The sequence below is a fragment of the Novosphingobium sp. BL-S-34 genome (assembly GCF_056857015.1).
Genome location: NZ_CM166472.1, coordinates 2,366,271 through 2,421,267, shown reverse-complemented (window position 1 = coordinate 2,421,267; position 54,997 = coordinate 2,366,271). Strand labels below are relative to the sequence as shown.

General features: G+C 67.3%; 57 protein-coding genes (2 of these 57 only partly in view). 27 read left to right on the top strand and 30 right to left on the bottom strand.

Features of this window, described 5'->3' with window-relative positions; genetic code table 11:
* Nucleotides 1–839: the 5' portion of an arginyltransferase gene (locus tag AC1VV3_RS11545; RefSeq protein WP_132268164.1), read on the bottom strand. It extends 1 nt beyond the left edge of the window; 839 of the gene's 840 nt are visible here — the first part of the coding sequence; it begins with the start codon at nt 837–839; the stop codon is cut by the window's left edge — 2 of its three bases fall inside, at nt 1–2.
* 455 nt (nt 840–1,294) lie between these two features.
* Entirely contained in the window at nt 1,295–2,548 is a 1,254-nt protein-coding gene (locus tag AC1VV3_RS11540; RefSeq protein ID WP_132268162.1) for a threonine ammonia-lyase, read from the bottom strand.
* Between the two features lie 210 nt (nt 2,549–2,758).
* Between AC1VV3_RS11540 and AC1VV3_RS11535 the strand changes: the two genes are divergently transcribed.
* Nucleotides 2,759–3,655: an NAD(P)-dependent oxidoreductase gene (locus AC1VV3_RS11535; RefSeq protein ID WP_132268160.1), complete on the top strand. Its 897-nt coding sequence runs from the start codon at nt 2,759–2,761 to the stop codon at nt 3,653–3,655.
* A gap of 26 nt (nt 3,656–3,681) precedes the next feature.
* Nucleotides 3,682–5,373, top strand: a complete 1,692-nt coding sequence (locus AC1VV3_RS11530; protein WP_442046516.1) for an amidohydrolase — start codon at nt 3,682–3,684, stop codon at nt 5,371–5,373.
* A gap of 187 nt (nt 5,374–5,560) precedes the next feature.
* On the opposite strand, the gene tatC is transcribed toward AC1VV3_RS11530, so the two are convergent.
* The 8 genes from tatC to argS form a co-directional block, all read right to left on the bottom strand.
* Nucleotides 5,561–6,382 (bottom strand): twin-arginine translocase subunit TatC, encoded by an 822-nt coding sequence (gene tatC / locus AC1VV3_RS11525; protein ID WP_132268158.1) that lies wholly within the window; start codon nt 6,380–6,382, stop codon nt 5,561–5,563.
* Nucleotides 6,383–6,394: 12 nt separating this feature from the next.
* The gene (tatB, locus tag AC1VV3_RS11520) at nt 6,395–6,856 is read right to left on the bottom strand and encodes a Sec-independent protein translocase protein TatB (RefSeq protein WP_314468212.1); all 462 of its coding nucleotides are present in this window, start codon (nt 6,854–6,856) and stop codon (nt 6,395–6,397) included.
* 23 nt (nt 6,857–6,879) lie between these two features.
* Complete coding sequence (locus AC1VV3_RS11515; RefSeq protein ID WP_132268154.1) at nt 6,880–7,131, bottom strand: twin-arginine translocase TatA/TatE family subunit; 252 nt, start codon at nt 7,129–7,131, stop codon at nt 6,880–6,882.
* Between the two features lie 107 nt (nt 7,132–7,238).
* Nucleotides 7,239–7,889 carry an SMC-Scp complex subunit ScpB gene (scpB, locus tag AC1VV3_RS11510; RefSeq protein ID WP_482961811.1) on the bottom strand — a complete coding sequence of 217 codons (651 nt, stop codon included), beginning with the start codon at nt 7,887–7,889 and terminating at the stop codon, nt 7,239–7,241.
* Entirely contained in the window at nt 7,889–8,701 is an 813-nt protein-coding gene (locus tag AC1VV3_RS11505) for a segregation and condensation protein A (protein ID WP_132268151.1), read from the bottom strand. The genes scpB and AC1VV3_RS11505 overlap by 1 nt, the downstream gene beginning before the upstream one ends.
* Before the next feature lie 2 nt (nt 8,702–8,703).
* Nucleotides 8,704–9,714 carry a beta-N-acetylhexosaminidase gene (gene nagZ, locus AC1VV3_RS11500; RefSeq protein ID WP_482961810.1) on the bottom strand — a complete coding sequence of 337 codons (1,011 nt, stop codon included), beginning with the start codon at nt 9,712–9,714 and terminating at the stop codon, nt 8,704–8,706.
* Nucleotides 9,715–9,920: 206 nt separating this feature from the next.
* The gene (locus AC1VV3_RS11495; RefSeq protein ID WP_482961809.1) at nt 9,921–10,820 is read right to left on the bottom strand and encodes an SPOR domain-containing protein; all 900 of its coding nucleotides are present in this window, start codon (nt 10,818–10,820) and stop codon (nt 9,921–9,923) included.
* Nucleotides 10,821–10,823: 3 nt separating this feature from the next.
* Complete coding sequence (argS, locus tag AC1VV3_RS11490) at nt 10,824–12,584, bottom strand: arginine--tRNA ligase (protein ID WP_465127879.1); 1,761 nt, start codon at nt 12,582–12,584, stop codon at nt 10,824–10,826.
* A gap of 140 nt (nt 12,585–12,724) precedes the next feature.
* Here argS and miaB point away from each other — a divergent pair, with 140 nt between their 5' ends.
* Both miaB and AC1VV3_RS11480 read left to right on the top strand, forming a co-directional pair.
* The gene (gene miaB, locus AC1VV3_RS11485) at nt 12,725–14,074 is read left to right on the top strand and encodes a tRNA (N6-isopentenyl adenosine(37)-C2)-methylthiotransferase MiaB (RefSeq protein WP_482961808.1); all 1,350 of its coding nucleotides are present in this window, start codon (nt 12,725–12,727) and stop codon (nt 14,072–14,074) included.
* A complete protein-coding gene (locus AC1VV3_RS11480; protein WP_482961807.1) occupies nt 14,071–14,790 on the top strand; it encodes an alpha/beta fold hydrolase in 720 nt (239 codons plus the stop codon). The genes miaB and AC1VV3_RS11480 overlap by 4 nt, the downstream gene beginning before the upstream one ends.
* 31 nt (nt 14,791–14,821) lie before the next feature.
* Here AC1VV3_RS11480 and AC1VV3_RS11475 read toward each other — a convergent pair whose 3' ends face one another.
* Both AC1VV3_RS11475 and AC1VV3_RS11470 read right to left on the bottom strand, forming a co-directional pair.
* Nucleotides 14,822–15,412 (bottom strand): hypothetical protein, encoded by a 591-nt coding sequence (locus AC1VV3_RS11475; protein ID WP_482961806.1) that lies wholly within the window; start codon nt 15,410–15,412, stop codon nt 14,822–14,824.
* A gap of 148 nt (nt 15,413–15,560) precedes the next feature.
* The gene (locus tag AC1VV3_RS11470; protein ID WP_134093849.1) at nt 15,561–16,052 is read right to left on the bottom strand and encodes an RcnB family protein; all 492 of its coding nucleotides are present in this window, start codon (nt 16,050–16,052) and stop codon (nt 15,561–15,563) included.
* Between the two features lie 268 nt (nt 16,053–16,320).
* Here AC1VV3_RS11470 and AC1VV3_RS11465 point away from each other — a divergent pair, with 268 nt between their 5' ends.
* The 6 genes from AC1VV3_RS11465 (at nt 16,321) to AC1VV3_RS11440 (ending at nt 20,856) form a co-directional block, all read left to right on the top strand.
* Entirely contained in the window at nt 16,321–17,394 is a 1,074-nt protein-coding gene (locus AC1VV3_RS11465; protein WP_243654359.1) for a PhoH family protein, read from the top strand.
* 40 nt (nt 17,395–17,434) lie between these two features.
* Nucleotides 17,435–17,572: a hypothetical protein gene (locus AC1VV3_RS11460; RefSeq protein ID WP_482961805.1), complete on the top strand. Its 138-nt coding sequence runs from the start codon at nt 17,435–17,437 to the stop codon at nt 17,570–17,572.
* A gap of 9 nt (nt 17,573–17,581) precedes the next feature.
* A complete protein-coding gene (gene ybeY, locus AC1VV3_RS11455) occupies nt 17,582–18,073 on the top strand; it encodes an rRNA maturation RNase YbeY (protein WP_482961804.1) in 492 nt (163 codons plus the stop codon).
* 22 nt (nt 18,074–18,095) lie between these two features.
* Nucleotides 18,096–19,019 (top strand): hemolysin family protein, encoded by a 924-nt coding sequence (locus AC1VV3_RS11450; protein ID WP_132268135.1) that lies wholly within the window; start codon nt 18,096–18,098, stop codon nt 19,017–19,019.
* Nucleotides 19,020–19,075: 56 nt separating this feature from the next.
* The gene (locus AC1VV3_RS11445) at nt 19,076–19,960 is read left to right on the top strand and encodes a LysR substrate-binding domain-containing protein (RefSeq protein ID WP_132268133.1); all 885 of its coding nucleotides are present in this window, start codon (nt 19,076–19,078) and stop codon (nt 19,958–19,960) included.
* 131 nt (nt 19,961–20,091) lie between these two features.
* Complete coding sequence (locus AC1VV3_RS11440) at nt 20,092–20,856, top strand: DUF2059 domain-containing protein (RefSeq protein WP_482961803.1); 765 nt, start codon at nt 20,092–20,094, stop codon at nt 20,854–20,856.
* 134 nt (nt 20,857–20,990) lie between these two features.
* On the opposite strand, the gene AC1VV3_RS11435 is transcribed toward AC1VV3_RS11440, so the two are convergent.
* Nucleotides 20,991–21,461, bottom strand: a complete 471-nt coding sequence (locus AC1VV3_RS11435; RefSeq protein ID WP_132268130.1) for a peptidylprolyl isomerase — start codon at nt 21,459–21,461, stop codon at nt 20,991–20,993.
* A gap of 269 nt (nt 21,462–21,730) precedes the next feature.
* On the opposite strand from AC1VV3_RS11435, the gene mgtE reads away from it, so the two are divergent.
* From mgtE to AC1VV3_RS11420, 3 genes are read left to right on the top strand one after another with little or no spacing between them, the layout of a single operon-like run.
* Nucleotides 21,731–23,167: a magnesium transporter gene (gene mgtE / locus AC1VV3_RS11430; protein ID WP_132268128.1), complete on the top strand. Its 1,437-nt coding sequence runs from the start codon at nt 21,731–21,733 to the stop codon at nt 23,165–23,167.
* Between the two features lie 24 nt (nt 23,168–23,191).
* Entirely contained in the window at nt 23,192–23,593 is a 402-nt protein-coding gene (locus AC1VV3_RS11425) for a DUF1489 family protein (RefSeq protein WP_482961802.1), read from the top strand.
* A complete protein-coding gene (locus AC1VV3_RS11420) occupies nt 23,590–23,838 on the top strand; it encodes a helix-hairpin-helix domain-containing protein (RefSeq protein ID WP_482961801.1) in 249 nt (82 codons plus the stop codon). The genes AC1VV3_RS11425 and AC1VV3_RS11420 overlap by 4 nt, the downstream gene beginning before the upstream one ends.
* Nucleotides 23,839–23,873: 35 nt before the next feature.
* Here the strand turns inward: AC1VV3_RS11420 and nudC are convergent, their stop codons facing one another.
* The 3 genes from nudC to AC1VV3_RS11405 are packed head-to-tail and all read right to left on the bottom strand — an operon-like array spanning nt 23,874 to nt 27,153.
* Nucleotides 23,874–24,788 carry an NAD(+) diphosphatase gene (gene nudC / locus AC1VV3_RS11415; protein ID WP_442046406.1) on the bottom strand — a complete coding sequence of 305 codons (915 nt, stop codon included), beginning with the start codon at nt 24,786–24,788 and terminating at the stop codon, nt 23,874–23,876.
* Nucleotides 24,785–26,110, bottom strand: coding sequence for a serine hydrolase domain-containing protein (locus AC1VV3_RS11410; RefSeq protein ID WP_482961800.1), 1,326 nt, complete (start codon nt 26,108–26,110; stop codon nt 24,785–24,787). Before AC1VV3_RS11410 ends, nudC begins: the two co-directional genes overlap by 4 nt.
* On the bottom strand, nt 26,107–27,153 hold the full coding sequence (locus tag AC1VV3_RS11405) for an A/G-specific adenine glycosylase (RefSeq protein WP_482961799.1): 1,047 nt from the start codon (nt 27,151–27,153) through the stop codon (nt 26,107–26,109). Before AC1VV3_RS11405 ends, AC1VV3_RS11410 begins: the two co-directional genes overlap by 4 nt.
* A gap of 29 nt (nt 27,154–27,182) precedes the next feature.
* Between AC1VV3_RS11405 and AC1VV3_RS11400 the strand changes: the two genes are divergently transcribed.
* The 5 genes from AC1VV3_RS11400 to AC1VV3_RS11380 all read left to right on the top strand — a co-directional run bounded on the left by AC1VV3_RS11400 (nt 27,183) and on the right by AC1VV3_RS11380 (nt 33,468).
* Entirely contained in the window at nt 27,183–27,815 is a 633-nt protein-coding gene (locus AC1VV3_RS11400; RefSeq protein ID WP_465127871.1) for a DUF721 domain-containing protein, read from the top strand.
* Nucleotides 27,815–28,564: a thioredoxin domain-containing protein gene (locus AC1VV3_RS11395; protein ID WP_132268118.1), complete on the top strand. Its 750-nt coding sequence runs from the start codon at nt 27,815–27,817 to the stop codon at nt 28,562–28,564. The genes AC1VV3_RS11400 and AC1VV3_RS11395 overlap by 1 nt, the downstream gene beginning before the upstream one ends.
* Before the next feature lie 115 nt (nt 28,565–28,679).
* A complete protein-coding gene (locus AC1VV3_RS11390; RefSeq protein ID WP_132268117.1) occupies nt 28,680–29,450 on the top strand; it encodes a thioredoxin domain-containing protein in 771 nt (256 codons plus the stop codon).
* A gap of 33 nt (nt 29,451–29,483) precedes the next feature.
* A complete protein-coding gene (gene smc, locus AC1VV3_RS11385) occupies nt 29,484–32,921 on the top strand; it encodes a chromosome segregation protein SMC (protein WP_482961798.1) in 3,438 nt (1,145 codons plus the stop codon).
* Between the two features lie 13 nt (nt 32,922–32,934).
* Nucleotides 32,935–33,468 (top strand): hypothetical protein, encoded by a 534-nt coding sequence (locus AC1VV3_RS11380; protein ID WP_482961797.1) that lies wholly within the window; start codon nt 32,935–32,937, stop codon nt 33,466–33,468.
* Here AC1VV3_RS11380 and soxR read toward each other — a convergent pair.
* Entirely contained in the window at nt 33,461–33,916 is a 456-nt protein-coding gene (gene soxR / locus AC1VV3_RS11375; RefSeq protein ID WP_482961796.1) for a redox-sensitive transcriptional activator SoxR, read from the bottom strand. The two genes, AC1VV3_RS11380 and soxR, sit on opposite strands and share 8 nt — an antisense overlap.
* Before the next feature lie 101 nt (nt 33,917–34,017).
* On the opposite strand from soxR, the gene AC1VV3_RS11370 reads away from it, so the two are divergent.
* Complete coding sequence (locus AC1VV3_RS11370; RefSeq protein ID WP_442046411.1) at nt 34,018–34,389, top strand: VOC family protein; 372 nt, start codon at nt 34,018–34,020, stop codon at nt 34,387–34,389.
* Here AC1VV3_RS11370 and AC1VV3_RS11365 read toward each other — a convergent pair.
* Both AC1VV3_RS11365 and ubiA read right to left on the bottom strand, forming a co-directional pair.
* Nucleotides 34,376–34,996, bottom strand: coding sequence for an SOS response-associated peptidase (locus AC1VV3_RS11365; protein ID WP_482961795.1), 621 nt, complete (start codon nt 34,994–34,996; stop codon nt 34,376–34,378). The genes AC1VV3_RS11370 and AC1VV3_RS11365 overlap by 14 nt on opposite strands.
* Before the next feature lie 15 nt (nt 34,997–35,011).
* Nucleotides 35,012–35,926, bottom strand: a complete 915-nt coding sequence (gene ubiA / locus AC1VV3_RS11360) for a 4-hydroxybenzoate octaprenyltransferase (RefSeq protein WP_465127867.1) — start codon at nt 35,924–35,926, stop codon at nt 35,012–35,014.
* 141 nt (nt 35,927–36,067) lie between these two features.
* Between ubiA and AC1VV3_RS11355 the strand changes: the two genes are divergently transcribed.
* Entirely contained in the window at nt 36,068–36,820 is a 753-nt protein-coding gene (locus AC1VV3_RS11355; RefSeq protein WP_482961794.1) for a 16S rRNA (uracil(1498)-N(3))-methyltransferase, read from the top strand.
* Between the two features lie 102 nt (nt 36,821–36,922).
* Nucleotides 36,923–38,296, top strand: coding sequence for a glutamate--cysteine ligase (locus AC1VV3_RS11350; protein WP_482961793.1), 1,374 nt, complete (start codon nt 36,923–36,925; stop codon nt 38,294–38,296).
* Nucleotides 38,297–38,412: 116 nt separating this feature from the next.
* Here AC1VV3_RS11350 and AC1VV3_RS11345 read toward each other — a convergent pair whose 3' ends face one another.
* The 5 genes from AC1VV3_RS11345 to AC1VV3_RS11325 form a co-directional block, all read right to left on the bottom strand.
* Complete coding sequence (locus tag AC1VV3_RS11345) at nt 38,413–39,765, bottom strand: methyltransferase family protein (protein WP_482961792.1); 1,353 nt, start codon at nt 39,763–39,765, stop codon at nt 38,413–38,415.
* A gap of 90 nt (nt 39,766–39,855) precedes the next feature.
* Nucleotides 39,856–41,211, bottom strand: a complete 1,356-nt coding sequence (locus AC1VV3_RS11340) for an outer membrane protein assembly factor BamB family protein (RefSeq protein ID WP_482962094.1) — start codon at nt 41,209–41,211, stop codon at nt 39,856–39,858.
* A gap of 11 nt (nt 41,212–41,222) precedes the next feature.
* Nucleotides 41,223–42,026, bottom strand: coding sequence for a tetratricopeptide repeat protein (locus AC1VV3_RS11335; protein WP_482961791.1), 804 nt, complete (start codon nt 42,024–42,026; stop codon nt 41,223–41,225).
* Nucleotides 42,027–42,152: 126 nt separating this feature from the next.
* Nucleotides 42,153–43,280, bottom strand: coding sequence for a glycosyltransferase family 4 protein (locus AC1VV3_RS11330; RefSeq protein ID WP_442046414.1), 1,128 nt, complete (start codon nt 43,278–43,280; stop codon nt 42,153–42,155).
* Nucleotides 43,281–43,300: 20 nt separating this feature from the next.
* Nucleotides 43,301–44,200 carry an alpha/beta fold hydrolase gene (locus AC1VV3_RS11325; RefSeq protein WP_482961790.1) on the bottom strand — a complete coding sequence of 300 codons (900 nt, stop codon included), beginning with the start codon at nt 44,198–44,200 and terminating at the stop codon, nt 43,301–43,303.
* 67 nt (nt 44,201–44,267) lie between these two features.
* Between AC1VV3_RS11325 and AC1VV3_RS11320 the strand changes: the two genes are divergently transcribed.
* On the top strand, nt 44,268–45,695 hold the full coding sequence (locus AC1VV3_RS11320) for a protein adenylyltransferase SelO family protein (RefSeq protein ID WP_482961789.1): 1,428 nt from the start codon (nt 44,268–44,270) through the stop codon (nt 45,693–45,695).
* Nucleotides 45,696–45,879: 184 nt separating this feature from the next.
* Nucleotides 45,880–47,283: a succinylglutamate-semialdehyde dehydrogenase gene (locus AC1VV3_RS11315; RefSeq protein WP_482961788.1), complete on the top strand. Its 1,404-nt coding sequence runs from the start codon at nt 45,880–45,882 to the stop codon at nt 47,281–47,283.
* Nucleotides 47,284–47,324: 41 nt separating this feature from the next.
* Here the strand turns inward: AC1VV3_RS11315 and AC1VV3_RS11310 are convergent, their stop codons facing one another.
* Entirely contained in the window at nt 47,325–48,056 is a 732-nt protein-coding gene (locus tag AC1VV3_RS11310; protein ID WP_482961787.1) for a hypothetical protein, read from the bottom strand.
* 360 nt (nt 48,057–48,416) lie between these two features.
* Entirely contained in the window at nt 48,417–48,827 is a 411-nt protein-coding gene (locus tag AC1VV3_RS11305) for a glycine zipper 2TM domain-containing protein (RefSeq protein WP_132268093.1), read from the bottom strand.
* Nucleotides 48,828–49,034: 207 nt separating this feature from the next.
* Between AC1VV3_RS11305 and rarD the strand changes: the two genes are divergently transcribed.
* The gene (rarD, locus tag AC1VV3_RS11300; protein WP_132268092.1) at nt 49,035–49,931 is read left to right on the top strand and encodes an EamA family transporter RarD; all 897 of its coding nucleotides are present in this window, start codon (nt 49,035–49,037) and stop codon (nt 49,929–49,931) included.
* Nucleotides 49,932–49,947: 16 nt separating this feature from the next.
* Here rarD and AC1VV3_RS11295 read toward each other — a convergent pair whose 3' ends face one another.
* Entirely contained in the window at nt 49,948–50,661 is a 714-nt protein-coding gene (locus tag AC1VV3_RS11295) for an HPP family protein (protein ID WP_482961786.1), read from the bottom strand.
* A 202-nt stretch (nt 50,662–50,863) separates the two neighbouring features.
* On the opposite strand from AC1VV3_RS11295, the gene AC1VV3_RS11290 reads away from it, so the two are divergent.
* Complete coding sequence (locus AC1VV3_RS11290) at nt 50,864–51,205, top strand: hypothetical protein (protein WP_442046418.1); 342 nt, start codon at nt 50,864–50,866, stop codon at nt 51,203–51,205.
* A 104-nt stretch (nt 51,206–51,309) separates the two neighbouring features.
* Here the strand turns inward: AC1VV3_RS11290 and AC1VV3_RS11285 are convergent, their stop codons facing one another.
* Both AC1VV3_RS11285 and AC1VV3_RS11280 read right to left on the bottom strand, forming a co-directional pair.
* Entirely contained in the window at nt 51,310–51,888 is a 579-nt protein-coding gene (locus tag AC1VV3_RS11285) for a nitroreductase family protein (RefSeq protein ID WP_482961785.1), read from the bottom strand.
* Between the two features lie 37 nt (nt 51,889–51,925).
* Nucleotides 51,926–52,624, bottom strand: coding sequence for a pirin family protein (locus AC1VV3_RS11280; RefSeq protein ID WP_442046419.1), 699 nt, complete (start codon nt 52,622–52,624; stop codon nt 51,926–51,928).
* Nucleotides 52,625–52,756: 132 nt separating this feature from the next.
* Here AC1VV3_RS11280 and AC1VV3_RS11275 point away from each other — a divergent pair, with 132 nt between their 5' ends.
* Both AC1VV3_RS11275 and ygfZ read left to right on the top strand, forming a co-directional pair.
* Nucleotides 52,757–53,662, top strand: coding sequence for a LysR family transcriptional regulator (locus AC1VV3_RS11275; protein WP_442046420.1), 906 nt, complete (start codon nt 52,757–52,759; stop codon nt 53,660–53,662).
* 90 nt (nt 53,663–53,752) lie between these two features.
* Nucleotides 53,753–54,499, top strand: a complete 747-nt coding sequence (gene ygfZ, locus AC1VV3_RS11270) for a CAF17-like 4Fe-4S cluster assembly/insertion protein YgfZ (protein ID WP_482961784.1) — start codon at nt 53,753–53,755, stop codon at nt 54,497–54,499.
* A gap of 36 nt (nt 54,500–54,535) precedes the next feature.
* On the opposite strand, the gene AC1VV3_RS11265 is transcribed toward ygfZ, so the two are convergent.
* On the bottom strand, nt 54,536–54,997 hold the 3' portion of the coding sequence (locus tag AC1VV3_RS11265) for a GNAT family N-acetyltransferase (protein ID WP_482961783.1). Its footprint extends 96 nt past the window's final position; the window shows 462 of its 558 coding nt (coding positions 97–558); the start codon falls outside the window, past its right edge; it ends in the stop codon at nt 54,536–54,538.

Genomic DNA, 54,997 nt, shown 5'->3' with positions numbered 1-54,997 from the left:
TACCGTGTGATGGAGGGCACGCCGTCCTTGCGCGCGCCTTCGTTCACGGCGTCGCGGCTGCGGGGATTGGCGACGGCGGCGGCGATCAGGCGATCGTGCTCCACCGGCGCGATACGCTCCCAGCCCGCGCGGCCCAGTTTCTCCATGGGACGGAAGCGGACCTTGTATTGCATCCGCGGCGCGCCCTCGACCCAGTAGCCCAGGTAGACATAGGCCAGCCCCATCTCCGTCGCGCGCTGGATGTGGTCGAGGATGATGTAAGTGCCCAGCCCCTGACGTCCTTCGTGATGCGGATCGTAGAAGCTGTAGATCATCGAAAGACCGTCGCACTGGCGGTCCGTCAGGCAGGCGCCCACCAGTCGGCCGGGTGTGACGCCGTCATCCGAGGGCTCGCGATATTCGATCACGTAGCTGGTGACCGGGGTATGCTCCACCATGTCCGCGAAATCGACTTCATCCATCGCCGTCATGCCGCCTTCCGGATGGCGAACGGCGAGATAGCGCTGAAGCAGATCGAACTGCTCGCTGGTGGACCAGGGGCGGCACACGGTGGCGACAAGGTCTGCATTGCGCTTGACCAAACGCTTCTGCGTGCCGGAGGGCGCGAATTCCTCTGCCACGACACGCACCGAGACGCATGCATTGCAATCCAGGCAGGAGGGGCGATAGGCCACCGTCTGGCTGCGCCGGAACCCGATGCGGCCCAGCGCATCGTTGAGGGAATCGGCGTGCGGCCCCTTGAGTTCGGTAAAGACCTTCCGCTCGCTGCGACCCGGCAGATAGGGGCATGGCGCCGGGCTGGTCACGAAGAACCGGGGAAAACGAACGGGTGCCGTCACGGACGAAACTTATCCTCTAGCCTGCTGGAAGCCCACCGCGACGCCGGCGAAGTTTCCGTGTTAGCCTTGAATATGCATAGGGCTTGCGCCGGTTGAAAGCGTTTTAACCACGAAAGGAGCCCGACCCGTATCGGAATCGGGACCAACTGGGTGGCGATTTCGTCCGGTTGTCCCGGATTGGTTCTTTCTTCCGGATGAAGGTTAGCAGATTTGACGCGCGCCGTTAACGCCTGACCTGCGGCGATTCAGGCGTGTGCCCCCTACTCCTTTCAGCCCTGCACGCAAGGCCGCGCCTTATTCCCTTATAGAGGAACGGGAAGCCCTGCGGTGCAGACCCGAATCGCCCCCCGAATCCGGCCCGAGCGGAAAGGCCGGTCGAAACCGCCCGCCCGCTGCCGGTCCGCATCCCTGCCGATCTGCATTCCTGCCGAGTCGCCCCGGCGGCAGAGTACGGTCTATTCGGTTTCGACCTGCTTCACTTCGTAGCCTTCGCGCCGCAGCGCGGCCACGAGGGCATCGAGTTGGTCCTTGTCGCGCGCCTCGCACTCGATCTCGGTGACCAGGCCTTTGGCCGGCAAGTGCGTGAAGATGCGCTGGTGGAAGACTTCGATGATGTTCACGTTGTGCTCGTGGAACACCTTGGCGACCTTGAACAGCGCGCCGGCGCGGTCCTGCAGGCCGATGCGCAGGCGGGCAAGGCGGCCGGAACGGGCGAGATCGCGCAAGAGCACGTTAGCCAGCAGACGCGTGTCGATATTGCCGCCCGAAAGCACGATGCCGACTTTGCGGCCCGCGAACAGCTCGCGATTCGCCATAACCGCGGCCAGGCCGGTGGCGCCCGCGCCCTCGACAAGGGTCTTTTCGATCTGCAGCAGCAGCGCGAGCGCGCTCTCGATGCCCGATTCGCTGACGAGCAGGAACTCGTCCAGCAAGTCGCGCAGGACCGAGGACGTGAACTGCCCCGGCGAGAATACGGCGATACCCTCTGCCAGCGTATCCCCGCCGATGGGCAGGCTGGTACCCTTCAGCAGGTTGTACATCGAGGGATAGAGCTGCGCTTCCACGCCGACGAGGCGGATGTCCGGGTTGATCGCCCGCGCTGCCGTGCCCATGCCGGTGGCCAGCCCGCCGCCGCCGATCGGCAGGACAAGCGTGTCCAGGTCCGGCACGTCCTCCAGCATCTCCAGCGCCACGGTGCCCTGCCCCGCCGCGACGTGCGGATGGTCGAAGGGGTGGATGAAGGTCAGGCCCAGTTCCGTTTCCAGCTTGCGGGCATGAGCATAGGCCTCGTCGAAGCTTTCGCCTTCCAGCACGACCTTGCCGCCCACGCTCTCCGTCTGCATGACTTTCACGGTCGGCGTCGTGCGCGGCATGACGATGGTGACGGGCACGCCGAGCCGGGTGCCGTGATACGACAGGCCCTGCGCATGGTTGCCGGCCGAAGCGGCGATCACGCCGCGCGACTTGCGCGCCTCATCGAGGAGGAGAAGGGCATTGAGAGCGCCGCGTTCCTTGTAGGCGGCAGTGAACTGGAGGTTTTCGAACTTGAGCCAGATCTCGGCGCCCGTGATCGCGCTGAGCGTCGTGGAATAGAGCGTCGGCGTGCGGACGATCTTGCCCATAATGCGCTCCGCGGCCGCACGAATGTCTTCGGCAGTCAGCGTGGCCACTTCGGGCTCCGCAGCGATCTTGAGCAATGGCTGTTCCATGGTGGCCGCGGGTAAAGGAAAGCGTGCCGAATGGAAAGCCGCGCGATAGGAAAAATTCTCGCTTTCGATGGACGCTGTAATATTGTTGTCCAAAATCCCTTTGCCGCCGAAGCCTTCCCTCGCCGCGCTGCCCGAAGACTGCGCCGGAACGAACAGATTTCCCTGCCGCTTGCGGTTTGCTTTCGTGCAAAAAGCGCTAGAACGCTTGCCATGAGCGAAAAACGCAAGGTTTCCTTCATCGGCCTGGGTGTCATGGGCGGCGCAATCGCGCGGCATATCGCCCTGGCCGGTCACGAACTCACCATCTTCAACCGCTCTCCCGAGCGGGCACACAAGTGGTCGCAGGACAACCCCGGCCTTGCCCACCGCATCGCCGCCAACCCGGCCCACGCCGCGCAGGATGCCGATGTGGTCATTACCTGCGTCGGCAATGACGACGATCTTTCCGAAGTCGTGCTCGGTCCCAACGGCGTGTTCCGCATGCTGAAGAAGGGCGGCGTCTTCATCGACCACACCACTGTTTCCGCACGTATCGCCCGCCAGATTTCGGTCGAGGCGCGGGACCTTCGCATCCACTGCGTCGATGCGCCGATGACGGGATCGCAGATCGGTGCCGAGAAAGGCACGCTCACCCTGATGTGCGGCGGCCGCGATGAGGCGATAGAGGCGGCTCATCCGGTGATGGAGGCCTATTCCACCCGCATCGTCCATGTCGGCAAGGCCGGCTCCGGCCAGATCGCCAAGATGGCCAACCAGATCTGCATCGCCGGCAATGTTGCCGCGCTGGCGGAAGCGGTGCGCTTCGCCCAGGCCTCGCACCTCGACATGGACAAGGTCTACGAGGCCATCTCGGGCGGCGCTGCCCAGTCCTGGCAGATGGACAACCGCTGGCAGACGATGAACGAGGACAAGTTCGACTTCGGCTTCGCGATCGACTGGATGCGCAAGGATCTGGGCCTCAGCCTGGATGAAGGGCGCGGCCTTGGCGTCTCGCTGCCCGTGGCCGCGCTGATCGACCAGTTCTTCGCGGACATCCAGGCGCAAGGCGGCGGCCGCCTCGACACCAGCGCCATCATCAAGCGCCTCCCCAAGAAGGGTATCAAGTGAATTCCAAAACCGGCGCAGCCCTGGCGCTGCTGCTTGCTTCCACCGCCATCGCGGCAAGTCCCGCGCTGGCGCCCGCCGCTCTGGCCGATGTGCTGGTCGACAATGTCGAGGGCGTGACGGGTGACGGCAAGGGCGGCGTCGAACGCTTCGAAGGCTTCCTGATCGACCGGGACGGCCGGATCGCCGAAGTCTATCGCCATGGCGACAAGCGCCCGAAGAAGGTCGACTACCAGGTGGACGGCAAGGGCCGCCACGTCGTGCCCGGCATGATCGACGCCCATGGGCATGTCATGGCCACCGGCTTTGCGAAGATGACGCTGGACCTGACGATGGCCAAGTCGCTTGACGAGGCCCTCGCGCGCATCACCGCCTGGGCCGCCGCCCATCCCGACGCGCCCTGGATCCTGGGCAGCGGCTGGAACCAGGCGCAGTGGGGGCTCGACCGCATGCCCACCGCCGCCGAACTGGACCGGGCGACGGGCGGCAAGCCCGCCTGGCTGGTCCGCGTCGACGGCCATGCCGGCTGGGCGAATTCGGCCGCCATCTCCGCCGCCGGGGTCACTGCCGCCACCGCCGTGCCGCAAGGCGGCGAGATTCTGCGCCTGAGCGGCGGCAAGCAGCCCGCTGGCGTCTTCGTGGACGGCGCCATGGCGCTGATCGAATCGAAGATGCCCAGGCCCCGTCCGGAAGATCGCGACACCGCGCTCGGCGAAGCGCAGCTCGCGCTGCTGGCGCAAGGCGTCACCGCCATTGCCGACATGGGCACCTCGATCGACGACTGGCAGGCCATGCGCCGCGCCGCCGACGCCAGCCGCCTGCGTATCCGCATCGTCACGTATGCCGACGGCGTGGACAACATGGCGCTGATCGGTGGCCCTCGCCCTACGCCGTGGCTCTATGACGATCATCTCAAGATGAACGGCGTGAAGCTCTATCTCGACGGCGCGCTGGGATCGCGCGGCGCCTGGCTCAAGGCGCCTTACGCCGATGCGCCGGAGAGCAAGGGCCTGCCGCGCATGAACGAGACGCAGCTGGGCAACCTGATGAGCCGCGCGGCGATGGATAATTTCCAGGTCGCCGTCCACGCTATCGGCGATCAGGCCAATGCCACCGTGCTTGCCTCGATCGAGGACCTTTCGGCCACTTACAAGGGCGATCGGCGCTGGCGCGTCGAGCATGCCCAGATCGTGGATCCGGCAGACATCCCCCGCTTCGGCAAGTTCGGCACGATCGCCTCGATGCAGCCGCAGCACGAAGCATCGGACCGCACTATGGCCGAAGCGCGGCTGGGCCCGGCGCGTCTGGCCGGCGCCTATGCCTGGAAGTCGATCGCGGCCACCGGCGCGACGCTCGCCTTCGGGTCGGACACTCCCGTCGAACCGTCCCAGCCTTTCGTCGGCCTTGCGGTCGCCATCTCCCGCCAGGGTGCGGACGGCCAGCCGTTCAACGGATGGCAGCCGCAGGAGGCCGTGAGCCGCGAACTCGCGCTCAATGCCTACACCACGGGCGCCGCCTATGCGATGTTCGCGGAAGACCGTCTCGGGCGGATCGCCAAGGGCTACCGTGCGGACTTCCTCTTCGTGGATGCCGATCCCATGCTGGCAACGCCGGAGCAACTGCGCGCCACCAAGGTCATGGAGACCTGGATCGGCGGCCAGATGGCGTGGTCCGCGGCAAAGGACCGGGTGATTCCGGCCAAGGACACACCCGGCCGCTGAGAACTCGGCCGCTGGAGGTTTGAGAGCTGGAGGTTCGGAGGGCGAGATCGGCGCGAGCCGGCTCGTCCCTTGGCACGCCCAAGCCCACCTTACCGTCCGACAACGCGCGCGGCGCGGAACGACGCCCGATCAGCCGCGAAGCCGGAGCGGCATCCCAGATGTCAGGGCGCCCGAAGCACCCGCCCGCTCAGACCGCGGGCGTGCTGCCTTCGACCGGGGCAGGAACATCGTCCTCTGCAGCCTTGTCACGCGCGTCGCGCTTCTCGGTGAACCACATGAACACCAGCGTTCCTTCGTAGAGCGCCAGAAGCGGCACGGCGAGAAGGAGCTGCGAAACGACGTCGGGCGGGGTGGCGACGGCAGCGATGATGAAGATGCCGACGATGGCATAGCGACGCGCGCCGACGCACTGCGCGCGGGTGATGATGCCGGCGCGGTTGAGCAGCATCAGCAGCACCGGCAGCAGGAAGCTGATGCCGAAAGCCAGGATGAACTGCATGACCAGCGCGAGATAGTCACCGGTGCCAGGCAGCGCTTCCAGCTTGAGCCCGCCCTTCTGCCCCTCGAAACCGAGGAAGAAGTGAAACGCCGTAGGCATGACGACGTAGTAGGCCAGGGCCGCGCCCATGGTGAAGAGGATCGGCGTTGCCACCAGGAACGGCAGGAACGCCTTCTTTTCCTTGGCGTAGAGGCCCGGCGCCACGAAAGCCCAGATCTGGTTGGCGATCACCGGGAAGCTGACGAAGAACGCCGCGAACAGCGCGATCTTCACTTCCACGAAGAAGGCTTCATAGAGCTTGGTATAGATCAACCGGCCCTGGCCGGGCGGGAAAGCCTCAGTCAGCGGGCGGACCAGAAACGAAAAGATGTCGCCCGAAAAGTAGAAGCAGATGCCAAATGCCACCGCAAAGGCCAGGAAGGCCCGAAGCAGGCGGGCGCGCAGCTCGACTAGGTGTTCGAGCAGCGGGGCCTGCGAATCGTCGATATCGGATATGCGGAATGGCTGCATGGCGCGCTTCTATCAGGGGGGCGGCGGGGGGAGGTGGAATTCGGCCTGCCCGCCGGGAGCGGCTGCCTCGGGCTTGCCCGCGTTCTCCGGCTTGCCGGGACTTTGGGCCGTGGCATTGCCGGTCGCCTGCCCCGTTTCAGCGCCCGCCTCTCCGCCCGCGACCGGCGCGTCTTCGGCCAGCTGCGGGATAGAGGGAGACGTGCCGGTGGGGGCCTGCATCTGGTTCATGTCCGGCAGAACGGGATTGGCCTTCATGATGGCCTCGTTCTGCTCCCGCCATTTGCGCTCCATCTCCTCCAACTCGGCTTCGCGCACCATGGCGTCGATGCCCGAGCGGAAGTGACCGGAGATCTTGCGCATCTTGCCGATCCATCGCCCAGCCGTGCGCATCGCCATCGGCATGTCCTTGGGACCGATGACGACGACCGCCACGATGACGATCATCAACAGTTCGGAAGCACCTACGTCGAACATAGCGCGCGCGGGTCCGTCAGCGCTTAGGACTGCTCGGTCTTGTTCTCGGCCTTGGCCGGAGTGACCGAGGGGGCTACCGGGGCATCGCCCTGCTGGGCGGTGATCTGCGGGGCGGGCGCGGGAGTGGACTTGTTCTCCTCCTCGTTCATGCCCTGCTTGAAGCTCTTGATGCCCTTGCCGAAGTCACCCATGATTTCCGACACGCGGCCGCGTCCGAACAGCACGAGCACGATCACCAGGACGATCATCCAGTGCCAGATCGAGAAGCTACCCATAACCTCAACTCCAAAAACCGTGCGATCGATTCCGACCGCATAGAGCCCATCTAGGCACTTTCCCGCCAAGTTGCCAGCCTGTCATTATTCTGACCGGCGCCGGTAGCCTAACCGTCATCTTCTCCAAAAAGGTCGCGGTCGTCGAGGTCTTCCGCCGTGTCCTCGGCCGTTTCCTCGTCTTCGCCGGGAACCTTGCCGGGGCGCAGGCCGGTCTGGATCATGTCGTCATCCACAGGATCGAGCAGGCCGGCCGCGCGAAGTTCTTCCAGTCCCGGCAATTCCTTCAGGGAGCCGAGCCCGAAATGCGCCAGGAAATCGGGCGTGGTGGCGTATATCACCGGGCGCCCGGGTACCTCGCGGCGGCCCGCGACACGCACCCAGCCTGCCTCCATCAGCACGTCGAGCGTACCCTTGGCGGTCTGCACCCCGCGGATCGCCTCGATCTCGGCGCGGCTGACCGGCTCGTGATACGCAACGATCGCCAGGACTTCGGTGGCCGCGCGCGAGAGCCGGCGCAAGTCCTCCTTCTCGCGGCGCAGCAGATGCGCAAGGTCGGGCGCCGTCTCGAAGTGCCAGCGCTTGCCGCGCTCCACCAGCAGCACCCCGCGCGCGCAATAATGCCGCTCCAGCTCGGCAAGCGCCGGGCGCACGTCGGCCTGTCCGAGGTGGTTCGAGATCTGCTCGACCGTCATCGGCTGCTCGGCAGCGAAAAGCGTCGCCTCCACGGCGCGGACGAGGTCGTCGGTCGGTTCGGTCATCATTTGCATGCCTTGAGGCGAAGCGGCCCGAAAGTCTGCTCCTGCGCGATCTCGGCCCGGCCGGTGCGCGCCAGTTCCAGCGCGGCGACGAAGCTGGATGCCAGGGCGGAGCGGCGCAATTGCGGATTGGCCCAGGTGTCGCTGGCGGGCGGCAGGAAATCGCGCAAGTCCATCCAGTCCAGCGAGACGCCGAGCATCGAGGAGACGCGGGCGATGGCGCTGTCGAGCGTCATGACCATGCGTTCGCGGACCATGTGGACCACCGGCTGGCTGCGGACTTTCACGTCCCCATAAGCGCGCACGAGATCGTACCACGAGCACTGCCAGGCCGACTTGCGCTCGACCCGCAGGCCCTCTGGCGCGCCGCGCAGGAACACGTCGCGGCCCAGCCGGTTTCGGCCCATCAGCCGCGCCGCTGCCTCACGCATGGCACCAAGGCGCTGCAGGCGCAGTTGCAGGCGCAAGGCCAGTTCTTCGGGGCTGGGGTCGGCCTGCTCGTCCTTCGGCAGTAGCAACGCGGACTTCAGGTAGGCGAGCCAGGCCGCCATCACCAGGTAGTCCGCCGCGAGTTCGAGACGCAGCGCCTCGGCCTGCTCGATATAATCGAGGTAGGCCGCGACCAGCTCCAGGATGGAAATCCGCCGAAGGTCCACCTTCTGCCGCCGCGCGAGGTCCAGCAGGAGGTCGAGCGGGCCTTCCCAGCCGTCGATTTCCAGATAGAGCGCTTCCTTGCGGGCCTCGGCCCGGTCCTCGCCGTCCCAGCCGGCATCGGCGCCGGGCAGGCCGAAAGGAAGCTCGGCAGGCGCGTTCATCGTCAGGCCGCCAGCGCCAGCAGGGCGTCGCGCCGGGCGATCAGCTCGGCATGGGTGCCGGTTGCGGCGATGCCCTCCACCGACGCCAGTGCCTGCGCCAGCTTTTCCGCGGTCTCGGGCGGCATGGACGGCAACCGCGCGGCGATGCCGGTCATGTCGTCCATCTTCGCCCAGCAGTTGAGCGCCAGGTCGCAGCCCGCCGCGATCGCCTGCGCCGCAAGTTCAGGCACGCTGCCCGAGAGCGCCTGCATGTCGAGGTCGTCGCTCATCAGCAGCCCCGTGAAACCGATGCGCTCGCGGATGATCTCGCGGATCACGAAGGGCGAGAGCGTGGCTGGATTCTCCGCGTCCCAGGCGGTGTAGCGGACATGGGCGGTCATGCCGAAAGGGGCATCGCGAAGCGTTCGGAACGGCTCGATGTCACGCTCCAGTTCCTCTTCGCCAACCTCCACCGTGGGCAGTTCCTTGTGACTGTCCGCCATGGCACGGCCGTGGCCGGGGATATGCTTGACGCAGCCGACGATGCCGGCGCGCGCCAGCCCCTGCAGCGTCGCGCGGCCCAGCGCGGCCACACGCATCGGGTCCGCGCCGAAGGAACGGTCGCCGACGATGTCGTGCGCGCCGGGGTGGCGCACGTCGAGCGGGGGATGGCAGTCGGCGGTCAGGCCCACTTCGGCAAGGTCGAGGCCCAGAGCCTCGGCATTGTCGCGCGCCGCCTCGATGGCGCTGGCGGGCGCGAGATCATAAAGCCTGTCGAACGCCTCGCCCGGCGGATAGGCGCTCCAGACGGGCGGCTTCATCCGCGCGACACGGCCGCCTTCTTGATCGATGGTGATGTAGAGCCGGTCGCGGCCGTGGATGGCGCGCAGATCCTCGGTGAGTGCCCGCACCTGTTCGCGGTCCTGCACATTGCGGCCGAACAGGATGTAGCCGGCAGGGTCGGCATCGCGAAAGAACGCGCGCTCGTCGGCGCTGAGAGTCAGCCCGGAAAGGCCGAAGATGGCGGGTGTCATAATCGCGCTTGGTCGCAGAATTCCGCGGCTTTCGCAAGGAAGCCCCGGTTTGCAGATGTGGAAAGCAAGGGCGCGGGCGGCGCGGTCACGTCATGCGGAAAGAACGAAACTTCGGCGCGGTCCGAAGGGCCTGCCGAAGTTTCGATTCGTCCCTGATGCCAGTCCGAGAAATACCCGGGCCGGCATCTCCTGACCGCGCCGGTCCGTTACTGCTTTACCTGGCAGCTCAATCCGGCGGAACGCATCCCGCTGCAGAGCGCGCGCGCCGCAGCAAGGTCTCCGGGGACGGCCTGGAGGCGATAGACCTTGCCGATATCGGCCTGCCCCTCGACGATGCGGTGGTTCACCCCGGAAAGTCCCGGATACTGGACCTTGAGCGCGTTCCAGCCTGCCTCGGCGGTCGGCTTCGAGGTATAGGCGCCCACTTGCACGCCGACGCCGCTGACGACCGGTTCCGGTTTGCCCGGGGCACTGGCGGCAGAAGCGGCACTGGCGGGCGCGCTGGGCCCGGCAGCGGGCTTGCCGGAAGGCGCAGGCGGGGCGGCCGGAACGGCGGACTGGCCGCCGAAGCCCGGACCCGGCGCTTCGCCCCGTCCGATCTGCGGCAGGCGGCTCTGCCCTTCGGCAACCGCATAGCTGGTGTCTCCGGTGCCCGCCACGACGTCTCCGCCCGGATTTTCCGGCCGCGTCTTGTAAGGCTCCTTCGGGGCCTCGATCACGCCGCCGCTGGCGACAAGCGGCTGTTCCGACTTCTGGCGCGTGGCCCACCAGATTCCGCCGACGATGACCAGTATGGCGATGACGGCCAGGACGACGAGCAGCAAGGTCTGCCCCGGGGCACCGCCCTGCTGGTCCTCGAACTCCTCGTCCTCGCCTTCCAGCCAGGGCAGGCGCACGTCGTCGTCGCCGAGTTCCAGCTTGCCGGATTCGGCCTCAGGCTGGCCCGAATTCGAATGAGCGGCATCCTCGAAAGCCGGGGCTCCGGCGGAACGGCCCGCGTTCAGGTCGTCATGGAAGGTCCCCCGACGGCTTTCGCCGCCCTGGTCGACACCCCGATCGCCTTCGTCCCGATTGCCTTCGTCCCGATTCTGGCCCCAGTTCGCCATGACTTACATTTCCTCCACCGCCTCGACGCCCAGGAGCGCGAGGCCATTGCGGACAAGCTGCCCGATCTGCGCAGCAAGGAACAGCCGTGCGCCGGTCAGGTTACCGTCGGCAGCGTTAACAAAGCGCTTTTCGACGCGGTCATTGCCGAGATTCCAGTAGCCGTGGAAGGCCGCGGCAACGTCGCCAAGGAAGAAGGCGATGCGGTGCGGCTCGCGCGCGGCTGCAGCGGCCTCGACGATGCGGGGGAACTGCGCGGCCAGCTTGACCAGTTCCAGTTCTTCCGCGCCCAGCAGTTCGAGGTTTTCGCCCGAGGGCTTGAACCCGCCTTCGGCCTCGCCCTTGCGCAGCGTCGAGTGGACGCGGGCATTGGCGTATTGCACGTAGAACACCGGGTTGTCCTTGGAGGCTTCCACCACTTTGGCGAAGTCGAAGTCCATCTGCGCTTCCGGCTTGCGGGTGAGCATGGTGAAGCGCACCACGTCCTTGCCCACTTCGGTGACGACTTCGGCCAGCGTGACGAAGTTGCCCGAACGCTTGGACATCTTCACCGGCTCGCCATCGCGCAGCAGCTGGACCATCTGCACCAGCTTGATCTCGAACGGCGTCGGCTCTCCATCGGCGCCGGTCATGGCGGCGACGGCCGCCTTGATACGCTTGACGGTGCCCGCGTGGTCGGCGCCCCAGATGTCGACCAACGCGTCGGCGGTCTGGGCCTTCTGGAAATGGTAGGCAAGGTCAGCGCCGAAGTAGGTCCAGGTGCCGTCCGACTTCTTGATCGGGCGATCCTGATCGTCGCCGAACTGGGTCGAGCGGAACAGCGGCAGCTCCACGGCTTCCCAGTCCTCCAGCGTCTTGCCCTTGGGCGCTTCGAGCACGCCGTCGTAGACGAGGCCCTTGGCGCGCAGCCACGCTTCCGCCTCGTCCGGCTTGCCCGAAGCCTGAAGCTCGGCTTCCGAGGAGAACAGGTCGTGATGGATGCCCAGCAGCGCGAGGTCCTGCTTGATCATCACCAGCATCGCGGCAACGGCCTTTTCCCGGAACAGCGTCAGCCATTCCGATTCGGGCGCCTCGGCAAACTTGTCGCCGAATTCGGCGGCGAGCTGCTGGCCCACGGGAATGAGGTATTCGCCCGGATAGAGGCCCTCGGGAATGGCGCCCACGTCATGGCCCAGCGCCTCGCGGTAGCGGACATGGGCCGAGCGGGCGAGCACCTGCACCTGGGCGCCGGCATCGTTGACGTAATATTCCTTGATGACCTTGTGGCCGGCATATTCGAGCAGCGTCGCCAGTGCATCGCCCACCACTGCGCCGCGGCAGTGGCCCATGTGCATCGGGCCGGTGGGGTTGGCGGAGACATATTCAATATTGACGGTGGTGCCGCCGCCCATGGCCGAACGGCCGTAGTCCGCGCCGAGCGCGGCGATCGCGCGCAGCTCGGCGATCCAGGTGGCGTCCGACAGGCGCAAGTTGATGAAGCCGGGGCCGGCGATTTCCGCCGAAGTGACCGCGTCGAGCTTCGACAGCTCCGCCACCAGCGCATCGGCCAGGTCGCGCGGCTTCATGCCGGCGGGCTTGGACAGGACCATCGCGGCATTGGTCGAAAGGTCGCCATGCGAGGTGTCGCGCGGCGGCTCGACCGTGATCGCGCTTCGCTTCAGACCGCCGGGCAGCGTACCGGCCGCTTCGAGCGCATCGAGCGCGGCGTTGAGGTGGCCCGCAAAGGCGGCGTAAAGGGTCTGGTGATCGCTGTTTGTAATGGTCATGGCGCGCGCGAATACCCCAAGTGCAGCGAAAGGGGAACAGGCTGCGAGGCCTTGGTGCCGGCCGGCGATGCCAGCCTCGCGCGGAGCACCCCGAACGCAGCCGCTTCAAAATCGCCCGAAACGCGTGTATCGGCCCGCGCATGCCATCAACCCAGAATCCCAGGACCTACCGGGTCAAGAGCTTCGGCTGTCAGATGAACGTCTACGACGGCGAGCGCATGGCCGAATTGCTCACGGACCAGGGCATCGCGGCCGCGCCGGAAGGTGAAGAGGCCGACCTGATCGTGTTCAACACCTGCCATATCCGTGAAAAGGCGGCGGAAAAGGTCTATTCCGACATCGGCCGCCTGCGCCGCGAGGATGGCTCATCGCCCCTCATCGCGGTGGCCGGCTGCGTGGCCCAGGCCGAGGGCGACGAGATCATGCGGCGCTCTCCCGCGGTGAAGATGGTGGTCGGCCCGCAAGCCTATCACCGCCTGCCCGACATGATCCGCGAGGCCACCGCCGGCCGCCGCGTGACCGATACCGACATGCCGGCCGAAACCAAGTTCGACGCCCTGCCCGCCCGGAATCAGGGTGGCCGCAGGCGGTCCGGCCCGACGGCATTCCTCACCGTTCAGGAAGGCTGCGACAAGTTCTGCACGTATTGCGTCGTGCCCTATACGCGCGGCGCCGAGGTCTCCCGCCCCCACGCCGCCTTGATGGACGAGGCGCGCCGCCTGATCGACGCCGGTGCGCGCGAGATCATGCTGCTCGGCCAGAACGTGAACGCCTGGTACGGCGAGGATGCACGCGGACGGCGCATCGGCCTCGACGGGCTGATTCGCGAGCTGGCGGACATTCCCGAACTTGCCCGCATCCGCTACACCACCAGCCACCCCAACGACATGACCGAGGCGCTGATCGCCGCCCATGGCGATGTCGAGAAGTTGATGCCGTTCCTCCACTTGCCGGTGCAGGCCGGCAGCGACCGGGTGCTGAGAGCGATGAATCGCAGCCACACGGCCGAAAGCTATCTCAAGGTCCTCGACCGCGTGCGCACCGTCCGGCCCGACATCGCACTTTCGGGCGACTTCATCGTCGGTTTCCCCGGCGAGACCGACGCCGATTTCGAGGATACGCTCAGGCTGGTCGATGCGGTCGGCTATGCGCAGTGCTTCAGCTTCAAGTATTCGCCCCGTGCCGGCACGCCCGCCGCGACGATGGAAGACCAGATTCCCGCCGAAGTGATGACCGAGCGTATCGTCCGCCTCCAGGCCGCGCTCGGCCGCGACCAGACCGCCTTCAACGTGGCCTCGGTCGGCAAGACCTGCCAAGTGCTGGTCGAACGCAAGGGCAAGCTGCCCGGGCAGTGGCTCGGCAAGTCGCCCTGGCTGCAATCGGTCTATTTCGACGGCGATGTCGCCGTGGGCGACATGGTCACGGTGGAACTGACCGAAGGCGGCTACAATGCCGTTTCCGCCAGGCTGCTGAGCCCGGTCGCCGCGTGAGCGAAAGGCAAGCGCTGGTCCTCGTTCCCGGACTTTCCTGCGACCGTCACGTCTGGCAGGCGCAGATCGCGGGGCTTTCGGACATTGCCGACATCTCCATCGGCGATACCCTGAAGGACGATTCGATTCCCCTCATGGCCAGCCGCGTGCTCGATGCCGCGCCGGAGCGGTTCGCGATCGCGGGATTCTCGATGGGCGGCTACGTCGCCATGGAAATCTGGCGCCGCGCCCCGGAGCGGGTGACGCGGCTCGCCCTGGTGGACACCAATGCGCGGGCCGATAACCCTGCCCAGGCGGAACTGCGCCGCGCGGCTATCCGCACCGCCCAGGCGCGCGGCTTCGAACATGTCCTGCGCGGATCGCTGCGCCAACTCGTCGCGCCGGACTGCCCCGAGGCGCTGTTCGAGGAAGTCGTGCAGATGGCCCTGCGCGTCGGTTTCGGGACGTACATGGACCAGCAGGCCGCGATCATCGACCGCGCCGATTCGCTGGCGACGCTCGGCACGATCACCGTCCCGGCCATGGTCATGGTCGGCGCGGCCGACGCCCTCACCCCGCCCCACCTTGCTGAGGAAATGGCGCAGGCCATGGCCTCAGCCGATCTTGGGTCTGATTCGGGCGCGGCCTACGAGGTCATCGCCGATGCCGGGCACATGGCGCCGATGGAGCAGCCCGACGCGGTCAATGCCGCCTTCCGCCGATGGCTGACACGCTGATCCCGGCGCGTTTCAGCGCCATGAGGCGGCTCTAGTCGAGCGGTTTGAGCGCGTCTTCCGCGATGAGCGGCTTGCTGATCGCCGCCGCGCCCGCGCTCACTTCCACGCTGGCATTGGTGGGATAGCCCCTGCCGCTGAAGCGCAGGCGAGAGACGCCTTCCGCCATGCCGCCGCCCGACACGGTGACGGCCAGATCGCGCCAGCCGTGCGACTTGCTGTCCAGCACGCCCACCGGAAGCTGCACCACGCTTGTCTCGCTCACTTGGACCAGATCGCCATCCTGCCGCTTCAGCACCGCGAGGTTGCACCCGCCGGTGCCGCAGAACATCGGGCCGCCCAGATAGACCAGCACTTCAGGCGTGCCGTCACCGTCAAGGTCGGTCTCCGCCGTGGCATATTGCAGCTTGCCGAGATCGCTGGTGAGCGCGTCGCGGTGATTCGCGCGAATCCAGTCCTCGGCACGCATGGGCGCGGTCTCGGTCGCCTCCTCGCTCGCTTCGGCGCCGGCCGAGGCGGTGGCTTCGGGCTGGGCCGCGTCCTTCTTGCAGCCTGCGAGCGAAAGTCCCAGCGCGAACAGGGGGGCGAGCGCCAGGATCCTGGCGGCGGAGGTCGTCCTTGTCATGACCGAAGGCTAGCCGCTCGACCGCCGCCCCGGCAAGATCGGTCTGCCGCACGGGAAGCACGAGAAAGGGCCCCCGGTTCGCACCGAGGGCCCTCGCGACCCGCCTGGGACTCGTCCGGCGCCCTTCCCGGCGCCGGCGGCGGTTTTATTAGAAGAAGAAGCTGTTGTGGACGGTGACGACGCGGCCCGAACGCATGTTCACCATGGCCACGTCATTGCCGTAGCGAACCCAGCGGTGGCCGGCGCGCGGCGCAGGCAGGCGATAGCGGCCATAGTCGTTTACCCAGTAGCGGCTGCCGTAATAGGCCGGCTGGAAGCGGTAGCCCACGGCGACCGGGCGATAGCGATAGCCGCGCGGACCGGCATAGGCAGGGCGGCGGAATTCGCCGCGGTGGGCCTGGCGATAGTCGCGCCAGTCTTCGCGCAGTTCGCGGCGGTCGTGGTTGAGCTGGCGCTGCGAACGGTCGGCGGCGCGGTAGTCGCCGCGGCGGACGTTGCGATCGACCTCGCGCTGGCTCTGGCGAACGTCGCGGGCGCTCTCGCGCACTTCCCGGGCACTCTGCGCGGAAGCCATGGTGGGCACGGCGACGGTCGGAACGATGACGCTGGCGGCAAGGGCGGCCATAATGATCTTGCGCATGTTTTCTTCTCCTTGACCCGAAACGATTATCCGTTCGATCTGGTCTGTGAGTTCATGTTTGAACCCCTCAAGCTGAACGAACTTGAAATGCAGGTTGCAGTGAAATTTCAGGAGTGTCGCAAGGTTGCGACAAAATTCGGGAAGCGCGCCGAAACGCCATGTTATCCCCGGTGAAGCGAGCAATTTTTCGATAGATGCGGCTTGCGGGACGCGATGCGCAGAGCCATCTTCGGGATGGAACGAAGGCATCCTCACCTGAAAGGAGCACATGGCCCGCAAAGCAGCACGCGCCGGTGAAACGGCGCAGTTCAGGCCCGAAGCGCACCGCCGGGCACGTGTCGAAGTCGAGTTCGACGAACAGACTTTGCTGGGGGCCCTGTTCGGCCAGTTCGATTCAAATCTCGTGCAAGTGGAGAACCGGCTCGGGGTCTACATTGCCGCGCGCGGCAACAAGATCCAGATCGAAGGGCCGGAAGACGCCGTTGCCCGCGCCCGCGACACGCTCAAAGGCATGTACCACCGGCTAGAGCAGGGCCAGGCGCTTGACGCCGGCGCGGTGGAATCGCTGATCGCGATGTCGGCCGAACCGACGCTGGAAGGCATCATCTCGGGCGATACCGGCGCGCCGCCGATCATGATTCGCACCCGCCGCAAGACGATCGTGCCGCGCTCGGCGATGCAGATCGAATATATGCGCGCGCTCGCCCGCTCCGACGTGATCTTCGCGCTCGGCCCGGCAGGCACGGGCAAGACCTACCTCGCGGTGGCCCAGGCGGTTTCGCAGCTGATGACCGGTTCGGTCCAGCGCCTGATCCTTTCGCGCCCCGCCGTGGAAGCGGGCGAGAAGCTGGGCTTCCTGCCCGGCGACATGAAGGACAAGGTCGATCCCTACCTGCGTCCGCTCTACGACGCGCTCTATGACTGCATGCCGCCCGAACAGGTGGAGCGCCGCCTCGCCTCGGGAGAGATCGAGATCGCGCCGATCGCCTTCATGCGCGGCCGCACGCTGGCCGACGCCTTCGTCATCCTCGACGAAGCGCAGAACACCACGCGCGAGCAGATGAAGATGTTCCTCACCCGCTTCGGCCAGAACAGCCGCATGGTCGTCTGCGGCGACCCCCGGCAGGTCGACATCCCGGGCGGCGACCGCATGAGCGGCCTGGCCGATGCGGTGAACCGGCTGGAAGGTGTGGACGGCATCGATGTCACGCGCTTCACCGTGCAGGACGTCGTGCGCCACCCGATCGTCGGTCGCATCGTCGAGGCTTACGAAGGCCCTTACGTCGATCCTTCGGCACCGAAGACGGAACAACCGGCGGCCGAGCAGCTCCGGGCGGAGTGACTTTCCCCCTGGGAATGCCAAGGTCTGGCGCAGGAAGAGCTTGAGCATCGAGGGCGGCGGTTCGCCGTCCTCGATTTTCCGCCGGTTCCTGTCCGAGCAGGCCACCTCGCACCTTCTCCTCACGCTATCGCTCGACCTCTTCACGCTATCGCTCGACCGCGCGCGCGACTGCGCGTAAAGCCCCCGCATGGATCTCGAAATCGATATCGAAGCCCCCTGGCCCGCCGAGGCGGACTGGGCCGATCTGGCCGAAGCGGCGCTCGAAGCGCTGGTGCAGGTCGCACCGGAACTCGACAATCCCCGCCTCCTGGCCAGCCTGCTGTTCACCACGGACGATGAAGTGCACGTCCTCAACCGCGAATGGCGGGCCAAGGACAAGCCCACCAACGTCCTGTCCTTCCCGATGCTGGAACGCGCCGACCTGCTCGCCCTCGCGCCGGACGGACCGCCGGAAATGCTGGGCGATCTTGCCCTCGCCTTCGAGACCTGCGCCCGCGAGGCCGCGGAAAAGGGCGTGCCGGTGGAGCACCACGCCAGCCACCTCATCGTCCACGGCCTGCTCCACCTGGCCGGCCTCGACCACGAGATTTCGGACGCCGATGCCGAGGCAATGGAGGCCCTTGAAACAAAGGCTCTTGCCCTCATCGGCATTGCCGACCCATATGGCGACAGATCTTAAGCTGTAGGGGTAATTTAAAACGATGGCCGACAATGGCCGCCACACCGAGTCCGGCTCGGGAGATGGGGACAGTACCGGCACGCTCTGGCGTGTTTTCCGGCGACTTTTCCAGAACGACGGCGATCAGTCGCTTCGCGCGCAGATCGAAGGCGTCATCAACGAACATGAAGGCGATGCCGAAGACGAGGCCCGCGCCCGCGGAGACCTTTCCTCGATCGAGCGGCAGATGCTGCGCAACCTTCTCCATTTCAGCGAGCACGATGCCGACGATATCGCCGTGCCGCGCAGCGAGATCGTGGCGATTCCGGCCTCTGCAAGCTGGGCCGAAGTGGTCGAGGCTTTCGCCGAGCACGGCCACAGCCGCATGCCCGTCTACGGAGACTCGCTCGACGCGATCAAGGGCATGATCCATATCAAGGACGTGTTCCCCATCCTCGCGCGCGGCGAACAGCCGCCGGAGGACTGGTCCACCCTGCTGCGCCAGCCGCTCTACGTGCCCCAGGCGCGCGGCGCGCTGGACGTGCTGGCCGACATGCGCGCCCAGCGCACCCATCTGGCCGTGGTGATCGACGAATATAGCGGCACCGATGGCATCATCACCATCGAGGACCTCGTCGAGGAAATCGTGGGCAACATCGAGGACGAGCACGACGACGCCCCCGAAGAGTTGCTAATTTCGCAAGAGAACGGTATCTGGGACGCAGACGCCCGTGTCGAGCTTGACGATGTGGCGGAACGGATCGACCCGCGCCTCGCCGAAGTCGAGGAAGCGGTGGATACCCTGGGCGGCCTCGCCTTCGTACTGGCCGGCCAGGTCCCGGCCGTCGGCACCGTGCTGGAGCATGACAGCGGCTGGCGCATCGAAGTTACCGATGGCGACGAGCGCCGCGTCACGCGGCTTCGCCTTCATCCGCCGGCCACGGAAGCGGTCGCAGAGCCCGATTGAACCTCGCTGCCGCCATTTCCAGGCGGCATCGATACTCCGAGTGAAAAGACGAGACATTGCCAGTACGCCGACTACCCCCCCTGCGCGCGCTTGAAGCCTTCGTTCGCGTCGTCCGCCTCGGTTCGGCCAAGGCGGCCGCCAACGAACTGGCGCTCAGCCCCTCGGCGCTGTCGCGCCGGGTCGCCGCGCTGGAAGACTTCACCGGCAAGCGCCTCTTCACCCGCCAGCACCAGTCGATGAAGCTGACCGACGAGGGCCAGGCCTTCTACAACGTGGTCGGCCCCAAGCTGGAAGAACTGGCCGAAGCGGTGGAATCGCAGATCGACCGCGGCCAGGTGCTGCGCCTGCACCTCGGCGTGCCTTCGCTGTTCGGCGGCCAGCGCCTGTTCCCGCGCCTGCCGGAACTGCGCAAGCTGCACCCGCGCCTGCACATTGACATCGACACCGGCGCGCACCTGGAAGACCGGGTGGGCGACACGCTGGACGCGGCGATCATTCTCTCGCCCGAACCGGACCCGGCCTATTATCGTATCCAGCTTGACCACAACAAGGTCTACGCCATCACCTCCAAGGAAATGGCGCAGGAGATCGGCACCGTCCCCGACGAAGCCATCCTGTCCAAGCAGACTTTCCTGATCCATCAGGACCTGCCGCAGAGCCTGGACGCGTGGAAGTCCGCCATCGGCCTTGAAAAGCTGGAACCGGCCTCGGTCGACCGTTTCGATTCCGGCCAGCTCGTGCTCGAAGCCGCGGCTCAGGGCCTCGGCATCGCGATCATGCACGACGACCACTTCCGCCGCAGCCACGACAACCGCCTGGCCCGGCTCTTCGACATCGACGTCGAAAGCCCCTATCGCTACTGGTTCGTCTGCAAGCCCAAGGCCCTGGAATCTCGCCCCGTGCGCATCTTCCACGAGTGGCTGCTGCAAGCCGGACTGTAAGGCCCTGCAAACGCCGTCCCCGGTAAAGACGGGGCCGGCGTTTTTGCGACATGACGGGCGATTTCATTCCCCTGCGCGGCAGTTCACGGGTATGATCCCCGGGACTTTTTCGACCGTCCGGGGGCTCCGTCATGCGTTTCACTGTGTTCACCGCCGTTGCTGCGGCTTCCATCGCTTCGGCCGCGCCGAGCTTCGCCGCCGAGCCCGCACAGGCGGCGCCGGCTGCGACAGCGGCGGCGGCGGCAGCGCCCATCACCGACCCCGCGCGCATCGCCGCGGCGCGCGTCACGGTGGATCACGTATTTCCCCTTGGGACTTACGCGCGCCTGATGAACGGCACCCTCGACAAGATGATGGATTCCATCATGGATTCCACGATGAAGCTGCCGCTCAAGCAGCTTGCCGGGCTCAGCGGCGTCAACACCGAGGAACTGGGCGAGGCCTCGATGGCAGAAATCATGCAGATCTACGACCCGGCCTTCAAGCAGCGCATGCAGATCTCCACGCGCACGATGATGAACGAGATGATCCCGCTGATGACTCAGGTCGAGCCCGACATTCGCGACGGGCTGACGCAGGCCTATGCCGGCAGGTATACAACCACCCAGCTGGGCGAACTGAATGCCTTCTTCGCGACGCCTACCGGCAAGGCCTACGCGGCCGATTCCTATCTCGTCATGATGTCGCCGGAAGTCATGGCGAAGATGCAGGGCTTCGTCCCCAAGCTGATGGAGCAGATGCCCGCCATCGTGGAAAAGGTGAAGACCGCCAGCGCGAGCCTTCCCGAGCCGCGCGCCTATGGGGATCTTTCGAAGGACGAGAAGGCTCGCCTCGCCAAGCTGCTCGGCGTTTCCGAGGCCCAGCTCGAAAAGGACGAGAAGGCCAAGGCACATTGAGCTGATCGACCGGGGCTGGAAGCGCCGGGAACTTGCGCCGCGATGGGTACAGCTTCGTCTGGCCCAGCACGCAACGAAAAAGGGCGGCCCCTCGCGGAGCCGCCCTTTTCTCTATCGGCAGACCGAAGGAAGGATCAGCCTTCCGAGATGGTCGCCTTGACGATCTTGCCCGGTTCGCGCGGCGGCTCGCCCTTGGGCAGCGCGTCGACGAGTTCCATGCCTTCGACCACCTGGCCCCAGACGGTGTACTGCTTGTCGAGGAAGCGTGCATCGTCGAAGCAGATGAAGAACTGGCTGTTGGCCGAGTGCGGATAGCTGGTGCGCGCCATCGAGCAGACGCCGCGGACATGCGGCTCGGCGTTGAATTCGGCCTGGAGGTCGGGCTTGTCCGAACCGCCCATGCCGGTGCCGTTGGGGCAACCGCCCTGCGCCATGAAGCCGGGGATCACGCGGTGGAACTTGATGCCGTCGTAGAAGCCTTCGCCGGTCAGTTCCTTGATACGCTCGACGTGACCGGGGGCCAGGTCGGAACGCAGCTTGATCTTCACGTCGCCGCCTTCACCATTGCCGGTGTCGAGCGTGAGCGTCAGGTATTCGTCAGCCATTGCAGTCTCCTTCTGCCGGCGCAGGTCCGCGCCGGTGGGGCATCGGCGCCCGATATAGGCACTGGCGCGGCAATGTCACGAGGGGAGCGCTCGTTCGTGCCTCCGTCCCGGTCATCCCCTGCCCGTCACGCTCCTCTCGCCGCCGCGGGGCCGTTTCGGGATCCATTCGGTGCATCGTCCCGTGGCTCTGCAGCCACCGGCCGAGGAAACTTCCCGAATGCCGCCGCCCCCCTGTTGCAATCGCGAAATAGCTGCGTAGACCGGCCCGGATGAGCGAAACGGACCTTCAGGACGAGCGCATGGAAAACGCGGAAGACACCGCGCGTCTCGATATGCCCGAATCCGAATCCCTCGACGACGACAACCGCCTGAAGGCCGAATTCGTCCGCAGCGTGAAGGATGCGCTGGACGAGGAAGACTTCGAGCGCGTCTACGACCTGGTGGAGCCGCTCCACCCCGCCGACATCGCCGACTTGTTCGAACTCATGAACGAGAACGAGCGCCTCGGCCTGGCCCGCGCCATCCGCGACCTGATGGGCGTGGAAGTCATCGCCGAGATGAACGACTGGGTGCGCGAGGCGCTGATGGAGGCGCTGCCCGCCGAAGTCGTCGCCGAGATCGCCGAGCAGCTCGACACCGACGATGCCGTCGCCATGCTGGAAGACCTCGACGAGGAAGACCAGCAGGCCGTCCTCGCCGAGATGGAGCCGGAAGACCGCGCGGCCATCGAATCGGCGCTGTCCTACCCCGAGGAATCCGCCGGCCGCCTGATGAGCCGCGATTTCGTGGCCGTCCACGAATCGATGACCGTCGGCGACCTGATCGATTTCCTGCGCGAACATCGCGAGCTGCCGACCGAGTTCTGGGAAGTGTTCATCGTCGATCCGATGCACCGCCCGATCGGCACCTGCGCGCTCTCGTGGATCCTGCGCACGCCGCGCAACATCCCGCTCTACGACGTCATGGCGCGCGACCAGACGCTGATCCCGGTCGACATGGACCAGGAGGAAGTCGCGCTGCGCTTCCAGAAGTACGCGCTGATTTCGGCGGCCGTGGTCGACGATGCCGGCCGGCTGATCGGCCAGGTCACTGTCGACGACATCGTCCACATCATTCAGGAAGAAGCGGGCGAAGATACCCTGCTGCTGTCCGGCGCGGGTGACGGCGACATCAACGAGCCGATTCGCGACGCCTATTCGGCCCGCGTGCGCTGGCTGATCGCCAACCTGCTCACCGCCACGCTCGCTTCCTCGGTCATCGCCCTGTTCGAAGGCACGATCGCGAAGATGGTGGCGCTGGCCACGCTGATGCCGATCGTCGCCGGGCTTGGCGGCAATGCCGGCACGCAGACCCTGGCCGTGACCGTCCGCGCGCTTGCCACCAACCAGCTTACCGCCTCCAACGCCTGGCGCGCGGTACGCCGCGAAATGTCCATCGCGCTGCTCAACGGCTGCACGATCGCGGTGATCATCGGCATCGTCGTCAGCCTGATCTTCGGGAATGTCACGCTGGGCCTGGTCATAGCCCTGGCGATGATGACCAATATCCTGATCGCGGGCATGGCGGGCGTATTCGTGCCGCTGACGCTGGAACGGCTCAAGGCGGACCCGGCCATCGCCTCGTCCATTTTCGTGACGATGACCACGGATTCGATGGGCTTCCTCGTCTTCCTCGGCCTTGCCACGGTATCCGGTCTGGTGCGCTAGGGGCGCGCCCCCTATCTAGTCATCATGCCGCTGCACATGACCAAGATCGCGTTTTCCGCCGAGAGCCCGGCGGCCCTGCGCGCCTGGCTGGAAAGCCACGACACCCTGGGCGAAGCCCGCCTCACCACGCGCTATCTGCCCAAGCGGCACCAGGAAATGGTCGGCGGCTCGCTATACTGGATCTACGAACATGCCCTGGTTGGCCGCTCGCCGATCCTGGGCTTCGAACAGCGCGAGGACGGGCGCTGGCATATTCGCCTGGAACCGATGCTGATCCCGGTGGTCACGCACCCCAAGCGCGCGCACCAGGGCTGGCGCTACCTTGCCGAAAAGGACGCCCCCCGCGATCTGGGCGAAGGCGAGACGGCGGGCGACGCGATGCCGCCCAAGCTGGCGCGCGAACTGGCCAAGCTGGGGTTGGTGTGACCGGTTTTGCCGGCGACGCGCGCGGAGCACTGCTTGCGGTGAAAGGCGTCGGCCCCGCGGTGATCGCACGGCTGGAGGAACTGGGCATCCGGAACTTCGCGGACCTCGCCGGGCGCGATCCCGATGCGGTCTGCGCGGAAATTTCGGCGGCAACGGGGTCGACCTGCTGGCGCAACTCCCCCCAGGCGCGCGGCGCCATCGTCGCCGCCGTGGCGCGGGCGGGCGCGGGTCTGCCCGATCGGTAGCCTTTTCCCGGACCGATCCGGGACCACGGCTTCCGTTACCCCCGATCGACCCACCAGCGCATCAGCACATGGGCGATTGCATGGGCCGGCGGCGCCCCGAAAGCCTTGCCGTTTTCGCCCCGGCCGATGGCTTCGAGCGCCTCCACCACCTCGTCGCGGGTGAACCACCGCACGTCTTCCAGTTCGGTCTCGTCGATGGTGATGGCATCGTCGTCCGCATGGGCGTGGCAGCCGATCATCAGCGAGGACGGAAACGGCCAGGGCTGGCTGGCGACATAAGTCACATCGCGCACGCGGATCCCCGCTTCCTCGTGGATTTCGCGCGCGACGGCTTCCTCCACCGATTCGCCCGGCTCCACGAAGCCCGCAAGCGTCGAATAGCGCCCTTCGGGAAAGCGCGGCTGGCGGCCGAGCAATGCGCGGCCTTCGTGCTCGACGAGCATGATGGTCACCGGGTCGACGCGCGGGAAGTGCTCTGCGCCGCAGTCGATATTGGTGCAGGAGCGCTGCCAGCCGCCCTTGGCAAGAACCGTGGGGTGGCCGCAGACGGCGCAGTGCCGGTGCCGGCAATGCCAGCTCACCAGCGAGCGCGCGCCGCCATAGGCCGCGAGTTCGGCGGAATCGAGCACGGCCATGGCGTGCCAGTTGACGGGCGTGGCATGGGGGCCTTGCAGCGGCGTGGCACCGGGCACTTCCGCGAAGCAGGGCACGGGGCCGTCGAGGCCGAGGAAGATCATCTCGCTGCCCGGCTCCGCATCCGCCAGCGTGCCCCAGGTCAAGGCGCCGTCGTCGGCCAGCACGGCATCCAGTCCGTCCAGCCGCAGCAGCCGCGCCTCGCTGCTCTGCAGGGCCAGGAGCGCGGCCGGGTCGTTGCGGATATGGTCCGCGCGGTCGAGATGCGAACCGGAAAAGGCGATGGGCAGCAGCTTCGGCAGGAGGGTGGTGGTCAAAGGGGCGTCTCCAACAGGGCCATGACATCGGCCTTCAGCGCATTCTGGAACTGGGGAATAAGCTCATAGGCGTTCGGCGGCATGAACTGCGCGAAGAGCTGCGAGCGCAGGCCGCGCACCATGTCGACCATGCCCACCGTTCCCGCCGCGCCCGACCAGCCGAACAGGCCGCTCTCCGCTCCCTTGCCGACGCGCCCGCCGGCGCCGAAGCCGCTCCCCGCCGGAAGCATGGCGGAAAGCACCACGCCGGGCGGCAGCAAGTCCGACGTGCCGGTGACGACCGCGCTTTCGGCCAGGACGCGCTTGCCATCGATCATGCCGCGCTGGGCCAGAAGGCGCAGGAAACGGTCATAGTCGCGCGGCGTGCTGACAAGGCCTGCGCCGCCGAAGGGGAAGGCCGGCTTTTCCAGGAAGACCGAGTTGCCCGGCTCGTCGATCGGCACCAGCACGCTGCCCAGCGCGGCATAATTGGTGGTGAGGCGGCCGGCCTGGGCGGCGGGCACCTGGAAGGCCGTGTTGGTCATCCCCGCCGGTTCGAACAGTGTTTCGCGCAGATAGGCGTCGAAGGGCCGGCCCGTGACCACTTCGATCACCCGGCCCATCAGGTCCAGACCGAGGGAATAGCTCCAGTGGGTGGCAGGATCGTAGACCAGTGGCACTTCGGCCAGCCGGTCGGCGAACAGCGCGAGGCTGGGCGCGGGGGGCGCATCGGTGAGGCCCGGCACCTTGATTCGGCTGATCTGCCCGGCAGCGAGGCCCCTGGACTGCATCAGCGCGCGGATCGGGCCGGTCTGGATGATCGAATAGCCCAGCCCCGACGTATGCGTGAGCAGATGCCGCATGGTGAGCGCGCGCGGCGCCGGATGCAGGGCCGTGAGCGATCCGTCATAGCGGTCCTGCACCCGCATCTGCGCGAAACGCGGCAGGATTTCATGGACCGGCTGGTCAAGGCCGAGCCGGCCTTCCGCCACCAGCTGCATGGCCATGATGCCGGTGATCGGCTTGGTCATGGAATAGATGCGGAACAGGCTGTCCGGCGAGATCGGCGTGCCGTCAGTGAACCCCTGCGACCCGCGGGCGACGAATTCCGGTTCGCGGCCCGGCAGCGCCAGCGAGGCGACGAGGCCCGGCAGCGTGCCCGGCGCATCGCCGCTCCCCGTCCAGCGCTCCACCAACGCACGCACGCGCGGCATCGTCTCCACCTGCGCCGCCGCCCAGGCGAGCCGAGGCATGAACGCGGCGCCGACACCCGCGATACCCGCCATGCGCAGCAGCATCCGGCGATCGACCGCCGCTTCCAGCCGTTCGCGCGCAGGGCTCATGCCATCTCCGCCCTGGCGAGGCCCGCCGCCTTGGCGAAGAGTGTGGGCAGCCCCGCCTCGGCGATACGGTCGACCGGCCACCATTCCCCCGGGCCGGGGGGATCGCCGTCAAGGTCGTGCTCCAGAATGCGAAGCCCCAGTTCGAGCGAGAAATGCGTGAAGACGTGGCCGACCCGGCCGCCGTTTTCCCAGCGCCCCGCCAGCGGCGGCGCGCCGTGGCCGTCCGCGCGGGCGGACCAGCCGTCGTCGGGAAGCGCTCTCATGCCGCCGAGCATGCCTTTGTCCGCGCGGCGCACCAGCCAGACCTTCCCGTCCCGCTCGATCCAGAAGGCGAGGCCCTGCCGCGCGGGCTTGGCCTTCTTCGGCGCCTTGACCGGAAAGCGCTCCGGCTCGCCCGTGGTCCTTGCCCGGCAATCGGCCGCAAGCGGGCAGAGCAGGCAGCGCGGCATGCGCGTGGTGCAGACGGTGGCGCCCATGTCCATCAGCGCCTGCGCGAAGTCGCCCGCCCGCAGGTCGGGGGTGATCCCGTCGGTCAGCGCCCGTATCGCGGGCCGCGCACTCGGCAGCGGGTCTTCCAGCGCGAAAAGCCGCGTCACCACGCGCTCGACATTGGCGTCCACCACCACGGCCCGCTGCCCGAAGGCGATCGCCGCCACCGCGGCGGCCGTATAGGCGCCCAGCCCCGGCAGGGCGCGCAGGCCTTCCTCGCTCTCGGGGAAGACCCCGCCCCGCGCCGCGACTTCGCGCGCGCAGGCCAGGAGGTTGCGGGCGCGCGCATAATAGCCAAGCCCTGCCCAGGCCGCCATGACGTCCGCGTCGGCTGCGGCGGCAAGGTCCGTCACGGTCGGCCAGCGCGCGGTGAATTTCGCGAAATAGTCCTTCACCGCGGCCACGGTCGTCTGCTGGAGCATGACTTCCGAAAGCCAGACGCGATAAGGGTTGGGTGCCGGCGTTCCCGGCGGCGCGCGCCACGGCAGTGCGCGGGCATGAGCGTCGTACCAGTCGAGAACCTTGCGGGAGATCGTATCGCGGCTGGCGTCCATCAGCGCCCTATGGCATTGGAGCGGCAACAATGGAACGGCATCCAAGCAAAGGAACGGAAAAGGCGGCGAAGTCCGCCAAAGGCGCGGCGAAAGGCGTGGTCAAAGCCGCGGGCAAAGCCCCGGCCGGCGGCGAGTCCAAGGCCGGCGCCCCGAAGCGGTTCGAGCGCGCGCGGGGCGGCCAGGCCCGCCAGATTTCCGACCTCATGCCCGAAGTGGGCCGCACCGCTTTCCGCCGCTTCGGTTTCGTACAGTCCAGCGTGGTGACGCGCTGGCCCGAGATCGTCGGCCTGCGCCACGCCCGCGTCTGCGCCCCCGAATCGATCCGCTTCCCGCCCGGCGAAAAGTGCGACGGCATTCTCCAGCTCGTGGTGCTGGCCGCCCATGCCCCGATGATCCAGCACGTCGTGCCCGAGATCATGGACCGGGTGAACCGCTTCTTCGGCTACAAGGCTGTAGCCAAAGTGAAAATCCGGCAAGGTGAGGTTAAGGCACCGGCTGCCACGCGGCCCAAGGCGGCTCCGCCCTCTCTCAAGCCCGTACCGCTCGAACTGGGCGAATCGCTGCGCGATATCGGCGATCCCGAACTTCGCGCGGTGCTAGAATCGCTGGCCCGAAGCCTCGGTGCCCAGGATGATCCCATGCAAGATCAGGAAAAGCAGTGATGAAGTCCACGTTGCGTCTTGCCGCCCCCCGTCTCGTCTTCCTTGCCGCAGCGGCCCTGTTAAGCGTCGCCGCCACGAAGCCCGCTCACAAGCCACTGGCGCCCAGCTCCAACCCCGCCTCGAACTGGGCGAACCAGATCGTGGTGACGGGCGACGGCAGCCACATGTACGGCAACCCCAAGGCCGAGATGCAGCTCACGGAATTCGTCAGCTACACGTGCCCGCACTGCGCGCACTTCAACCGCGAGGCGGATCCCACGCTGCGCCTCACCATGGTGCCCAAGGGCCAGATCGGCGTGACCGTGACCACCCTGCTGCGCAACCCGATCGACCTGACGATCTCGATGCTGACGACTTGCGGCGATCCCAAGCGCTTCTTCGTGCGCCACAACGCCTTCCTCGCCAGCCAGGACACCTGGATGGCCAAGCTGGAAAAGATCGGCGAGGAGCAGCAGAAGCGCTGGTACCAGGGCGCCCTGCCCGAACGCATGAAGGCCATCGCCAGCGACCTCGATTTCTACTCCAGGGTCGCCGCCTGGGGCATGACCCGTACCCAGGCCGATGCCTGCTTCGCCAACGAGGCGGTGTTCGATACCATCAAGCAACAGCAGGCCACCGTGGCCAAGAACGGCGTGAATTCCACGCCCAGCTTCATTCTCAACGGCAAGCTGCTCGACGCACACGACTGGCCGACTCTCTCCAAGGAGATCACCGACCAGATGGCCGCGAAGCGCAAGGGTTCGGTCTGAACTACCGGAAAAGGGCGGTTTCCTGTGGGAAAGCGCCTGTCCTTCCGCCCCCCTCCGCTGTTATCCGCCCCGACTGTGGGCTAGTTTCCCCGCCTTCTCACAAGGATTCGCCGACATGATCCGCAAGACCGCCCTGCGCACCATCGCCCTTGGAATGATCGCCGCGCCGCTCGCGCTCGGCCTTGCCGCCTGCGGCAAGAAGGACGCCGGCACGCCGGGCGAAGCGCCCAAGTCGGCGCAGGCCCTGCCCACGGTCGCCGCCCCCGCCGGCAAGGCCTGGGCCGAAAACGTCGTGAAGACCGCAGAGGGCGGCTATCGCATCGGCAATCCCGACGCCCCGATCAAGCTGGTGGAATATGGCGCACTGTCGTGCTCGCACTGCGCCGAATTCGCGCATGAAAGCTACGACAAGCTGCGCGAGGATTACGTCGCCAGCGGCCGCGTCAGCTACGAACTGCGCTACTTCATGCTCAACGCCTTCGACATCCCGGCATCGCTGCTCGCCACTTGCGGCGCGACCGAGGCGGTCCTGCCGCTCAGCGAGCAGTTCTGGGCCTGGCAGCCCAACATGTTCCAGAACCTTCAGTCGGCCGGCGACGCCCGCATGAAGGAAATCCAGAACCTGCCGAAGGACCAGCAGATGGCGGCCATCGCCGAAGTCGGCGGCATGACCGAATTCTTCGCGTCGCGCGGGATTTCGCGCGACCAGGGCAAGGTCTGCCTGGCCGATGCCGCCAAGGCCAAGGCCTTCGCCGACCAGACCCAGAAGGCGACGACCGAATTCAACGTCAACGGCACGCCTACTTTCATCATCAACGGCAGCAATGTCGGTTCGATGGGCTGGAAGGAACTGGAAGCCAAGCTGCAGGAGGCCGGCGCGCGCTGATGCGCCCGCCCGTCTGAATCGAACGATACGAAGATGCGCATAAAACGGCTCAAGCTCAGCGGTTTCAAGAGTTTCGTAGAGCCGGCGGAATTGCGCATCGAACCAGGGCTGACCGGCGTGGTCGGCCCTAACGGCTGCGGCAAGTCCAACCTGCTCGAAGCGATCCGCTGGGTCATGGGCGAAAGCTCGGCCAAGTCGATGCGCGGCGGCGGCATGGAAGACGTGATCTTCGCGGGCACGGCCACGCGCCCGCCCCGCGCCTTCGCCGAAGTGGTGCTCCAGGCCGATGCCGCGCCTGACGGAAACGGGGTGCGCGAGGAACTCGAAGTGGTCCGCCGCATCGAGCGCGGCGCCGGCAGCGCCTATCGCATCAATGGCCGCGACGTGCGCGCCAAGGACGTCTCGCTGGTCTTTGCCGATGCCGCCACGGGCGCGCATAGCCCCGCGCTCGTCAGCCAGGGCCGCATCGCCGCAGTCATCGCCGCCAAGCCGGCCGAACGCCGCGCCATGCTGGAAGAAGCGGCCGGCATTGCCGGGCTTCACGTCCGCCGCAAGGACGCCGAGCAGAAACTGCGCGCCACCGAAGCCAATCTCTCGCGCCTCGAAGACCTCATGGCCGGGCTCGACAAGCAGGTCGCCGGCCTGCGCCGCCAGGCCAAGGCGGCCGAGCGCTATACCGCCCTGTCGGACCAGATCAGGCTGGCCGAAGCGCGGCTGGTCTTCGCTCGCTGGCGCGACGCGGCAGAGGCCGCCGATGCCGCCCGCAAGGAAGCGCAAGGCGCCGAAGCAGGCGTGAGCGCCGCGCAGGAGGCGGCGAAACAGGCGCAGGACGCGCAGGCCAAGGCGGCCGAGGCCCTCGTGGAAGCCCGCGACGAACTGGCCGACCGCCGTGACGATGCCAGCGCGCAGGGTCACCGCATGGCGACGCTCACCAGCCAGCTCGAAGCCGCCGAACAGCGGCTCAAGGATCTCGACCGCCAGAAGACGCGCCTCGACGAGGACCGCGGCGACGCCGACCGCATGACCCGCGACGCGGCCGAGGCCCTCGCCCGTCTGGAGCGCGATCTGGCCGAAGGCGCAAAGCAGCTGGAACAGGACGAAGCCCAGCGTCCGCGCCTGGCCAATGCCCTCGAAGGCGCGGAACGCTCGGCTCGCGCCGCCGAACTCGACCTGGCGCAGGCCACTGCCGCGCAGGCAGGGGTCGAGGCCGAATGGCGCATTGCCGAAGCCGAACTCTCGCAGGCCCGCGCCCGTCTGGGCCGGCTGGCCGCCGAAGAGGCCCGCCTCGCAGCCCAGGTCGAAGCGCTGGCCGCTGCCGGGGATCTCGAAGCGGCGGTTACCGAAGCCAAGGCCAGGGCCGAAGCCGGTACGGCCGCTCTGGCCGCCGCCCGCGCCGGGCTGGAGGCGCAGCAGGCCCGCAAGACCGAACTCCAGGCCGAGCGCGACGCCGCGGCCTCGGCCCTCGCCGCCGCCCGCGCCGACCTTACCGGCATCGAGCGCGAGCATACTGCCCTCACCCGCGACCGCGAGGCCCGCGCCAAAGGCGCCAAGGCCGCGCATGGCCTGCCCGTCGCGATCGACGCGGTGCGGGCCGCTCCGGGATACGAACGCGCCGTCGCTGCCGTGCTCGGCCGCGATGCCAAGGCCCCCCTGGGCGAAGTCGCCAGGGCCGACGGCCGGTTCTGGACCGGCTCCGAGGCCCCTGCTCCGGTAGCCGACAGCCTGGCCGCCCATGTCACCCAATGCCCGCCGGAACTCGCGGCCCGCCTGGCGCTCGTCCATGTGGTCGAGGAAGACGATGCCCGGCCGCTCGGCAAAGGCGAATGGCTGGTCACGCGCACCGGCGCGCTGCGCCGCTGGGACGGCTTCGTCGCGCGCGGCGAAGGCGCCGCCGAAGCCGCTCGGCTTGAGGCCGAGAACCGCTTCGCCCAGCTCGATGCCCAGCTTCCACCGCTGCGCGCGGCCGTCTCCGCCGCCGAAGCAAGCCAGAACGCGGTGCAGCAGGAACTCTCCGCCCATGCCGCCGCCGTGGTCGCCGCCGAGCGAACCATTGCCGATGCCGCCAATGCCGAACGCGCCGCCCTGCGCGCGGTGGACCAGGCCGAGGATGCCCGCATCCGCGACGAAACGCGCCGCGCCGAAATAGGCCGCGCCCAAGCCGATCTGGCCGAGCAGCGCCAGGCCGCGGAACGGGACATCGCCGGCGCCGAAGGCAAACGGTCTGTCCTGCCCGATCCGGAAAAGGGCCGGGCCGGGCTCGTCGTCGCGCGCGAAAAGAACGAGGCCACGCGCGCCACGCTTCAGATTTCCACCGCCACGCTCGCCTCGCACGACCAGGCTCTGGCCGTCGCGCGCGAGCGTACCGCCTCGCAGCGCGGCGACATCCGCAATTGGCAATCGCGCGCCGGCGATGCCGCCAACCGCCTTGCCCAGATGGCCGGCCGGCTCGATGAAATCGAGACCGAGCGCGCCGTCGTCGCCGCCAAGCCCGCGTCGCTCATGGCCCAGATCGAACAGGGCGAGGCGGTGCGCAACCGCATTGCCGAGGAACTGGGCAAGGCCGAAGCCGCCGTCGCTTTCGTCACCGATGCCGCGCGCAAGGCCGACGCCGCGCTGGCCGCCGCGCAGGAAGCGCTGGCCAGTGCCCGCGAGAACCGCGCCGGTGCGGCCGCCCGCGCCGAGAACGAGGATGCCCGCCGCGTCGAGATGACCCGCGTCTCGGGCGAACGCTTCCAGTGCCCGCCGCCGGTCCTGCCCGAACGCTTCGCTTTCGCCCCGGGCGACGTGCGCGAGGCGCAGGACGAAGTGGTCGCCATGGAGCGGCTCGTCTCCGAGCGCGAACGGATCGGGCCGGTCAACCTCGTCGCCGCAACCGAACTCGCCGAGGCCGAAGCCCAGCTCGGCACCAGCATCAACGAAAAGACCGAACTGGCCGAAGCCGTCAACCGCCTGCGCGGCTCGATCGGCAACCTCAACCGCGAGGGCCGCGAACGCCTGCGTGCCGCCTTCGAGGCCGTCGACGGCCATTTCCGCCGCCTTTTCACGCGCCTGTTCCAGGGCGGGCAGGCCCATCTCGCGCTCGTCGATTCGGACGATCCGCTGGAGGCCGGGCTGGAGATCTTCGCCCAGCCGCCGGGCAAGCGCCTCCAGTCGCTCACCCTGCTTTCGGGCGGCGAGCAGGCCCTCACCGCTGTCGCCCTGATCTTCGCGCTGTTCCTGACCAATCCCGCGCCGATCTGCGTGCTGGACGAAGTCGACGCGCCGCTCGACGATGCCAATATCGAGCGTTTCTGCGATCTTCTCGAAGCAATGACGCAGGAAACCGACACGCGCTACCTGATCGTCACGCACAATGCCGTGACGATGAGCCGCATGCACCGCCTGTTCGGCGTGACCATGGTGGAAAAGGGCATCTCCCGCCTCGTCAGCGTCGATCTGGTCGGCGCCGAGGAACTGCTGGCGGCGGAATAGCCCGGCTGCGCCCATGCCCTTGATTGACAGTTACCTGCCGCTTTATCAGTTCTCGGAAACCCATTCCTGCCGGATCGCGGCCGATGCGGCGCCGATCCTGAACGCGGCAGGGCGCTACAAGCCCGAGGACGATCTTTTCTTTCGCGCCATGATCGGCTTGCGCGAAATGCCGGCTCGCCTGCTTGGGCGGCGAGGCAGCAAGCCATTCGGGATGCAGAACTTCACGCTGCTGGAGCGGACCGACCGGGCCTTGGTCTACGGTCTCGCCGGGCAGTTCTGGCGCCCCGATTATGGACTTCGCCCGATCACGGACGGTTCCGCCTTTCGGGACTTCGAGGCGGCCGGCGTTCCGCGCCTCGCCCTGAGCTTCGAAGTCGCATCCCTGCCGGGCGGCGCACACCGCCTCACCACCGAGACCCGCGTGTTCTGCCCCGACGCGGTCTCGCGCCGAAAGTTTCGCTTCTACTGGCTGCTGATCCGGCCGGTGAGCGGCCTCATTCGCAGCCGCATCCTCGCTTCCATCCGCAAGACCGCAGAGACTACTTGAGCACGAAGCGCGGCCCCGGTCCCAGCGTGGCGGCCTCGTCTTCGCGGTTGTAGAGGCGGCATTTCGCCAGGCTGAGACAGCCGCAGCCGATGCACTCGTCCAGCTTGCGCCGTGTCAGTTCCAGCAGGGCAATCCTGGCGTCGATCGCCTGCCGCATCGACAGACTGATCGTTTCCCAGTCCGCCAGGGTGGGCGTGCGGCCTTGCGGCAGGGCCGAAAGTTCGCGCTCGATCTCGGCAAGGGCCAGTCCCAGCTTCTGGGCGATCAGTACGAAGCTGACCCGCCGGATATCCGAGCGCAGGAAGCGGCGCTGGTTCCCCGCCGTCCGCAGCGAGGTCAGCAGGCCCCGCTCCTCGTAGAAACGAATGGCCGAAACCGCGACGCCCGTGCGCCGCGCCAGATAGCCGATGGTGATGAATCGGTCCTCGACCCTCCCGTCCTTCTGCAAATCACGCCGTCCTTCTGCAAAAAGCGCTTGATCTCAAGTTAACTTGAGGATGCATCAAAGCCAAGCCGGCAAGTTGCCCGGCGACGCACAGGAGATGCCAGATGGCCCAGGGCCGCCTCGAACACGCCAATATCACCGTCAGCGACATCGATCGCAGCTCCGCCCTGCTCCAGAACCTGCTGGGCTGGCACGAACGCTGGCGCGGGCCCGCGCTGAACGGCGGGGAGACGATCCATGTCGGCGGGGATTTCAGCTACATCGCCGTCTATACCGACCGGAAGGGGCACGATCGCTTTCCCAAGGGCAGCCCGCTCAACCATGTCGGACTGGTGGTGAGCGATCTGGACGCCGCGGAACGGGCCGTGGTGGCCGCCGGGCTGGAGCCGTTCAACCATGCCGACTACGAACCGGGCCGGCGGTTCTATTTCTTCGATTGGGACGGGATCGAATTCGAACTGGTCAGCTACGACTGACCGCGATCCGGCCCGCGTTCCAGGGCGCATCGGTGCGGTCGATCACCAGCCGATGCGTGTCGGGGCGGCACAATCCAAGCGCTGCATCCGCGTCGTCCCCGGCCCATAGCGCCCAGTCTTCACGGACGAGAATGAGCGGCACCCGTCCGTGGTTGGCCACGATGGGTTCGGGTCGGTCGACCATGACTACGGCGAAGGCCTTGCCCCATTCCACCGTCGGCCGCCAGATGCCCGCGACGGCGAAGGGATCTTCCTGCTCCAGCGAACACCAGGTGCGCGTCATCGCGCCTTTGTCGCCTTCCGGCTCGGCCCAGGCGCTGAAAGGCACGAGGCAGCGGCGCATCTGGAAGCTGGAGCGCCAGAACGCGGTGCCGAGCTTGTCGCCCCGCGCCTGGTTGATCGGTTTCGGCTTGATGGCCTGCCCGCGCTTGCCGGTCTGGGCGAGCGGGAAGCCCCAGGTCATGGCCTGGACCCGTTCTTCCGCAACGACCAGCCCCGGATAGCCCGGATAGACTTCCTCGCCCAGGTTCGCGGCCGGTTCCGCCGAGGCCCGGAACAGTCCTGCAATCTCGTCCGTGGCCTTGCGTATGCGGTAGAGGTTGCACATGGCCCGCCCGGTCGATCAGATGATCCCGGCGTTGCCGACGACCCAGCAGGCCAGCGCCATCACCAGGCCGAGATCGCGATTCGAACGGAACCGCGTCAGGGCGTTCTCACCATCCTCGGTATCGAGCGTCACGATCTGGAAGCCGAGATGGAGCGCCACCGGCACGAGCGCGACCAGCGCCACCCAGTCATGCCGCAGGGTCCAGAACCCCAGCGCCCAGAACGCCGTCGCCAGCGCGTAGAAACCGGCCACGCCGCCGCGGACGTGGCTGCCGAGGCGGAGTGCCGAGGAGCGGATCCCGACGACGGCGTCGTCCTCGCGGTCCTGCAGGGCGTAGATCGTGTCGTAGCCGATGCACCAGAAGATCGAGCCGGCATAGAGCGCGGCCATCACCGCCAGCTGGTCGCCCCGGATCTCGACCCAGCCGACCAGCACGCCCCAGGTGAAGACCAGGCCCAGCCAGGCCTGCGGCCACCAGGTGATCCGCTTCATGAAAGGATAGGCGGCAACCAGCGCCACGCTGCCCAGCGCCACGAGCTGCGCCTGCCAGCGCAGCTGGAACAGCACCACGAGGCCCACCGCGCAGAGCGAAAGCAGCCAGATCGCCGCTGCCTTGCGGCTGACCTGGCCGCTGGCCACGGGGCGGGAGGCCGTGCGGGCCACCTTGCGGTCGAGATCGGCATCGACGATGTCGTTGAGCACGCAGCCAGCGCCGCGCATCGCGATCGAGCCGAGCAGCAGCCAGAGGATCAGGCCCCAGCGCGCTTCTCCGCCCGCCAGCAGCACGCCCCAGGCACAAGGCCAGAACAGCAGCCACCAGCCGATCGGGCGATCGAAACGGGCCAGCATGGCATAGGCGCGCGGCGTCCTCGGCAGGGCAGCGACAAGCCCGCGATGCTGCGTATCGGGGACGAGTAGAGAGTCGTTCACGCCAGGACGAGTAGCCTATCATGGCGAAACTGTCATGCCCCAAGGTTCCTGGTGCACACGTCCCGCCTGCACGCCAGTTGCATGCAGGCGGGCTTCGCGCGAAAAGGCGGCCGCAACTTTCCCCGGAGATTCATCCAGATCATGGCCGCCACCCCCGCCTGGCCGCCGCGCAGCGCGCCGCGTCTTTTCGTCACCGGGCCGCTGAGCCTGGGCGGCACCCTCGTCATCGAAGGCGGGCAGGCGCACTACCTCTCCAAGGTCATGCGAGTCGCCCCGGGCGACGCCGTCATCCTCTGCGACGACGAGACCGGCGAATGGGCCTGCGCCGTGACATCCGCGGGCAAGCGGGATGTCGAACTGGAAGTGCGCGAGCAACTGCGTCCGCGCGAGGAGGTGCCCGATTTCTGGCTCTGCGCGGCCCTGCTCAAGAAGCCGAATTTCGACCTCGTGCTGGAAAAGGCGACAGAGCTGGGCGTCGCGCGCATCCAGCCGCTCGTCACCCGCCGCTGCGTGGCCGACAAGCTCAATGCCGAGCGCGCGGCGACGATCGTTACCGAAGCGGCCGAACAATGCGCGCGCACCGCGCTTCCCGATGTCGCCGAGCCGGTGAAGCTGGATGCCCTGCTTCGCGACTGGCCCGAGGGGCGAATGCTCTATTTCGCGGACGAGACCGGGGGAGCGCCGGCAGCGGCCACCTTCGCCGCGCACGAGGGGCCGGCGGCACTGCTGGTGGGGCCGGAAGGCGGTTTCGACGAAGAGGAGCGCGCCCTCGTCCGCGCGCATCCGATGGCGCGGGCGATTACCCTGGGTCCGCGAATCCTGCGCGGCGAGACCGCGAGCATCGGTGCGACGGCCCTGTGGATGGCGGTTTCCGGGGATTGGCGCGGCGCCTGACCTGTCCTGAAATCCGACAAAAACCTCCCGGAAAAAACGAAACAAACCGCTCGGTACAAAAAGTTCTAGCGTCCGGGCGCGGGCCGCACTACCTCCCGCCGCATGAGCACCCGTGAGGTTTCGGATCGCGAAGATCCGGTGATCGAAAGCCTGGACCAACTCGCCGCGCCGATGGCTGCGGGCGAAAAGCCGCGCGAGGCGTGGCGGATCGGTACCGAGCACGAAAAGTTCGTCTATGACACGGGCGATCACCACGCGCCGTCCTATGCCGAACCCGGCGGCATCCGCGACTTGCTGATGGCCCTGACCGAGTTCGGTTGGGAGCCGATCATCGAGGGCGGCAACGTCATCGCCATGAAGGGTGACGACGGTACCGTCAGCCTGGAGCCGGCCGGCCAACTCGAACTGTCCGGCGCGCCGCTGGAAAACCTGCACCAGACTTGCGCCGAGACCGGGCGCCACCTCAGCCAGGTGAAGACCATCGGCGACCGCATCGGGAAGGCCTTCCTCGGCCTTGGCATGTGGCCCGACAAGACCCGCGCCGAACTGCCGATCATGCCCAAGGGCCGCTACGACATCATGCTGCGGCACATGCCGCGCGTGGGCACGATGGGCCTCGACATGATGCTGCGGACCTGCACCATCCAGGTCAACCTCGACTATTCGAGCGAGGCGGACATGGTGAAGAAGTTCCGCACCTCGCTGGCGCTGCAACCGCTGGCCACCGCGCTCTTCGCCAATTCTCCCTTCACCGAGGGCAAGCCCAACGGCTTCCTCTCGTACCGCAGCCACATCTGGTCGGACACCGACCCAGCACGCACCGGCATGCTGCCCTTCGTGTTCGAAGACGGCTTCGGCTACGAGCGCTATGTCGACTACATGCTCGACGTGCCGATGTATTTCGTGTTCCGCGACGGCAAGTACATCGATGCGGCCGGCCATTCCTTCCGCGACTTCCTCAAGGGCGAGCTTTCGGTGCTTCCCGGCGAGCGGCCGCGCCTGTCGGACTGGACGGACCATCTCTCCACCGCCTTCCCCGAAGTGCGCCTCAAGTCCTTCCTCGAAATGCGCGGCGCCGACGGCGGCCCGTGGAGCCGCATCTGCGCGCTGCCGGCGCTCTGGGTCGGCCTGCTCTACGACCAGGGCGCGCTCGATGCGGCCTGGGACCTGGTCAAGGACTGGGACATGGAAGGCCGCGAGGCGCTGCGCACCGCGGTACCGAAGCTGGGCCTCGACGCGCCGCTGCCCGGCGGCGGGACCCTGCGCAAGATCGCCGCGGAAGTGATCGACATCTCCCGCTCGGGACTTGCGGCGCGCAATTGCCTCAACGCGGGCGGCGACAACGAGACCGGCTACCTGGAACCGCTCGCGCAGATCGTCGCCAGCGGCAAGGTTCCGGCCGAACGCCTGCTCGACCTCTACAATGGCGAATGGGGCGGCGACCTGTCGAAGGTCTACGCGGTAAAGAGCTTCTGACGGCAAACGAGTGACAGGCAGGGTGAGCATCGCTCCCCTGCCATCAAGGTGGCGCCCAATGCCCAGCGGCGCCACTGGCCGCCGGCCATGGGATCATCCCCGGGAAATGCCCTCTGCTATTCCGCGGCCTGCAGCGCGCCGTTCCGCGGCCGCAACCAGGCGCCCAGCCGCGCGAGCGAGCGGGTGATCGGCGCGTTCTGCGCCATCCAGGCATGGTATTCCCGGTACTTGGCGTCCTCGGCCAGAAGATGCGCTTCCTCAGTCCGCGCGCGCCAGTAGTAGATGCCGCTGACGACGCCCAGCAGCACGGTATTACGCACCATGTCGGTCAGCGCGTGGCTGGTGACGAGGAAGGGCAGCGTCGATGCCCACCAGAACAGGTTCTTCGAGAGGTAAGCCGGGTGCCGCGTGAAGCGGTAAGGGCCGTTCGTCAGCACACCGCGGTAAGTGAGGTTGGAGAAGCGCAGGCCGAAGGCGAACGTCGCCCAGGCATAGACGGCCGTGAGCGTGACCATGAGCACTGCCCAGAGCCAGAGCAGCGCCGTGTGTCCCGCCAGCCAGTAGGACCAGCCGCCGGTGTTGACCTCATAGCCCATCACGTCGGCCCGCCCCATCGTGCCCCAGACGAAGGGCGGATAGCACATGAGCGCGGCCACCCAGCCGGCCAGCAGGGGATTGCCGCTGCGGATATGGGCGTCGAGCGGGCGGAACGTGAAGATATAGCCCACGGTGCCGATCTGTACGTCGATCAGGAAGAGCAGCGCGATCACGGTGGAGGCCAGCGGCACCGGGTCATGGGCCATGGCTGCGAAGTTCGCCTCCACCACTTGCGCGAAACCGCCGGGCAGGATCGAGATCATGAAGGCCCCGAAGAACGCCTTGATGGCCCAGGCGCGGCCGTGCTTCTTCACCGCCTCCGCGTCCCAGGCCTCGCGGCCGATCAGCAGGGCACCGAAGTGCCAGGCCTGGTCGCGCGGCTCGATCAGCTTGCGGTCAAGCCAGAGCACGTAAGGGATCGACAGCAGGAGGACCGGCAGCGCCGCCGCGCCGATCACTTCCATGGCGAAGAGATATTGCCCGTCCCAGTACCACCGCCCGATGCAGTAGAACGCCCCGATCAGCGCCCATGTGGCCCAGAGCCCCGCAAGCTTGGTGATCGACAGCTCCGCCGATTCGGACAAAGGCCGCCGCAGGTTCCAGTCGATGCCGGTGGAGGGGCGGCGGTGCACCTTGTCGACCAGCACCGACCACAGCGCCATGGCGGAGCCGGTGACGAAGAGTGTGGCGACCGAGGCGTAAGGGCCGCTCATCGGCGCATGGGGACCGGGCAGTGCAAGGGCGTCGGCGATCGCGGCCCAGTTGCGGCAGACCAGGAGCCAGACGAGAAGCGCCGCCAGTCCGGACAGGCCCACGCCGGCCGAGACGTCGCTGGCGGGCGGGCTTTTTGCGGGATTCGGGGCGCTGATCATGGCGCCCGGACTAGCGCGAATTGGTTAAGAGGTGCGAAATGCCGAACAGCCGCGTCGCCCCGGGCGCGGCCCGGAGCGACGGCGACATGATCAACGGTAAGCCGTGATACGGCCCGAATCGTCGAGAAGGTAGAGCGTCTGGTTGGCCACGACCGGGGCCAGCGAGATCGGATCGCCCAGCTCGACGAAGGGCGTGAGCTTGCCCGTAGTCGGATCCACGGTACCGAGCTGGCCGCGGGAATTGGCCACCCACAGCTTGTTGCCGGCCAGGACCGGGCCGACCCAGAAGATCGGACCCTTGCGCTTCTTCTCGTTGTTGTAGCGCGCCAGCTGGGTCAGCCAGCGCACTTTGCCAGTGCCGCGCGCGATGGCGAGGATTTCGGCGTGGTCGTCCAGCGTGAAGACCCAGTCGCCCACCACCATCGGCGTCGAGATGCCGGCAAGGTTGAGTTCCCAGATGCGCTGGCCGGTCACCAGTTCGTAAGCGGCCATGCGACCGCCCTGGCCCAGCGCGTAGACGCGGCCTTGGTCGATGATCGGATCGGCGTCGACGTCGGTGAGGCTGCCCACTTCGGTGGAGATCGAAGTGCGGGCCAGCGCGTCGGACCAGACCTGGCGGCCGTTCTCATAGCGATAGGCCACGAGTTCGCCCGAGGAATAGCCCGCGATCACGGTGCCCTGGCCGGCCGCCGGAGCGGCCACGCCGAAGACGCCGGCTTGCGAGAGCGAAGCCGATTCGTTCCACAGGACATTGCCGTCCGCCGCGTTGAGCGCGAAGATCTGGTTGTCCTGCGTCATCACGTAGACGGCGTTGAAGCTGATCGTGGGCGAGCCGCGCAGCGGGCCGCCGGGCTTCTTCGTCCAGAGCTGGCTGCCATCGGCCGCCTTGAGCGCCGCCACTTCGCCAAGGCCGGTGGTGACGTAGAGGTTGCCCGCGTCGTAGCTGACGCCGCCGCCGAAGATCGAGCTTTCGTTCTTGCCCGAAACCGAGAAGTTCTTGGTCCAGAGCGAGCTGCCGGTCTTCGCGTCGAACGCATGGACGACGCCTTCGGTGTCCATGACGAAGAGCTTGTCCTCGGCCACGACAGGCGCGGCGGCCAGGCGGGCGCGGTTGGTGGAACCGGCGATCTGGGCGGTCCACACGCGGCTGGGATTGTCGGCCAGGGCCAGGTGCCCGTAGGACTTGGCGGCATTGCCGCCCGCCTGCGACCAGGCCTCGTTCGCCTGCTGCGGCGGCAGGATCACCGAGATCGCTTCCATCGAGGGATCGACCTTGGCGCCGCTTTCGATGCGCGACAGGATCGGCACGCGTTCGCCCACGGTGGGGGTCTTCGGGCCCTTGCTGTTGGACTTGCAGCCCGACAGACCGGCGACGAGCGCCAGGGCGATCAGCGATACGACCCCCGCGCGGCCCATTTTGAAAGGCTTGGCCTTCATGCGCGTCATCTCAACCATGTTCATTCTCCGGCGGCAGGCGCGGTCTGCGCGCTGGCCCCTTGGTCTCGCGCTTTGCCCAGCGGCTCTCCGCGTTCGTCCACCACATCGTCGATCGCGTCGACGCCGAGCACGGCCGCAAGCTGGCGTGCGCGGCTGCGCAGGCCGGATTCGACCTGCTCGTCCTTGGCGATGGCGGCGAACAGCGGGCCTGCCTGGTCCTGCTTGTTCATCTTGATATAGGCCATGCCGACCATCTCGCCGGCAACGCCGAACCACGGATTGCCCGGGGCAGCGTAAGGCTTGAGGCGGGCGACCACGTCTTCGGGCTTCATGGCATCGAAATTGGCGGCCACGCTGCGCACGGCGGCAAGGTCGCGCAGCGGCTGCGGCGCCTTGGCATCGGCGGCCACTTCGTCATAGAGCTTCACGGCATCGGGCAGGCGCTTCTGCTCGGCAGCGATGCCCGCAAGCATCAGCTTGGCCGACGTCGGACTGCCGCCCGAACCCTTGGCGATGGCCTCCAGCTTGCCCTTGGCGGCATCGAGATTGCCGGACTTCATGCTGTCGATCGCCTGGACGTAAGCCTCGGCATTGGCGTCGCGCTGCTCGTTCTGGCGGTGGTTCCAGTAGAGCCAGCCGCCGAACGCCGCGAGCGCCAGGACCACGGCCGCGATCACGGGCTTTCCGTAGCGGGAGAAGAAGCCTTCCATCTGGTCCTGCCGCAGGGCATCGTCGACCTCGCGCAGGAAAACGTCCTGCTGCGCGGCGAGTCGCTCGGCAGACTTGGGGTTGGTCGGGGTGCTGTTGGAAGGAGGCAGGGCCAAGTTTCGGGCGCTTTCTGCGGAAAAATCAGGATGGTTGCCGGGCTGTTTAGCGAATGACCACGGCTTTTCAACGGTGATGATCGCTGCACCGTTCGCGGTGAAGCCTTGCTGAATGATGTCGGCGTGTCAAATCAGGCGGTCTTGCCCCAGCGCTTCGCCATATGTGCGGCTATAGGCGGCCAGCATGGTGGCTTCGTCATAGTGGCTGCGGGCATGGACGCGGTTTGCGGCGCCGAGGCGGGCCCGCAGGGCATCGTCACCCGCCAGCAGCGCAAGGGTGGCGGCCAGCGCGGCCTCGTCTCCGGGCGGCGTTATCAGGGCGCGGTTTTCCCCGGATACCATCTGCGCCACGTCCCCCACGGCGGGCGAAGCCACCGGCAGTCCCGCGGCCATCGCTTCCACCACCGAGATCGGAAACTGCTCGCTGTCGGACGAGAGCGCGAAGATATCGAAAAGACCGACCGCGTGGGACGGATCGGCGACGAAGCCCGGCATGTGCACCCGGTCAGCCGCGCCGCTGCGCGCCGCCGCCTCCGCGATCGCGCCGCGCTCGGGCCCTTCGCCCAGGATCACGAGGCGCCATGAAGGGGGCAGCCCGGCGAAGGCGCGGACCAGCCGGGGCAGATTCTTCACCGGCCTGAGGCCCGCGAGCGTGCCGACCCAGCGCTCCCCGGGCTGCTTGATGAGGCCGGGCAGCATGTCGGGCCGGGGCCGGTCGAGATAGGCGGCGCAATCGATGCCATTGCCGATCAGCCGCACCCGCTCGCGCGGCTGGCGCCAAGCCGTGAGTGCAATCTCCTCCAGCCGCCGCGACGGCACCACCAGCGCCGAGGCACGGCGCAGTGCGAAGCGCCGGAACCGGTTGCGCGCGGGCTTGAGGCCGCCGGCCTCGTCCTCGTTGAAGCCGTCCTCATGATGGACGAGCGGAGGCAGCGACAGCAGGCCGCCGAACAGGCCATGGGCCATCACCCCGTCCATCGCACCCCAATTGTAAGTGAGCACGAGGTCGTAGTCTGCCATGGCCTGGGCGATCCGCCAGAGCCGCCGCGGGGTGGGGCGACCTTGAAGGGCGGGAAAGTCCTGGGGAAATGCCACCGGCACCGCCGGATCGAGCAGCGCAGCGGCGCCGTAGGCCTCAGGCTGGGCCGAGACCACGGCGTGAGCGATGCCCGGCCCGAACAGGTTCATCAGCCGCACGGCGCGCAGTTCCTTGCCGCCCGCCGCGAAGCTGGAATGAAGGTGGAGAATGCGCAAGGCGGTTCCGGCCCGGCCGATCAGGCGACTTGCGCCAGCAGCCGCTCGATGGCGGCAACGGATGCGGGCTCGTCCAGAGTGGGGGCATGGCCGACATTGTCCAGCGTCACCGCCTCGGCGCCCGGCAGGCGGCGCAGCATCTTCTCAAGCGTGGCGGCGGACAGCAGGTCGGACAACGCGCCGCGCAGCACCAGCACCGGCCGGCCGGCCAGCGCTTCCCAGGCGGGCCAGAGATCGGGCTGGTCGTCCACGTCATAACCCAGGAAAGGCTCGGCGATCTTCATGTCGTAGTCGAAGACCACCCGCCCGGCGTTGGATACGGTCATCAGGCGCTTGGCCCGCCCGATCCAGAAGTCCAGCGGCTGGCCGGGATGGGCATCGCCCTGCGACGATTCGATCGCGCGCGCGGCGTGAACCCAGGTGGGATAGCTACGCCCCTGCCCGACATAGTCCTTGATCCGCTCCACCCCTTCCGGTTCGAGGAACGGCCCCACGTCGTTGATGACGGCCGCGGCGATCCGGTCTGGCATCATCGTCGCCAGTCCCATGGTCATCAGCCCGCCCAGCGAGGTGCCGATGGCCACGAAGCGGTCGATCTTCTCCTGCGCCAGCAGCTCCAGCAGGTCCTCGCCATACTGGACCGGATTGTAGCTGGCCGAATCGCGCGCATATTCGCTGTCTCCGCGCCCGCGCATGTCGGGGCAGATGACGCGCCAGCGCGGCGAGAGGCGCTCGGCCAGGACGTCGAAATCGCGGGCATTGCGGGTCAGTCCATGGAGGCAGACGATGGGGGGAAGCTGCGCCTTTTCCGGCGCATCACCATCCGGCCCCGCCCGATCAGGCAAGGAGCCCGGGTAATCGCGAAAGTGCAGCTTCAGTCCGTCCCGGCTCGACCAGAACCGATCTTCGAATACCGTCATGCCGAAGCTGCGACCTCATCTTGCCGCCCGGCTTGATCGACGGGCATCGGATCGCCACTATCGCCTGATGCGAAGCGAACCGCAAGCAAGTGCCTATCGTCCTGCCCCGCGTATCGAGGCCATTGCTGACTGGATCGCCAGTCCGGTGACGGCTGCCGATTTTCCGAAACATATCCTGCGCTTCCGCAACGACCGCTGGGCCCGCACCGTGGGGCTGAACGGGCTCGACGATGCCGGCTGGATCGCCCATTTCGGACGCTTCGAGCCGCTGCCGGATAACCTGCCCCAGCCGCTGGCCCTGCGCTATCACGGGCACCAGTTCCGCGTTTACAACCCCAACATCGGCGACGGACGCGGCTTCCTCCAGGCGCAGATGCTGGATGGCCAGGACCGCGTGCTCGACCTTGGCACGAAAGGGTCCGGCCAGACGCCCTATAGCCGCGACGGCGACGGCAGGCTGACACTGAAGGGCGCGGTTCGCGAGATCCTCGCCACGGAAATGCTGGAGGCGCTGGGCGTCAACACCAGCAAGACCTTCTCCGTGATCGAAACCGGCGAGGCGCTCTGGCGCGGCGACGAGCCTTCGCCCACGCGCTCGGCAGCCATGGTCCGCCTCAGCCACGGCCATATCCGCATCGGCACCTTCCAGCGCCTGCTCGCGCTGGAAGAAAGCGCGCACATGGAACAGCTCGTGGCCTATTGCCTCGCAACGTATCCCGGCAATCTCCCGCCCGAGGATGCGCCCGGCCGGGACGAACCTGCGGTGATCCTGCTCCATCAGGTGGTGGAACGCATGGCCGATCTCGCCGCGAGCTGGATGGTGGCCGGCTTCGTCCACGGCGTTCTCAATACCGATAACATGAACATCTCGGGCGAGAGCTTCGACTATGGTCCCTGGCGCTGGCTGCCGCAATGGGACCCGCGCTTCACCGCCGCCTATTTCGACCATTCGGGCCTCTACGCGTTCGGCCGGCAGCCCGAGGCGGTGCTGTGGAACTGCGGCCAGCTTGCCGTTGCCTTGCGCCAGTTGACCGAAACCACGCCGCTGGTGGCCGCGCTGGACCGCTTCGCCCCGCTCTACCAGCAGGCGATGAGCCGGCGCTTCGCCTGGCGCCTTGGCGTGACCCCGCAGGGCCTGGAGCGCGACAATGCGCTGATCCAGGCCGCGGAACAGGCCATGCTGGCAAGCGGGGAAGCGCCGGAGCGGTTCTTCTTCCACCATCGCGGCGGAAGAAATGCAGGTGCCGATCGCTTCGGCGAAGTCCTGGGCACTTATGCCCCGGCGGCGGAAACGTCCGATCCCTTCTGGCAGCAACCCGCCCCGCCCGGCCTGCACATCGACGAGGTCGAGCGCATCTGGGATGGGATCGACCGGCATGACGACTGGTCGGCGCTCCATGCCCGGGTCGCGGAAATCCGCGAACTCGGTCGGCAACTCGGCGCGGCGCCGGCGCCCGCCGGGCAGGCTGCTAGCCAAGGCTCCGGGGCATCCTGATACAAAGGATTAAAGGCCGCGTTAGCTTCCCGGTAGGGATCGCTGTGCAACAGCATGTCCTACAGCGAGTTATCCAGCCAACGGACCATCAATCTTCATGGGCGCGACAGCGAGCGCATACAGCACCCCGCCAGCAACGGTCCCCAGCGATCGGGGATCTGCCGGACAGGAACGGGCAAGGAACGTGACGGACATCATCTCCTACGAACCCGCCACGGGTGCGGAGATCTGGCGCGGCAAGCCTTGCGATGTCGACGATGTGGTGAGCCGTGCCCGGCGCGCCTGGCCGACCTGGGCCGCCCAGCCGCTCGCCACGCGCATCGAACTGCTGCGCCGCTTCGCCAACGAAGTGCGCAAGGAAGCCGACCGCTTGGCCACGACCATCGCCCGCGAAGTCGGCAAGCCCTTGTGGGAAGCGCGCGCCGAAGTCGAAACCGTCATCGCCAAGGTCGAAGTCTCGATCCGCGCCTATGCCGAGCGCACCAGCCAGCGGAAGTTCGATTCGGCACTGCAGGGCACAATGGCGGTGCGCCACAAGCCGCACGGCGTCCTGGTCGTGCTCGGCCCCTTCAACTTCCCCGCGCACTTGCCGAACGCCCACATCGTTCCCGCCCTGCTCGCAGGCAATGCGGTGATCTTCAAGCCGAGCGAGAAGGCCCCCGCCACGGGCGAGATGCTGGCGCGCTGCTTCCATCGCGCGGGCATTTCCGCCGCCGTCATGCAGCTTGCCGTGGGCGGGCCGCTGGAGGGCCAGGATTTCGTGGCGCACGAGGGAATCGACGGCGTGCTCTTCACCGGATCGGCCAATACCGGGATCTCGATCAACCGCCGCCTCGCCGCCCGGCCCGACCGGCTGGTGGCGCTGGAGATGGGCGGAAACAACCCCATAGTCCTCTGGGACACGCCCAAGCTGACCGACGCCGCAGCGCTGATCGTCCAGTCCGCCTTCTCCTCCGCCGGACAGCGCTGCACCGCGGCGCGCCGGCTGATCGTGAAGAGCGCGCTCTATGACGAGGCCATCGCGGAAGTGAAGGCGCTGGCAGACCGGGTGATCGTGGGCGCGCCGTTCGACGAACCCACGCCTTTCATGGGCCCCGTGATCGACAATCCGGCGGCCGACGGCCTGACCGAGAGCTTCCTCTACCTGCTGAGCAACGGCGGACGGGCGATCAAGCATCTGGTGCGGACCGACGACGCCCTGCCGTTCCTCAGCCCGGCGATCATCGACACCACGGCGATGAAGGACCGGCCCGATGTCGAACTGTTCGGCCCGATCCTGCAGGTGATTCGCGTCGACGATTTCGATGAGGCGATTGCCGAGGCCAACAATACCCGGTTCGGCCTGGCTGCCTCGCTGGTGGGCGGCAGTCCCCAGGACTACAACCGTTTCTGGGCCAATATCCGCGCCGGCATCGTCAACTGGAACCGGACCACCACGGGGCCGAGCCATGCCGCGCCGATGGGCGGCATCGGCCTTTCCGGCAACCACCACCCCACCGGCTACTACGCGGCGGACTACTGCGCCTATCCCGTGGCGTCCGGGGAGATGGAGCAGCCCCGCGCGGCGATCGGCGTGGGACTGCGGTAACGGCCCGGGGCGTCAGCCCTGTCGTTACGAACCCGGGGCCGTCACTTCCCGCTGGTGACCAGATCGACCTCGGTCACGCCGCCTTCCAGTTTACGCACGAAAGCCACGTAGGCTTGCCCTGCCTTGCGGCCGCCGATCACATGGTCGCCGCCGTCGATGCGATATTCGGCGGTATAGCCGCCGCGCTGCGCCATCGAATAGTAGAAGCTGACGACATCCTCGGGCGAGACCGCCGTGCCGTAATTGACGACGCGAAGCGCGCAGCCGTCAGCGTCAGTGCCCGCGGCTTCCTTCACGGCGCCGCGCGGATAGACGGGGATGGCGGCGGGCAGCTTGGCGGCCCAAGCGGCGGAATACTGAACTTTGGCGGAGCAATCGGTCTTGGCCGCGCGCGCGCTGTCGCTGACTTGCGCGGCAGTCGCGGCGTTCTGGGCGAGCGCCGAGGCGCTGGCTTTCTGCGGGACCGGCGCGGGCAGGAGCTTGCCGCCCGCAGCATCCGCGGCCGATTTCCGGGCAGCGGAGATAGCCGCCGGCGTGCGATCGGCCGCCTTCAGCGTGACCGGGCCGTCCTTGCCCGCGGTTCCGCCGCTCTCTCCGGACATTTCGGGATCGACCACGATCTGATCGCCCAGGCCACCGGACGCAGCGGCCTCGCTCTCGGCCGCATCGGGCTTCTTCGTCTTGGCATTACAGCCCGCCAGCGCCAGCGATCCGGCCAGAGCCAGGAGCATCAAGTGCGGGGCGGCGGAGTGCTGCGCCGGAACCTTCGTCATAATGGCCATCCTCGTCGCGTCCTTGTCCCCGGAAGATCGCATGCGTCTTCCCGACATCCAGTTCATCGGCCAAGACTTCCCGGTAAATGGCGGAAATTCAAGGCCTGTCCGCTGGAATTCCCGCGCACGTCCCAATTCGGGAAGGCCCGCAGGCAAAGGTTTGCGGTCAGGGAATGGAGGATCGACATACAGCGCCTGTGCGCGCGAAGCCCCGAAACAGGTCGAGGGCGCCCGCAGCCGAAGCCACGAGCGCCCTCTCCCACCCGCCCCCATCAGATGGAGTTCGGGAGGTCTCCCCCGTAAGTCGCCGTCCTCACGGGGAAGCCAGTTCCTGTCAGGCGCAAGCCGCGCCCGGTTCTATCAGCGGCAGCGCGAACCGCCGCGGTCGACTTCGCGGCCGAGCAGGGCGCCGGCGGCGGCGCCGAGGACAGTGCCGGTGGCGCGGTCGCCGCGGGTGTCGATGGCACGACCGGCCAGGGCGCCCGCCGCACCGCCGACCAGCAGGCCGGTGGTGCCGCTCGAGCGGCGGCAGTCGTAGCGACGGTCGTTGCCGCGGTAATGGCGGTCGCCGCGATAGTAGCGGTCGCGGTTGCCGTAGCCGCGGCGATAGTCCTCGCGCGAATAGCGCTCACGGCCGTGGCCGTATTCCTGTTCGCCGGGGGCCTGGAATTCGTGGGTCGGCGCGTAGCTGACGGCAGCCGAAGCGGGAAGAGCGGTCGCCAGGCTGGCCGTTGCGGCAGCGAGGGCGGTTGCCTTGAAAAATGCGTTCATCTCAAAATCTCCTCGTCATTGCCGGGGAGGGGGCCTTTCGAGGCTCGATCCGCGGTACGCATTCAGCTTTAAGGCATCGAACCTGAACGATCCGCAACGCGGCTGTCAGAATTGGCGATATCGACGAGGCGAGGAACGTCTTGCGACGAACTGCTTGCGGACGGACCTTTCGGCACTTATCGCACCGGACGATCCACGGGGTTTTCGATGCAGCACCAAACCACTCGCCGTAGCGGCGGCCTTGCGCAGGCTTTCGGCGCCTATCTGATCTGGTGCCTGTTCCCGCTCTATTTCGCGATGCTCCACGCGGTTTCCCCGTTCGAGGTCGTGGCCTGGCGGCTGCTGTTCACCCTGCCCTTCTGCCTCATCATGGTCGCCGTGCTGCGCCAGGGTGCGCAGCTTCGGGCCGCGCTCGGCAATCCGCGCCTGCTCGGCACGCTGGCCGTCAGCGGCCTGCTGATCGGCACCAACTGGCTGATCTACGTCCTGGCGGTGATGGAAGGCCACGTCATCGCGGCGAGCCTGGGCTACTACATCAATCCGCTGGTCAACGTGCTGGCAGGCACCATCTTCCTGCGCGAGCGGCTATCGCGCCTGCAATGGACCGCGGTCGGCCTCGCTGCCATCGGCGTGGCCATGCTGGCGGGCGGCGCGCTGGACACGCTGTGGATCAGCATGGGCATCGCCCTCAGCTTTGCCGGCTACGGCCTGGTGCGAAAACTGGCCCCCGTCGAATCGCTGCCGGGGCTGACAGTGGAGACGCTGGTGCTGCTGATTCCCGCGCTGGGCCTGCTGGGCTGGCAGGCTTCCGGCCCGGCGGGGCTGGCCATGGGGCAGTCGCTGAACATCAGCCTCCTGCTCGCCTGCGCCGGGATCGTCACCGGGATTCCGCTGCTGCTTTTCGCCGGCGCGGCTCGCAAGCTGGACTTCTCGGTGCTGGGCTTCATCCAGTTCGTGACGCCGACGGGCATATTCCTGCTTGGCCTCTTCGTGTTCGGAGAGCCGCTGCGGCCGGTCCAGATTTTCTGCTTCCTGTTCATCTGGACGGCCATCGCGGTGTTCTGCTGGGACCTGCTGTCCCGCAAGCGCAAGGCCGCCGCCTGAGCGCAGGCCTGCCAGGTCAGGCCTGCTTCCCCTTGCGCAGCAGCGCCTGGACGAAGGCGTCGAGATCGTCGACTTCGACGTCGAGCACTTCGTCCCATTCCGCCAGCAAGGCCTCGATATCCGCGCGCGTATAAGGATCGGGTGTCTTGTGCTGCACTTTGGGCGCGCGGTGCGGCCAGGGGTGGCCGGTCAGGTTGTTGTAGAGCCAACCGAACTGGAACAGGAATATCAGGTTCAGCGCCAGCGGCACGAGATGGCCGATGCCCCAGGACTGGTCGCCCGTGGCCCCCAGCGCATAGAGCAGCGCGCAGGCGCCGCCGGGCGGATGCAGGCTGCGCGTCAGCGACATGGCCACGATCGCCAGTCCCACGCCCACAGACGCCGCGAGCCAGGGCGTCCCCAGCAATTGCCCCGCGGTCAGCCCGACGATGGCCGAGATCATGTTTCCGCCAACCACTGACCAGGGCTGCGCCAGCGGGCTGGCAGGCACGCAGAACACCAGGACCGCCGAAGCGCCGAGCGGCGCCAGAAGGAACGGCAGCGCGGCAAGCCCCGCCTGTTCCAGTCCCTTCATTTCGAGCAGGAGCGTCACGCCGCCGGCAATGGCAATGCCCAGCATGCCGCCAAGGGCCCCGCGCACCCAGCCGAGATGACCGATCGCGCCTGCAACCAGGCCGCCGATCCGGCTATTGCCCCATCCGTCCCGCCACCGTGCTGTCGTTCGAGCCACCACCCGGCCCTTCTCCTGAACTTGGTTTCCGTCGCGGCGCCCTATGAACCATGTCCTCCATCGTGGCGAGGCGACTCGTGCTTGGGGCCCGGATAGACGAATTGTAACGGGTCTGGTCATCGCCGGGTGCCCGGAAACCGCAGGCCTGCCGCAAATCGGCCATCTTCGAATGTTTGCCTGCGTGTTCCCTCCGGAGCTTCCCATGCCAGCGATCGACGCCGCACCTTCCGCTCCCACCGTTACCGAGCAGACCGTCGATGCATTCGACCTTAGGCAGATGCGCGCGCCGCCCTCCGCGGGTTTCAGCGTTATCCGCCCCCGCTGCCCCGAGGGCAAGCCCGGCGAAATCGTCGTCTGCGCGCCCGATCCCGAACAGGAACGGCTGCCGCCGCTCTCGACGGACTACAGCATTCCCGATGGACCGCCCCGCGCCCGACTGGACATCGGCGGCGGCACCTCGATCGACGTTCACCTCGATTCCGCCTCGATGCCGGACGGCAGCAAGAGCCAGCGGGTCATGGTCGGCGTGAAGCGGAAGTTCTGAACGAAAAAGCCCGATCCGCCCAAGGGAGTGGCGGATCGGGCCTCGAGGCTGGCAAAGGGAGGGCCAGCTAAAGGGAGAGGAGAGCGCCGGAACGCCCGGTTGGATCAGGCGAAAGTGCCGGCCTTGGCGATTTCCGCCACCGGCTTGCGGCCGGAGGCGACTTCGCGCTCCTGCAGGAACTCGGGAAGCTGGCTCTTGTCACCCATCTTGCCGATGGCGAAAGCGGCTTCGAGGCGGTGGTCGGCGGGAATGCCCAGCGCCTTTTCGGCCTCACCGAACTTCAGGCCGGTCATGCCATGCGTGTGATAGCCCAGGGCCTGCGCCTGAAGGGCAGCCAGCGCCCAGGCCGCACCGGCATCGAAGCTGTGGCTGTGGTTGTCCGAATTGCCCTTGTCCGAACGCATCTGGCTGTCGGACACGACGTAGACGATCGCCGAAGCGTCCTTGGCCCAGCCCTGGTTGAAGTCGATCAGCTGCGAGAGCAGCAGGTCCCAGTTGGCGTCGCCCTTGCGGGCATAGAGAAAGGTCCAGGGCTGCACGTTATAGGCCGAAGGCGCCCAGCCGGCGGCTTCGAAGATCACGTCGAGGTCTTCCTGCGGGATCTCGCTGCCATCGAACGCACGGGGCGACCAGCGATTGACGATCAGCTTTTCAACCTTGGGATGGGCAATACGTCCGGTCATGTCGATTTCCTTGGTGTTGAGAGTGTCGGGAGAGAGTTCAGGCCGCGTCGACAAGGACGAGTTCGGCGTCCTCGATCGCGGTCACGGTGATGGAGTCGAGACCGGTGATCGCCACGCCGTCGCGCGGCTGCGCTTCGACGTCGTCCACCAGGATCCGGCCTCTTGCAGAGACGAGATAGAGATGGCGGCCCGGTTCGGTCGGGTAAGTCACGCTGTCGCCCGCCTTGACAGTGGCGCCCAGAACCCGGGCATCGGCGCGGATCGGCAGGGCATCCCCGTCTCCGGCGATGCCGCTGGCGAGCGTGACGAAGTGACCGGCACGATCGCCGCGGGGGAAAGGACGCGCGCCCCAGCCCGGAGCCTCGCCGCGTTCGTCGGGCAGGATCCAGATCTGGAACAGGGTGGTGGCCTCATCCTCGAGATTGAACTCGGAGTGGACGATGCCGGTGCCCGCGCTCATCACCTGGACGTCGCCGGCGCCCGTGCGGCCTTCGTTGCCCAGGCTGTCCTTGTGCGTGATCGCGCCGGTGCGGACATAAGTGATGATCTCCATGTCGCGGTGCGGATGCGGCGGAAATCCGGCGCGCGGGCCGATGGTGTCGTCGTTCCAGACCCGCAGACGGCCCCAATTGGTGCGCGCAGGATCGTGATAGTCGGCGAAGGAGAAGTGGTGATGGGCATCGAGCCAGCCGTGGTCGGCGGCGCCGAGGCTTGCGAAGGGACGGACTTCGATCATGTGGCCCTCCTGAAGGGGGTTAGTCTGCCGCGGATATGCGGTCTGCCTGCTCATCAGGTAGCCCTTGCAGGGTCATCGGATAATTGGGATAAAATCGATCGAGATGTTCAACTAAGCTGAAGGCTTCGCATCGTGGTCGACATTGCCCCGCCCAGTCTGGATCACTTGCGTACATTCCTGCTCGTCGTCGAGGAGGGCAGCTTCGGCGGCGCGGCCCGCAAGCTGGGCCGGGCGATCTCGGTGGTGAGCTATGCCATCGCCCAGCTCGAGGCCCAGCTCGATGTCCGCCTGTTCGAGCGAGAGGGGTCGCGAAAGCCCCGGCTCACCGAATCGGGCCGGGCGCTGCTGAGCGAGGCCCATGCCATTGCCGACGACGTCGATGCCCTGCTCGCCAAAGTCCGCAGCCTGCGACAGGGGCTGGAGGCCGAACTCTCGCTGGCGGTGGACGTCATGGTGCCGGGCAATGTCCTCGCCAAGCTGCTGCGCGACTTTCAGGTGATGTTCCCCAGCGTGCCGCTGCGCCTTCATGTCGAGGCTCTGGGCGCCGTCGCCGCGCTCGTGATGGATCGGCGCGCCACCCTGGCCATCGCCGGGCCCGATATTCTCGACCTGCCGGAAATCCAGCGCGAGACGGTGGGCGCCGTGGAAATGGTGCCGGTCGCCGCGCCTGGTCACCCCCTGGCGAACCCCGGCCCGATTCCGCCCGGCGCGGCGCGCAAGCACCTCCAGCTGGTGCTGACCGACCGCTCCCCGCTGACGGAGGGCCGCGATTTCTCGGTATTCAGCCCGCGTTCGTGGCGGCTGGCCGATCTCGGCGCCAAGCATGCGCTGCTCAAGGAGGGAATCGGCTGGGGCTCCATGCCGCGCCACCGCATCGCCGCAGACCTCGCGAGCGGCGAGCTGGTCGAGCTTCACCTGCCCGAGCGGCCGACGATGGACTATGCCCTTGTCGCACTCTGGCGCAAGGACAGCCCGCCGGGCCCCGCCGCCCTCTGGGTTCTCGATGAAATCCGCGAACGCCTTGCCGGCTGTCCCTGACCACACCTCCCGGCCACGCCGTCACCCAAGCTTTTCCGGCCTGTCATTCGGACACTTGCGCAGTCCGCCGCCCTGCCCCACTTATCGGCCATGACCGCCAGCCGCCTGTTCGACCGCGCCGTTATCCGGCTCTCCCCCCGCCCCGATTCGAACGAAGACGTTGCCGAGTTCCTGCAAGGGCTCGTCACCGCCGACGTGAAGGGCGTGCTGCCCACCTGGGCCGCGCTGCTCTCCCCGCAAGGCAAGGCGCTGTTCGACTTCCTGGTCTGGCCGGGCGGGCACGGCCTGCTGATCGATTGCGAGGCGGAAGCGGCCGAGGCGCTGGTCAAGCGCTTGTCGATGTACCGCCTGCGCCGGGCCATCGACATCGCGCGCGACGATACCCTTGCCGTCCACTGGCGCCCGCATACGGGCGACGGCGCCGCCCCGGACCCCCGCCACCATGGCTTGGGCGAACGCTGGATCGCTCCGGTCGACCCAACCGATCCCTCGGAATTCGAAGGCGCCGATGCGGCATGGCGCGCCCACCGGCTCGCCATGGGCGTACCCGAAGGCCGCGCCGAACTCGGCGACGGTGAGACGCTCTGGCTGGAATGCAACGCGGTCGAACTGCACGGCGTCAGTTTCACCAAGGGCTGCTACGTGGGCCAGGAGAACACCGCGCGCATGAACTGGCGGCAGAAGGTCAACCGCCGGCTGATCGTGGTGCCGCTGGCCCGCTCGGACGAGAAACGCCGCCGCGCCGCCTATCCCGAACTGGGGCTGGCGGTGGACCACTTGCGCGTGGAGGACATCGATCCGCTGATCGCGCCGAAGTGGCTCGAACTGCAGGCCTGAATTTCGGGGCTTGAGCCTGCGGCCTGACCGGAACGATCAGGCCGAAAGCACGTTCGTCGGCATCGGCGCCCGCAGGAACGGCCGCTCCCCAAGGTTGGCAACATAGATCCGCGCGCGGATCGGCATGGCCCTGCCTTGGGCGAAACGCTCCCGCTCCTGCCCGGAATCCGCGAAACCGGCCTCCTGCAGCACATCCAGCGTGGCCGGATTGTCTGCAAAATGGCTGGCGACCACGCGCCTATGCCCCAGCGTTCGCGCCTGGGCGAGCACGGCGCGCACGGCTTCCCGCGCGAAGCCCCGCCCGCGATGGGCCGGTGCGATCCAGTAGCCCAGTTCCACTTCGTTCTCGATCCGGCCGAGACCGATGCCGCCCACGAGCTTCGGGCCGCCGGGCGCGCGCAGATACATGACGAGGTGAGGCAGGCACGGATCGCGCGGCTTGGCCAGATAGTCGCGCATGGCGCGCGTCGAGCGCGGCAATTCGCCTACGCCGGGGTT

Excerpts from the sequence above, each read along its gene's own strand:
- AC1VV3_RS11540 (WP_132268162.1), bottom strand. The coding sequence starts at position 2,548 with ATGGAACAGCCATTGCTCAAGATCGCTGCGGAGCCCGAAGTGGCCACG.
- AC1VV3_RS11535 (WP_132268160.1), top strand. The coding sequence starts at position 2,759 with ATGAGCGAAAAACGCAAGGTTTCCTTCATCGGCCTGGGTGTCATGGGC.
- tatC (WP_132268158.1), bottom strand. The coding sequence starts at position 6,382 with ATGCAGCCATTCCGCATATCCGATATCGACGATTCGCAGGCCCCGCTG.
- tatB (WP_314468212.1), bottom strand. The coding sequence starts at position 6,856 with ATGTTCGACGTAGGTGCTTCCGAACTGTTGATGATCGTCATCGTGGCG.
- AC1VV3_RS11515 (WP_132268154.1), bottom strand. The coding sequence starts at position 7,131 with ATGGGTAGCTTCTCGATCTGGCACTGGATGATCGTCCTGGTGATCGTG.
- scpB (WP_482961811.1), bottom strand. The coding sequence starts at position 7,889 with ATGACCGAACCGACCGACGACCTCGTCCGCGCCGTGGAGGCGACGCTT.
- AC1VV3_RS11505 (WP_132268151.1), bottom strand. The coding sequence starts at position 8,701 with ATGAACGCGCCTGCCGAGCTTCCTTTCGGCCTGCCCGGCGCCGATGCC.
- nagZ (WP_482961810.1), bottom strand. The coding sequence starts at position 9,714 with ATGACACCCGCCATCTTCGGCCTTTCCGGGCTGACTCTCAGCGCCGAC.
- AC1VV3_RS11495 (WP_482961809.1), bottom strand. The coding sequence starts at position 10,820 with ATGGCGAACTGGGGCCAGAATCGGGACGAAGGCAATCGGGACGAAGGC.
- argS (WP_465127879.1), bottom strand. The coding sequence starts at position 12,584 with ATGACCATTACAAACAGCGATCACCAGACCCTTTACGCCGCCTTTGCG.
- miaB (WP_482961808.1), top strand. The coding sequence starts at position 12,725 with ATGCCATCAACCCAGAATCCCAGGACCTACCGGGTCAAGAGCTTCGGC.
- AC1VV3_RS11475 (WP_482961806.1), bottom strand. The coding sequence starts at position 15,412 with ATGACAAGGACGACCTCCGCCGCCAGGATCCTGGCGCTCGCCCCCCTG.
- AC1VV3_RS11470 (WP_134093849.1), bottom strand. The coding sequence starts at position 16,052 with ATGCGCAAGATCATTATGGCCGCCCTTGCCGCCAGCGTCATCGTTCCG.
- AC1VV3_RS11465 (WP_243654359.1), top strand. The coding sequence starts at position 16,321 with ATGGCCCGCAAAGCAGCACGCGCCGGTGAAACGGCGCAGTTCAGGCCC.
- ybeY (WP_482961804.1), top strand. The coding sequence starts at position 17,582 with ATGGATCTCGAAATCGATATCGAAGCCCCCTGGCCCGCCGAGGCGGAC.
- AC1VV3_RS11450 (WP_132268135.1), top strand. The coding sequence starts at position 18,096 with ATGGCCGACAATGGCCGCCACACCGAGTCCGGCTCGGGAGATGGGGAC.
- AC1VV3_RS11440 (WP_482961803.1), top strand. The coding sequence starts at position 20,092 with ATGCGTTTCACTGTGTTCACCGCCGTTGCTGCGGCTTCCATCGCTTCG.
- AC1VV3_RS11435 (WP_132268130.1), bottom strand. The coding sequence starts at position 21,461 with ATGGCTGACGAATACCTGACGCTCACGCTCGACACCGGCAATGGTGAA.
- mgtE (WP_132268128.1), top strand. The coding sequence starts at position 21,731 with ATGAGCGAAACGGACCTTCAGGACGAGCGCATGGAAAACGCGGAAGAC.
- AC1VV3_RS11425 (WP_482961802.1), top strand. The coding sequence starts at position 23,192 with ATGCCGCTGCACATGACCAAGATCGCGTTTTCCGCCGAGAGCCCGGCG.
- AC1VV3_RS11410 (WP_482961800.1), bottom strand. The coding sequence starts at position 26,110 with ATGAGCCCTGCGCGCGAACGGCTGGAAGCGGCGGTCGATCGCCGGATG.
- AC1VV3_RS11405 (WP_482961799.1), bottom strand. The coding sequence starts at position 27,153 with ATGGACGCCAGCCGCGATACGATCTCCCGCAAGGTTCTCGACTGGTAC.
- AC1VV3_RS11400 (WP_465127871.1), top strand. The coding sequence starts at position 27,183 with ATGGAACGGCATCCAAGCAAAGGAACGGAAAAGGCGGCGAAGTCCGCC.
- AC1VV3_RS11395 (WP_132268118.1), top strand. The coding sequence starts at position 27,815 with ATGAAGTCCACGTTGCGTCTTGCCGCCCCCCGTCTCGTCTTCCTTGCC.
- AC1VV3_RS11390 (WP_132268117.1), top strand. The coding sequence starts at position 28,680 with ATGATCCGCAAGACCGCCCTGCGCACCATCGCCCTTGGAATGATCGCC.
- smc (WP_482961798.1), top strand. The coding sequence starts at position 29,484 with ATGCGCATAAAACGGCTCAAGCTCAGCGGTTTCAAGAGTTTCGTAGAG.
- AC1VV3_RS11380 (WP_482961797.1), top strand. The coding sequence starts at position 32,935 with ATGCCCTTGATTGACAGTTACCTGCCGCTTTATCAGTTCTCGGAAACC.
- AC1VV3_RS11370 (WP_442046411.1), top strand. The coding sequence starts at position 34,018 with ATGGCCCAGGGCCGCCTCGAACACGCCAATATCACCGTCAGCGACATC.
- AC1VV3_RS11365 (WP_482961795.1), bottom strand. The coding sequence starts at position 34,996 with ATGTGCAACCTCTACCGCATACGCAAGGCCACGGACGAGATTGCAGGA.
- AC1VV3_RS11355 (WP_482961794.1), top strand. The coding sequence starts at position 36,068 with ATGGCCGCCACCCCCGCCTGGCCGCCGCGCAGCGCGCCGCGTCTTTTC.
- AC1VV3_RS11350 (WP_482961793.1), top strand. The coding sequence starts at position 36,923 with ATGAGCACCCGTGAGGTTTCGGATCGCGAAGATCCGGTGATCGAAAGC.
- AC1VV3_RS11345 (WP_482961792.1), bottom strand. The coding sequence starts at position 39,765 with ATGATCAGCGCCCCGAATCCCGCAAAAAGCCCGCCCGCCAGCGACGTC.
- AC1VV3_RS11340 (WP_482962094.1), bottom strand. The coding sequence starts at position 41,211 with ATGACGCGCATGAAGGCCAAGCCTTTCAAAATGGGCCGCGCGGGGGTC.
- AC1VV3_RS11325 (WP_482961790.1), bottom strand. The coding sequence starts at position 44,200 with ATGACGGTATTCGAAGATCGGTTCTGGTCGAGCCGGGACGGACTGAAG.
- AC1VV3_RS11320 (WP_482961789.1), top strand. The coding sequence starts at position 44,268 with ATGCGAAGCGAACCGCAAGCAAGTGCCTATCGTCCTGCCCCGCGTATC.
- AC1VV3_RS11310 (WP_482961787.1), bottom strand. The coding sequence starts at position 48,056 with ATGACGAAGGTTCCGGCGCAGCACTCCGCCGCCCCGCACTTGATGCTC.
- AC1VV3_RS11305 (WP_132268093.1), bottom strand. The coding sequence starts at position 48,827 with ATGAACGCATTTTTCAAGGCAACCGCCCTCGCTGCCGCAACGGCCAGC.
- rarD (WP_132268092.1), top strand. The coding sequence starts at position 49,035 with ATGCAGCACCAAACCACTCGCCGTAGCGGCGGCCTTGCGCAGGCTTTC.
- AC1VV3_RS11290 (WP_442046418.1), top strand. The coding sequence starts at position 50,864 with ATGCCAGCGATCGACGCCGCACCTTCCGCTCCCACCGTTACCGAGCAG.
- AC1VV3_RS11285 (WP_482961785.1), bottom strand. The coding sequence starts at position 51,888 with ATGACCGGACGTATTGCCCATCCCAAGGTTGAAAAGCTGATCGTCAAT.
- AC1VV3_RS11280 (WP_442046419.1), bottom strand. The coding sequence starts at position 52,624 with ATGATCGAAGTCCGTCCCTTCGCAAGCCTCGGCGCCGCCGACCACGGC.
- ygfZ (WP_482961784.1), top strand. The coding sequence starts at position 53,753 with ATGACCGCCAGCCGCCTGTTCGACCGCGCCGTTATCCGGCTCTCCCCC.